This is a genomic window from Desertibacillus haloalkaliphilus, assembly GCF_019039105.1.
Classification (GTDB): domain Bacteria; phylum Bacillota; class Bacilli; order Bacillales; family KJ1-10-99; genus Desertibacillus; species Desertibacillus haloalkaliphilus.
The window spans coordinates 173,015-230,685 of the sequence record NZ_JAHPIV010000006.1; the positions used below are offsets into that span (position 1 = coordinate 173,015).

Consider the following 57,671-nt stretch of genomic DNA (forward strand, 5'->3'; position numbering starts at 1 on the left):
GAATGCGTATTAAGTCTTCATTCATTATGAGCGTAAACTCCTTATTGTAACCCAACGAATAAAATGATTTAATTGCCTAAGCAGTGTGTTTGGCATCTTGCTTAGGAAAGAGAGCACTAATAATGGAGTTACTATCGTTATATGTACTATTCTAAGGACTAACCACTGTGCTCCGCTAGTAGGGACAAATTCCCAAATAAGATGTCTTCTACATATTAAATAATATATGACATTAACCGAACTAACAAAAATCATATTTTTGTAATATTTAGGAATATCGCGCCAAGAATTATTGAAGATGCCTAACAATATAACGCTTAGTACCAAAACAAGGTGTCTATTTCTGTTTTTTCGTTTGTTCCTCATTAAATACACATACCCTCTTTTTTTACTTAATCATTTGGAATGCCTTTGTAATATTGGAAGTATCAATAAAAACCCCCTGTATCTCCCATTTTAGTATTTAATGAATACTATTTTTTATACTCGATCCTTTGCAAAATCCTTTTTCGTTCCGCTCTTACACCCGTTAATGCAATAAGAAAAGTGAAGTTAATTGAACTTATTTTTAATTAATTTAATGATTAAGCATAAACCCATAATTACTGAAATAATGTATCCAATATAAAATAAAATTCCATTTATAATTGCAATTAAATCACTGGGCTGTTCGTTTACAGTTCTCGCATAATAAGGTTAAAGACATTAAACCAAGACCAACAATAAAACAAATAAATATACTGAGTGTTTTAATAGTAACCCTTCCCATCAACGTTTCTAAATTATGCTCCATAACAAAATACGGAATTACCATTTATACCTTTTTATTGATTAGGAACATAAAGAGGGTTGTTTGGTCCTTGAATTTACGTTATTAAAGGGCACGCTAGATTCCTAATAGCGTGATTAAAAATTCGCGCACCAGTACACTTTTCTCTAGGAGGCACACAATGAGATTTTCAGGTGTAGGTTTAGTTATGCTAGCCGCTATATGCTGGGGTATTAGTGGGGGAATTGCCGCTATTTTAATGAACAAGGGCTGGGATCCTAGTGTAATTTCCCTTTACCGAGGGGCTGTTGGATTTATATGTTTTTTCGCGTGGTTTCTCTTTTGTTTTAGACAAAATTGGATCTTCTCTCCTCGTTTATACATATGGTCCCTATTGGCAGGGGTTGGTGTTGCTGGAAATTTCACTTTTTATTTTCTCAGTATCCAAGCCTCAAGTATTGCTATTGCCGCTACTTTAATGTACACCGCACCTCTCTTTGTCCTTTTAGTCTCCTTTTTATTACGAATAGAACGTTCGACTTGGTTTAAATGGGGGTGCATTTCCGCTGTACTTATGGGGATTATCCTGCTTACTGGTGCCTACAACACCGAATCGATTTCAGTGAGCTTTCTAGGCACGGTAGCGGGGCTCGCTTCTGGACTGTCCTATGCTTTATTTATATTCGGGTTTAAAAATGCCTCTTCTATCGGAAAGCCGCAGACCACCTTAACTATCGCTTTTTTTTCATTTTGTCTCATCCTTTTTCTTTTTACGGACAATGATGAAGTAGCTAGTGTGATCACGTCAAGTGACATAGGATGGTTTCTTCTATTAGGGATCGTGGGCGCTGGAATTTCATTTATACTTTATGTGATTGGAATTCGATGGACTGCCCCAACAACTGCTTCGATGGTCGCTATGGTAGAGCCGGTAACAGCTTCATTATTTGGCGTTCTGCTTATCGGAGATCATTTGACGATCATTCAACTTCTTGGAATGGTGCTCATCCTGGTTACGATCACCGTACTTAGTGTGAAGCAGTCCGAAACGGAGAAACATACAAAAGTCACAAACACTTAGAACTGGCCTTATTTAATTATGTCCATTGGTACAATTACATTCAAATTCATGGAATGTTAAGCTAGCTAATCCCAATAGAATTCAAAAGAGAAACACCTTAAAAAATTGTCTCGTTCTGTGTTGATAATGCACCGACCAAAGGGAATAAATAGACTTGCAACTGACAAAATCTTAATATGAAACTTAAAAATTAGGAGCAGTGATACCAGCCAAAATGATTAATAATGATATCGATGCAACGATCGCAGGTTTGATCGATGCTGTATCGTCTTTTCCTAACGTGATAATCGCATATATTGATGAGAAAACAAACACAAATGGCCAGATAAACCAAGTCCAATAATAAAAAATACCTATGCTTTGCATCAAACCTATGAACACCCTTTTTCTCCCCCCTCTTAATTACCGATACTACAAAACTACTTTGATCGTTATACCCGCTACAATTTTATAATTACTTCGCTCATTACAGCAAGAACCTCTTGCCGATCGACAAATCTAGTTAGTGACCACTTATGATAAAATAGCTGTACAAAAGTTTGTTAGGTGTGAGTACCATTGAACATATTCGAAAAACTATATACTGTTATTATCTTGTTCGCGGTTGTCATCGGGATTAGTCTAGGACAAGTAGAGGGAATACGCACGAATGCAGAAATCGCCATCACTCCTTTATTAGTAGCGATGCTCTATGTGACGTTCTTACAAATTCCTATCGCAGAGATCAAGAAAGCTTTTAAAAACATCAAATTCACCTATACTGCAGTAATCATCAACTTTGTCTGGACACCTCTATTCGCCTGGCTGCTTGCGATGGTATTTCTAGGTGACCACCCGGCATTATATATTGGCTTTATTATGCTCATGGTCACACCATGTACGGATTGGTACTTAATTTTTACCGGAATTGCAAAAGGAAATGTTGCCTTATCAACGGCCATCCTCCCTCTAAACTTACTCTTGCAGGTCATTTTACTACCGATCTATCTACTTATTTTCGGAGGCACAACAGGGGTTATCGAACTAGCTTTTCTCGTCGAGAGTATATTCCTTATACTCTTTATCCCTTTAGTCTTGGCCGTTTTAACAAATGTGTTATTAAGACACAAACCTCAGGTAAGGGAAAACCTTATCTCCAACCTTAGCATGTTACCGATTCTTTTCCTAAGTCTCGCGATTGTAGCGATGTTCGCTTCACAAGGTCAACTGTTACTTGCTCATTTAGAATTAATCTGGTTGATCACAATCCCGATCCTTTTATTTTTCATAGTGAACCTTTACGTTAGTCAAAAGGTAGGGCAGCTGATGAAATTCTCGAACCCGGCTCGAACGAGTTTGAGCTTGACGACTTTAGCAAGAAATTCGCCTATTGCCCTAGCGATTGCAATGACCGCATTCCCAGACCAACCATTAATCTCTTTAACACTCGTGATCTGTCCACTATTGGAATTACCGATTCTCGCGATCATCACTCAGGTTTTATTATTCATCTCAAAAAATTGAAAGCACGCATCACTAGTAACGATGCGTGCCCTTTTTAACTTTCATCTTCGCTGTATGAACCATCTTCCTCAGGTCTATATTCTAAAATATCCCCAGGTTGACAATCGAGGGCTTTACAAATCGCCTCTAAAGTCGACAATCGAATCGCTTTTGCCTTTCCATTTTTCAGTATCGAAAGGTTCGCCATCGTGATTCCAACCTTCTCTGACAGTTCCGTCACACTCATTTTCCGTTTCGCCAACATCACATCAATATTGATTATTATTGCCATGTTAATCACCTCAGACCGTTAAATCATTTTCTGATTTTATATGAATCGCTTCTTGTAGAAGTCTTTGGAGAACGGCTGCAAAAACTGCGATTACCATTGATGCAAAAATTAACACCATGCCAATTATGATGATACCTGGGGCATCATCAATCTCCGCGATGAGATAAAAGAGTGGCATGCCTAACACATATAAGATACTGATTGTGATGGCACAGTATTTTATCTTCCTTAAAGCTTTTACAGAAATGGAAGAAAAAGCTTTATTCTGATCAATATAGCTTAAAAGTTTAAACGCTTGATACAGAGCAAAGTAAAAAGGTATTGCTGTTGCATACAAATTGATTAGCACAAGATATTTTATAAAAGCCATATCGGGATACAATTCTGCTGCAAAATTCGCGATCCTAGGCACCAAAAATATGCACAAAATAAGAACTGGGATTCCAATAAGAATAACAGCAATCTTTAAAAAAGCTGTCGATCCTCGTTTCATAAAAAGCACCTCACTTCGTTTTTATAACAATGATCATAACATATTTTTATTGTTTTACGATAAAAAGTTATTGTTATTATGATATTATTATTGTTATAGACCAAAAACAACACCCTTTTTAAGGTATATACTTTCACTCCAACAGAGTCTCAAAATGACAGTAATCTAAAAAGAGGTCCCCTCCTAACTAAAGAAAGGGACCTCTGAAAAATCATATGCGCTCTCGCCGGTGTACCTTATTACAATTTCATTAGTATGACAATGCTTTTAACTGCCGATAGCTCGTTGTTGCTTCTGGCTGCCATGGAATGACAACCGTCTGCTCAGCTAATTCGCTTGTCACCGTCTTAATCCATGGGAGCTCTGCAGCTGCTCTCATGTTTAAAAGTGGATCACGGGTATCTGTGACAACAAAGCTTTGATTAATTACCCACCAGCGCGGCGTGATGTTCGCGCGCTCAAGGTCAAGCTGTAATCGTCGCGCTTCATGAACAGGCGTTGCTTCAGGAAGCGTCACAATGACGACATCCGTTTCTTGCGGATCGCGCAAACGCGGCAACAGCTTTTGTACCGATTCAGGCACCTCACCCGTCGAGCGCTCGATCTCCTTATGGTACGACTGCGCTGAATCAAGCAGCAGAAGGGTATGTCCGGTAGGCGCTGTATCAATAATGACAAAATCATCATCCGCACGATCAACAACATTGGCAAACGCCCGAAAAACAGCGATTTCTTCTGTACATGGGGAGCGCAGATCTTCCTCAAGGTATTCAAGCCCACTCTCATCAAGGGTCTTCCTTGCTTCGGCTAACACTTCCTCACGGTAATTGCTTACCTCTGCTTCTGGATCAATCCGGCTAACCGTTAATGTTTCACCAATTTTGTCGTCCTCAAACAGCAACGATAAATGCTCGGCTGGGTCCGTTGTCGTCAAATGAACATTATGTCCTTTTTCCGCAAGCCCAACTGCAACCGCAGCAGCAACGGTCGTCTTACCGACCCCGCCTTTTCCCATCGTTAACAAGACACCACTCTGCTTTTCTTCGAGCTCTTCAACAAGCTTCTCTAACCCACGCGTATCGACTTCCTCATGGTCGTTAATGACGACCTCACGCTTTTGATCCTTATCCGTAAATAACGCTCGCAGCGCTTCAATGCCTGTGAGCTGGTAAGGCACAAGTGGAAGCTGATAACTTGGAAGTTGCTGCAAGTTAGTAGGAAGCTCACCCAACGCCTCCTGCTGCTGTTTATAAAACGCTTCAGATACCTTGTCCCCACTAACAAACTCAGACACCTGTCCATTGATCAGAAGCAGTTGATTTTCAAGACCGACAGTCATTAATTCGTTTGACGCACGCCCCGCCTCATACAAAGCTGAGTCATTCGGCCGCGAGACGAGCACTAGGGTTGTCTTGTCTTTATTGGCAAGGGCTTCTACCGTTGCTTCATATAACTTTTTCTTCTCTGCTAGCCCTGACAAAGGACCAAGACATGAAGCTCCATGCGTACTTTCATCTAAAAAGTTCGACCACGCCGTTGGCAGTTGTAATAATCGAAGCGTATGCCCAGTTGGTGCCGTATCAAAAATGATATGGTCAAATTCCTCCGCCTTCTCACGACTTGTTAATAGCGTCGCAAATTCATCAAACGCCGCAATCTCAACCGTGCACGCTCCCGATAATTGCTCTTCCATTTGCGCAACGACCGGTGCTGGGAGCTTGTCTCGGTATGGACCAACGACCTTTTCACGGTATGCTGCCGCGGCTTCCTCTGGGTTAATGTTGATTGCGGATAATCCTTTAACCTCAGGGAGCGGCGTAACTCTCGAGCCTATTTCCGTTTCAAACACATCTTGTAGGTTAGACGCTGGATCTGTGCTGACAATTAACACCCTTTTTCCGCGTTCAGCGAGGGCAACAGCTGTGGCACATGCGGTTGACGTCTTGCCGACCCCGCCTTTTCCAGTAAAAAAGAAATATGGCGTTAACGGGATCGTCTCAAGTTGAAATCGTTCCGTCATCGGAATCTCCTCTTTTCATTGTTAAAGTAACTTTATGTTTGACGACTCTTCTTTTTTACTCAATTCACTCACATCGATGTTACACCAGCTCGCAAGCTCTTCATTTGTTGGATACTGGCCAGCATACTTCACTTCACCATTGACAAGCACGGCTGGCAAGCCTTCTGTCCCTTTTTCCTCCAACAGCGCTTGAACCGTCTCATTTTCAACAAAAGCATCTGGTTCCGATCCTAAGTTATAACGAGTAATATCAAAGCCTTTCTTTTCTAGTAAAAACAAAGCTGTCGCCACTCGTGCCAATTCAGGATCAACACTCGGTCCACACACGCCTGTTGGACAACACATCGCTGGATCAAAGATTTCAATTTTCACCACGCTAGCCACCCTCTCTTATTTTCCTGTTTCTGAAAATTGTTTAATACGCTCACCAATTTCATCGCGGACACGTTGAAAGAAAGCCCATTTCTCCTCTTCTGTTCCTTCCGCTTTCGCTGGATCATCGAAGCCCCAATGTACTCGTTCTTTATTTGGAGGTGTTGCTGGGCAAACATCATTGGCATGACCGCATAATGTCACCACAAGGTCTGCTTTGTTTAAAATCTCAGGATCAATCGTATCGGATGTTTGGTCTGAGATATCAATATCAACTTCTTTCATCGCTCTGACCGCATTTGGATTGACACCATGTGCTTCGATTCCAGCTGAGTAGACATCATATTTGTCCGATAGATAGTGCTTTCCCCATGCTTCTGCCATTTGACTGCGGCATGAGTTTCCTGTGCATAGAAAGTAAATGATTGGTTTTGACATGATGTATCTCTCCTTATTTTATAAAATGAGTAATAGCCATAAATAAAGGCCGACTAAGGTAATAAATAGTGTTGGTACAGTTAGAATGATTCCTACTTTAAAGTAATATCCCCAAGAAATCTTGACGCCTTTCTTTGCAAGAACATGAAGCCATAATAAGGTTGCAAGCGAACCAATCGGCGTAATCTTTGGCCCAAGATCGGATCCGATCACGTTGGCATAGATTAGCGCTTCACGTGTTGCACCAATCGTGTTTGTATCGGCAATCGCTAACGCATTGATCATCACTGTTGGCATGTTATTCATGATCGATGACAAGATCGCGGCAATGAATCCCATCGAGATCGTCCCTACAAACAGACCTTGATCGACCGCTCCTTGAATCACTTGCGCTAGCAATCCGGTTAAGCCGACGTTTTGTAAGCCATAGACGACGACATACATTCCAATCGAGAAAACAACGATCGCCCACGGCGCATCTTTAATGATTCCAGTTGTTTTTAACTCCTCGTTACCTGCACTCATCACCCGGAAAATCACATAAAAGATGAGAGCGATCGGCATCGCGACTAATGATACGGGTAGATGAATAAATTCACTTACAAAATATCCAATTAATAAGAACGCTAAAATGTACCATGAGAGCTTGAACAGTCGCTGATCTTTAATTGCTTCATGTGGTTTTTTCAGCTGGCCCATGTCATACTGCTTCGGAATGTCTTTACGGAAATACAAGTAAAGGACGAGCATACTGGCCCCGAGCGCAAAAAAGTTTGGCACAATCATCCGTGTGGCATACTCGACAAAGCCAATCCCGAAGAAGTCAGCCGAAACAATGTTCACAAGGTTACTAACAATTAGCGGTAAAGACGTTGTATCAGCGATAAACCCACTTGCCATAATAAACGGCAAAATCATCGCTTCTTTAAACTGAAGTGCCCTGACCATTGCGAGGACAATCGGTGTTAAAATCAGCGCCGCACCATCGTTGGCAAATAAGGCAGCAACAACTGCCCCTAGAACCGATACATAGAAAAACATTTTTAAGCCATTACCCTTCGCAAATCGCGCCATATGTAGGGCTGACCATTCAAAAAAGCCAATTTCATCAAGGATTAAGGAAATAATAATCACCGCAACAAACGTTAACGTTGCATTCCAAACAATCCCTGTTACGGTTTGGACATCACCGAAATCAACGACGCCAGCAATTAATGCTAGTGCCGCACCGATCGTCGCTGACCAGCCAATCGAGAGCCCCTTCGGCTGCCAAATGACAAGGACAAGCGTAAATAAGAAAATCAGTGACGCTAATAGAACGGAACTCAAAAGTTCACCACTCCTTTCGTTTGGTTAGTTGGTTAGTTTTTAGTGGTTAGTGGTTAGTATCTAGTGGTTAGTTGGTTAGTTGTTAGTCACAGCAGTTGACTCGTAAGCCTTGTTCGGCTAGTGCTTCTAACTTTTGTTTTTGGTCTGGTAGATGGTTAATCAATTGTTCGACCATTGGATAAGCCTCGTGATCTTTGTTTGCTTTATAGAAAATCCATTGCCCGCGACGCTCTTCATTGACTAAGCCAACGTCACGGAGTTTACGTAAATGTTGGCTAACAGCTGGCTGACTCATTTGAAAAAGCTCAACAAACTCACAGACACAGCATTCATCTTCAAGCACAAGTGCTATCATCGTTAAACGTGTTTTATCACCAAGAAGCTTTAATATCTTAGCAGCTGTTTCAACGGTTACGCCCGCCTCTTTCATTTCAACCACCCCTTATTCGATTCTCGTTTATTATATAAGTATATGCTTATATACGCAAATGTTAAGTTTTAACCCCCACTGCTTCAAAAGAGGCGGAGTAACTATACTCACTCCACCAACGTTCCTTCATACGAGGCAACCTTTATATGAACGAAAGTAAAAATCCACCGACAGCACCAGTGAGGACGATCACCCATGGTGGCAACTTCCAAAAGACGAGCATCGTAAATAAAACGGCTGCAAAGGCAAAGTCAAGCGCAGATAAAATCGAACTCGTCCAGATCGGGTGATAAAGTGCGGAAATGAGAATCCCAACCACCGCGGCATTCACGCCCATGAGCGCCCCTTTTACTTTTGTGTTTCGACGTAATGAATCCCAAAATGGTAACGTCCCTAAAATCAGTAAAAACGCTGGTAAAAAGATCGCCGCAGTCGCAAGTAAGCCCCCTTTCCAGCCATTAATCACTGCCCCGATGTAAGCAGCAAATGTAAATAACGGTCCAGGAACAGCTTGCGCAGCCCCGTAACCAGCAAGAAATTCTTCTTCACTTAACCAGCCTGTTGGGACAAATTCTCTCTCTAGCAATGGTAAAACGACATGGCCACCACCAAATACAAGTGAACCTGCCCGGTAAAAACTATCAAATAATGCCACCCAATTTAACGCAGTCGCTTCCCTTATAAACGGTAAGACAATTAACAAGCCAAAAAATAGCGTTAAGCAAATCGCCCCAAAGCGACGACTAAGTGGGAAGTGCGCCTTTGACGCTTTGTCGTCAATCGTTTGCTGACGATATAATAGAAAGCCGACAAATCCAGCTAAAAGAATGACACCGACTTGCGTAAACGCGGTTTGCCACAGTAACGTGATCACAAGTGCACAGACGGCGATTGTCCTGCGCTGTACATCTGGTGTTAAATTTTTTGCCATTCCCATAATCGCATGAGCAACGACGACAACAGCCACAATTTTTAAACCGTGAATCCAACCAGCATCCGTAAAACCGACCGAATGAAGCAAAAGGGCAAATAAAATAAGTGCAATCACCGATGGTAATGTGAACCCTAAAAAGGATACAATCCCACCTAAAACCCCAGCTCGCATAACGCCAATCCCAATCCCAACCTGACTACTTGCAGGTCCGGGTAAAAATTGACATAATGCAACTAAGTCAGCATAACTTTTTTCATCCAGCCACTTTCTTCGCTGAATGTATTCATGATGAAAGTAGCCAAGATGTGCCACTGGCCCACCAAACGACGTAAACCCGAGCCTCGTTGAGATGAGAAAAATCTCGACTAACCGTTTCCACGTACTTTCTGTTTGTTCGTTCATACATCACCCATCCTTCTTTTTTCATCCACAACAAATGCCTTTTCTTGTTGCAGTCAAAATCGTAACAAATGATAAGCATATAAACAATTGCTTATATACAAATTTAATAATATCTTTACAAAAATCAAGTGCATCGGTTTGCAATCATTTGTATAATGAGGGCACGAAAGATTCCCTTTCTTTACCATCCCTTTTTTCAAAAATTTTTATGCTGCTGAAGGTGGGGTACTATTGGAAATAAAAACAATCATCGCGATTGCTATTGGCGCAGCGGTCGGTACGATTGCGCGTTACAGCTTAAACATCTATACATTAGCTGCCGGCTATCCGATCGGAACGGTGATTGAAAACCTAGTCGGTAGTCTTTTACTCGGGTTTCTTACCGGATTTTTTATTCACCATATTCCTAAAGACTGGCTAAAAGCGGGGCTCGGTGTCGGTCTTTGCGGAGGATTTACGACGATGTCAACACTCGCCGCTGATACACTACTGATTTATAATCAGATGAACGTCTTCCAGTCCCTGCTTTATGTTCTCGTATCGTTTGGTGGTGGGGTAGCTTTTGCAATTCTTGGTTACTTAATAGGTGACAAAGCTGGCGCCCGAAATAACGAACGAAAGGTGGCGCGCTCATGAACATACTACTATTAGCTTTAGGCGGTTCACTTGGGGCAGTTGCTCGTTATTTGCTCGGACTTTTATTCATGAAGACTTTTCCAAAGCCACCAATTCCGATTGCGATGCTTATCGTCAATCTGATCGGCTCACTTGGTCTCGGTTTATTTTTTGGACTTTATTTTGCTGATATTCCACTAGGCGCTTATGATGATTCTCTTTATCTATTTCTAGGTATTGGCTTTTTCGGTGCGTTCACAACGTTTTCAACGTTTAGTACAGAAGCGATGCAGTTGTTGCGTGACAAAAAAACGAAGGGCTTTGTGCTCTACAGCATGATTTCAATCATCGGCTCGATTTTTGTGTTTGCTGTCGCATTTATGATTAGTGCACTAATGGTTTCATAATCTCCTCTTTGTATTTTCCATTCTGAGGCGGTGCGCACTCTTTACCAACAAAAAAACAGGGCATCTCAAAAGGTCATATTCCCTTTTGAGATGCCCTATCATCCTCAAGAAGTTATAGTTCACGCACGACAGTTATCATTCTGGAATCATATAGCCGTAACTTTCCATGATCGGCGTACCGACCGGTCCAAAAATAAACGCAATAAAATCAGATGCAAGCGGTTCTTTCTCAGTTCGCTCAATGACGGCAATCGTTTGCTCGATCGGCTCATGCAGTTCTTCATCGAGTTCATAAAAATTCACGCTATCCTCATCTGTAAGTGAACGAGCGATAATTGCCACTTCCGCATTACCGGTTTCGATGTAGTTTAACGTATCGGTAATGTTTCTCCCATAAACGAGCTTACTCTCGATTTCTTCATAAACCCCTGCCGATTGCAGCGCCTGTTTCGCAGCTAAACCGTATGGTGCATGAGCTGGATTCGCAATCGCAATTCGCTCGACTTCCGGTAGAAGCAAATCACCTGGCGTTTCGACCCCTGGTGCATGAACAGTTGTTGCTAAACCGATGCGTCCGAACGCATACGTTTGCAACGTTTCACTAATGAGCAGATTGTTTTCATCTAAGTTTTCGATAAAACCCCGATTAGCAGCCGCAAACACATCAAACGGTGCACCATTTTCAATTTGATCAGCCAACTGCCCAGTCGATCCAAAGGTAAATGTCACCTTTGTCCCCGTTTCTTCTTCAAAGCGTTCACCAAGTTCAGCAAATGCAAGCGCTAATCCTGACGCCGCCGCTACTCTTAACTCAGGTTGTTCCTCGTCAGACGTAGAAGGCGGTGTGGAGGTCCCCCCTCCACAGCCTGCAATCACCAAGGTGAACAATAAGACAGTGGCATGTAACATACTTTTTTCTATTGTTTGTCTCATAAACTTTTTTACTCCTATTCACTCTATTCCTTCAAAACACTAGGTTCGTTATATGCAGCATGCGGACCATGGTTCGTTATTTCATGGAAAACTAGCTAACTGGCACTTTGAGAGGACCCTAGTTCCGCTATTCACTACATCTTAACCTAATTCCACGCAACTTTGCTCAAATAGCGGAACGAGAGTCCGGTTCCTAGTGATCATATGCCATTTTCGTACAAATAACGGACTAAGGGTCCACTTCACCTGCACTGGAAACATACAACCAGTTGCTCACCAGCACTCAAATCATCGTAAATTCGAACCCCTGATCTCTCACCTTATCAATTATCTCAGGCAGTACTGTGACCGTTTGTGCTAGCTCATGTAAGAGAATGATTGAACCACCTCTCACATGATTGGCAACGTTACAAATGATTTGACTTGGGTCTGCTTTTAATTCCCAATCATAAGATGAGATGTCCCACATCACTGGGGTTAACCCAAGTTGCGAGATTGCAGCCATCGTATCTTCATTATACCTGCCAAATGGTGGCCTAAAATAACGAACCGGCTCACCAGTGATCGCTTCAATTTGCTTGACGCTCGATTTGACCTGCTCATATTGTTGCTGTCGGTCGAGCTTCACTAAGTTTTTATGGTTATGAGCGTGCGAGCCGATTTTATGTCCTTCCGTTAACACTCGCTGCCACGGTCGTTGATCATGTAGCAATCGTGATTGCCAGAAAAAAAGTGCCGGAACAACTTTTGCTTGTAAAAGGTCTAAAATTTCATCTAAATACCGACTTGGTCCATCATCAAACGTAAGGACCACCTCATGTTCACTCGGTCTGACTTGATTGATATTTTTCAACCAACGACTATCTTGAAGATCGTACACGACCCCTTGATTAACTACTCATGGACTCTGATGCATAATTACACCCCTGTTTCAAATCGAATTCCCCCTCTCAATTCTATTATAAACCGTACGCCATCTAATTCCAAAGCCTCACTTCTTTTATAAATAAACAGCCTCCTCCCATCCTTGAACCTACCTCTCCTTCTTCAGGGCCTTTCCCACTACCTTCTATCAAAGGCGGTGCGAGTAAGCGTACTTCTCTGAACACTCTCCACTGTTCGCGCACTCCGCCCCTTGTCCCATCCTCGAACCTACCTCTCCTTCTTCAGGGCCTTTCCCACTACCTTCTATCAAAGGCGGTGCGAGTAAGCGAACTATCTCTGAAACTCTTCACTGTTCGCGCACTCCGCCCCTTGTCCACTATTAAAAACGCGAATACTTAAACGTATCCGCGTCGTTAGCAAAGGTTATTCACTCTCACATTGCTTTTTCATCCGTTCCTCTTGATCAAGAGATTGGAAAAAGACTTCAAAAGTCGTTTTTGGATCTGCTTGAATCTTAGCTACATACTTGTCCTTAGCATCATCAGGTAAGTGCTCACTTTTTGTGATCCGATCGATGATATACTCACGGCTCAGTTGCTGAATCTCTTTGTTTTTATGTAGCGATTCCTTATACAATGCTACACCTAGGGCCCCTAATAACGAAAACAGTAAGACGAAGATGGTTAGTCCACTCGTCCCTGTACCAAAAATGAGGTAGTACAAATTAATGATTGAAAAAGAAATCATCGACATCGATAAAAAGATGAAAATCGTACTCTTTTTTACAGCTGGTGCGATCAATTTCTGAATTTTTTCAAGTTCATTTCTCGTATATCTAGGAAATTTATTTATATTGAAAGAAAGCATCTTATCACCTCTTGAGGTTTATCCATTTCTCTATCAATCTTTGTATCTAACTCATATGCTCATTACGCATAAGTCAGCTTCACACGCTTACAGACCGTTGCATTTACTCCTTGATCTTGTAATAGCTTTACAATCTCTTCCATTGATTTTCTTTTTTTCACATGATCAATTTTATCTGTTGTTGATTTACTATCATAATTCCTATCACTGAAATTCGTGTACACCATCATTCCTAGCACCTCATCCAGTTGTTTTATAGTTTCATTATAAAATTGAAGTATGAACTGAATATGAACTCCAAGACACCGAACCTAAAAACAGTCAAGTGCGTCGCACCAAAAACGACCAACCTTAAGGCTGATCGTCTCCTTCACTCTTAATCGGAATTGTCACCGTAAATGCCGAACCGACACCTGCTTTACTCTGTACAGAAATCGAACATCCGTGTAGGTTTAATATTTTTCTTACAATCGAAAGCCCAAGTCCATTTCCTTTAACCGCACTGCTACGTGCTTGATCGACCTTATAAAATCGTTCATAGAGATGAGGAATGTCTTCTTCTGGTATTCCTTTTCCCGAATCTTTAATGGTGACATTAAGCTCTTCATCATCACTTTCAAGCAAAATCTCAACAGTCCCATCTTCTTCTGAATACTTAATCGCGTTCGTAATAAGATTTAGCCAGACTTGTTCAAATAAATCTTGATCCGCATACACCTCATGTGCTGCTAGCTCTAAGTTGATGTGAATATTTTTTTCACTCCAGAGCGGCTCGGTAGCAACGACCGTTCGTCTAATTTGTTCATCAATCCGATACGTTTCCGGGTGATACGGATGATGCTCTGAGTCAAGCGAGGCGAGCTGCAATAAGTTTTCACCTAAGCGCGAAAGCCGGTCTGATTCCTGATAGATGATATCCAAATACTCTTTTTGATGTTCCTTTGGAATGACATCATCTCGCAACGCTTTTGTGAACCCTTTGATCGATGTCAGTGGCGATTGAATTTCATGAGAGACATTACTCACAAAGTCATCTCTCATTTTATCGATTTTTCCTAATTCAGATGCCATATGATTAAAATTCGTAATCAATTCACCAATCTCATCTTTGTTTTTACTTTTTAGACGTACGTTAAAATCTCCCGTTGCTACCTTTTGTGCTGCGCTCGATAACTTCTTGATTGGCGTGACGAAATAGCGAGAGGCGAATAAAATTAACCCACTTCCGATCAATAAGACAAGAAAGAGCGCCACTAATGTAATCCGTTTTAACGTGTTCACTTCCTCACCATAATTAAAGGTGACAAATAAAGCATACGGTTCATTGTTAATTGTAATTGGAATCCCTAGTACTCTAGTCTCTTCACGTTCTGCATACGGCAGAGCAACCGGTGAATCATGCGGTGAATGCACGACTTGCTGCGCAACATCCCGAGCGACGGTAAACGTAGGAAACGTCCCGGTGTAGTTTTCACCTTGCTCATTGACGATTAAAATTTCAAGGTTAAGCTCACGTAACGTGTCAACGAGGTCAGGCATTTTATCGTGCTCTGTGATTTCAACCAGATCAACAACCTGTGATGTAACATTGTGAACTTCCTCTTCGAATATGACCTCTTGGTGAAAAAACAATGATGTTATAAAATAGGAAGCCACCAAACTTAATAAAACAACACTAATAAATGTTGCCACAATGCGGAGATAAAGACTTCTTTTCATCACTTACATCTCCTCAAGACGATACCCTAATCCCCTCACGGTTGAAATTGTTACTTCCGGGAACACAATTAGCTGTTCGCGTAACCGTTTTATATGGACATCAACCGTTCGTTCATCGCCTTCATAATCATAGCCCCAGATCTTCTCGATCAGCTGAGCACGTGTAAATATTTTTCCTGGTGAACTAGCAAGCGTAAACAACAGCTCGCACTCCTTCTTTTTCAATGTCAACGATTGCTTGTGTGATTGAACGACAAGACGCTCAATATCAATCGTAATCGAACCGACTTTGACGACTTTGTCAGAGGCCACATTGTAACGCTTTAACAACGCTTTCACACGCAAAATCAGCTCAACAGGATCGAACGGCTTAACTAAATAATCATCCGTCCCAGCGTTAAAGCCCTTCACCTTATCCTTTGATTCACCTTTTGCCGTCACCATCAAAATCGGAATGGTTAAAAATGAACGAATATCTTCGGTTAGCTCAACCCCATCAACACGAGGCATCATCACGTCAACAATCGCTAAATCCACTTGTGTATGCGCAAGCAGGTCTAACGCTTCCTCGCCATCTTCTGCTTCTATTACCTTGTAATGGCTGTTTTCAAGGTATACCTTCATTAATTTTCTAATATGTGCATCATCATCAACCACTAAAATCGTATTCATATTCCTTCCCCCTAGCCTAAAGCTTGTACGAAACGAATAGGAGTTTGACTGAACCCCTTCCACTTTACCATTATCACCACTTTTTCTTCAGACTAGCAAGCATTTATGAACTAGACATGAACTAGAATCACAAAAAAATCAACTTGTACAGCTTATGGTTCTAAAAACTCTAATCAGTCAATGGATGTATAATTTTTCCGATTTAAACGGAAGATAACGATAGCACAAATAGGTAGGAGGAAAATCGATGAATAACAATCATGACGTAGAGTTAATGAGAGAATTAACTGAAACCCAAGGTCCACCAGGCTTTGAAGACAGAGTTTATCATGTAATGAAAAAGCATATTTCAGAACATACACAATCAATTGATCACGATAATTTAGGTAGTATCGTTGGTAAACTAGGCAACGGTGACCCTAAAATCCTAGTAGCAGGACATTTAGACGAGGTTGGCTTTTTAGTCAGTGCGATTACTGATGAAGGCTTTCTCCGCATCAAACCACTCGGCGGTTGGTGGGGGCATGTGATGCTATCACAACGAGTCACTGTCATGACGCAAAGAGGTGATTTAACGGGCGTCATTGGCTCAAAGGCTCCTCACGTCCTCACACTTGAGGAACGAAAAAAGGTCATGAAGATTAGTGATATGTTTGTTGATATCGGAGCAACAAGTCGTGAAGAGGCTGAGAAGTTCGGTGTTGCTGTCGGTGATCCTGTAGCAACGATTTGTCCGTTTGAAGTCCTCCCTAACCAGAACATGCTTCTCGCTCGCAACTGGGATAATCGAGCCGGTTGTTACATCGCACTAAAAGTGTTAGAGCGCTTAAGACATGAACATCTTCCTAACACGCTTTATTCGGGGGCTACGGTCCAAGAAGAAGTCGGCTTACGCGGGGCGGAAACATTGGCACATATGATCAATCCTGACATCGCCTTTGCCTGTGATGTAGGCGTTGCCGAAGACACACCAGGTATGAAACGAGAAAATGGCTATCTAAAATTAGGAAAAGGCCCGATCTTAGGGTTTATGGATCGTTCGATGGTTCCACACCGTAAGCTACGACAAATGGTCGTCAATACCGCTAAAGAATTTTCGATTCCATATCAAATCGATATTATGGATGGCGGCGGAACCGATGCAGGCAAATTCCATCTTGCTCATCGAGGTGTCCCGACCATGGTCGTCAGTGTACCTGCTCGTTATATTCATAGCCATGTATCGATCGTCCATAAAGAAGATCTTGACCATGCCGTCGAACTTTTAGTGAAAGTGATCCAACGGCTCGATAACAAAACCGTTGAAGAGTTAAAAGGCCTATAAGAGACTTTTCAAAAGGGGTGTTTTTCCCCGTTTGAACAGACTTGAAGACAAAGCGAAACCGCTGATATTTAAAAGCTTGCTAGGAGTGTTTTTCCCTAGCAGGCATACAGCGAGTGAGCCATGGCAAAGAACTTCCTTCAAACACAACAAAAGGGCTGTCTCATAGCCAAGCGCTGTCACAGGCACGATTGTTGAGCATCATAATACATCGTGCACTGAGGTGAGCAGTCACTTGGGAGACAGCCCCTTATTTGTCGATCATCTTGACGACGTTATTTTCTCTTACTTATGAATACAGCAATAACAATTGCTACTAATACGACAACGATGAAGATCACCATTAGATTCGAGCCCGTTGTTGTCCCTTCTTCATCACTGCTTTCTTCAACTTCTTCTACAAGATCCGCTTGATCCACTTCTTCATCTGTTGCCGGTGGATCTACTAGCTCTTCTTCTTCCTGTTCTTGTACTTCAGGGCGCTCAACTGTAAACGAGAATTCTCCTTCTGTTATATGCGTGTCCTCTCCGAGAGCTGTCCAGTTCACTTGATAATGGCCATTCTCAAGCGCACCGGGAAGAATGACTTCCATATGGGGACTATCAATTTCCACGCCTTCGATCGCTACCTCTCCGCCATCCTCATCAATGATCTCAACCGTACTTGCTGCTTCTATCCCTGCATCAAATGTTAGTAGAATGGTCCCCAACTCTTCTTCCACTACTTCACCATTTGCTGGGTTCGAAGATTCTAAATGGGAATGGGCAAAAATGGTGTTAGGAATTGCGAAAAGAACCATCAGTGCTGTCATTATAAGCAATGCTTTTTGTGTCATACTTCTTCCTCCTACTCTATGAAATAGATCATAGATAACTTACCATTAATTCAACCATACGTATAGAAACTATCCTCCTTTTTCACAGAGTCTGTTCAAATAGGAGTGGTTTTTCCTTTTTTGAACACGCTCTTACAGTATTGTCACACCTTCAATGACACTGAGATTGATATAAAAAAGGATGCGATTGCTCCTAACAATCACATCCTTTTCGTTTTTTTATCATAGAAATTCACCATTTACAATTTTCAATTCTTATTATCAATTAACAATGGTTCTATCATTGGCATCATCAGCTTATCCACCATGCGCTCGACATAAGCACGATCAAAGGGTTGTCCAATGAATACACTTCGATAAGTGATTAAGGCTGGTCCAATATCAGCAAGTAGATCCAGCTCAGCCTCTGTCAATGTAACGCCTCTCTTTAAAAACGGTTGAACAATCTGCTCAATCGCCTGTCGGTGACGCCAGTAGAAATCATTTTTCAACTCTTTTTCGATTTTCTCATTTGAAGAAGCTGCGGCATAAATCGCAGTCATTGTGTTTTGGTAGTGATCATTGCCACATTGAAAAATAAAGGAAAGCATATCGATCAATTGCTCACGTAGCCCTTTTTTTCGGTTTAATCTCTCCTCTAACTTTTCAAACGGACTAATAAAGGATGCAGCATCAATAACAAGCTCCGTTTTCGAAGACCAACGTCTGTAAATCGTCGCCTTTCCGACCTTTGCCTTTGCTGCTACAGCGTCTATCGTCAACGCCTCGAATCCATTCTCCGCCAATAAATCGAGCGTCGCTGTGAGAATGACTTCATTACGAGACAAATCAAGAGGTCTCCCGCGTTTCATTTCATCTTTTTGCGTCGACATAGGCGTTTACACCATCTTTCATCAGACTCTGCTTAAAACCTGCCTTCATTTTATCATTACAAACCCTTTTTTACAAATACGGAACTGTTGCGTTTCATAATTGATGATGATAAGATAACTTAGCGAAACGAGAGCGTTTCGTATTTAATATATTGGAGGAGAATGCCATGGCTACTACAGTTCAAGATAACGAAGCAGCTAGTAATACGAGTACATCAGAGGGGAATCCGATTCCACTCTTAGCTGTCTTGCTTTCAGGCGCATTCGTCGCCATTTTAAGCGAAACAATTTTAAATGTTGCCTTGAACGCGATTATGGCTGATTTTGGAGTTGCTTCTAGTACAGTACAATGGCTTGTGACTGGCTATATGCTTGTGATTGGAACGTTAATTCCGATATCGGCTTATTTTATGCAACGCTTTACGACACGCCAGCTATTTATTACAGCGATGTCTTTATTTACGATAGGAACAGTGATCTCCGGTGTCAGCCCGGTCTTTGCCGTGCTATTAATTGGTCGTTTGACACAGGCTGTCGGTACCGCCATTATGATTCCATTATTGATTAACGTCATTCTTACCGTTATTCCGATCGAACGTCGCGGCGCAGCGATGGGAATGGTTGGGCTTGTTATTATGTTTGCCCCGGCCATTGGACCAACTGTTTCAGGACTCATTGTTGAAAACTTCACGTGGCGTTGGTTATTTTATTTCATTTTACCGATTTCACTTGCTTCCCTATTGTTTGGGATGAAAGTATTAACGAATATTTCTGAGACATCTAAACCAAAGCTTGACGTGATATCGTTTTTATTATCAATGCTCGGATTCGGTGGGATCGTCTATGGCTTTAGTGCAGCTGGAAAAGGGGACGCGAGCTTTGCCGATCCACTCGTGTTTTCATTTTTACTTGTTGGGTTCATATCTTTAGGATTGTTCAGTTGGCGCCAGTTAAAGCTCGAAACACAACTACTCGATATTCGCGTGTTCCGTTATCCGATGTTTTTACTAGGGCTCGTGATGATCATGCTTGTGATGATGACGATGTTTGCGATGATGCTCGTATTGCCGATCTATATGCAAGGAGCTCTTCTTTTTAGTGCGATAACGGCGGGGATCGTAATGCTTCCGGGTGGTTTATTGAACGGGGCGATGTCGCCGATTATGGGACGCCTCTTTGACCGATTTGGTCCAAGACCGTTATTGATTCCTGGAACGATCATTCTTGCTGTTATTGTCTTTACTTATCGCTATACTCTTCCAGGGATTCCAGTTTGGATTGTGATTGTCCAACAGGCGATCCTCATGCTTGCTGTCGCGATGATTATGATGCCTGCACAAACAAACGGCTTGAATCAACTTCCACAAGAGCTTTACCCGCACGGAACAGCGATTATGAACACGTTGATGCAAGTATCTGGTGCAATCGGTGCTGCCTTGTTTATCTCGGTCATGGAAACAGGTCAACAAGGCTACTTAGATAACAACGGGATCGCTAATCCAACCGGAGAAGAGGCAATCGCCGCTCTTACTTTCGGTTCACAGCAAAGCTTTTCAACCGGCTTTTACATGGCGTTGGCAACGGTTGTGCTTGCACTGCTTGTTCGTAGGAGCAAGCAAGAAACCATGAAAGTCAATTAAACTATAAAAAAAGTAGGCTCCCTCAATGAGGCGCCTACTTTTTTACCAATACCTGCACACTATCCTTGTTTTAAAAGATCCTTTCGAATCGGTGTAAAAACATCAATGATGACACAGTCCTCTAACACCTTGACACGGTGTTCTTCATTCGATGGAACGTATTGGCTTTCGCCTTTACTAATGATCTTCTTTTCACCGCCGACCTCAAATTCAAGGGATCCTTTTTCAAGATAACTTACTTGCTCCTCTGGGTGCTGATCAATGTCACCTTCAAATCCTTTCTCTATCTCCACTCTCACGATCATCAAAGATCCTTCTGAACTAATAATCTCTCTTTTAACCACATAAATCTCCCTTTCATAAATAGAGTTTATTCTGCAAACAGCATCGTTTCTGGGAAGAGTACAATTAATATTAAGACAAATAATACAACTAAAATATATGGAATGACCGCCTTAAATGATCGTTCGATTGATAGCTCACCAATTTTTGCTGCTAACAATAAGCACAGACCATATGGTGGAGTTACTAATCCAATGGCTAAAGAAATGATCGTTATCATCCCTAGAAGAACTGGGTCGACACCGAACTCTAGCGCAATTGGTAAAATAACTGGAATAAACAAAATCATCGCTGGAATCGCGTCCATAAATGTACCAATAAACAAGAAGAAAAGAATAACAATAATGATAAAGATCCATTTACTTGAAATATTATTTGTGAAAAAGTCTGCAGCAACCGCTGACAATTGGTAATATGCCATCAGTTCACCTAACGCACTTGCTGCAGCTAAAGCAAATAATGATAACGAGCTTAATGTTAATGTATCAACTAAAATTCTAGGTAAATCTTTCACCTTCAATGTTTTGTAAATAAACATACAGATTAGCAGTGTGTAAATAGAAGCAAATGCAGCTGCTTCAGTCGCTGTAAACAATCCTGTAATAATCCCACCAATTAAAATAACGGGTGTAAACAAGGCAGGTGCCGATTGCAAAAACAACTTAAGAAACTTTTTTAGAGATGCTCTTTGGTTTTTCGGATAACCTCGTCTAATTGAAAGAATAAAAACGAATATCATCATCCCAAGACCTATCGCTACCCCAGGAATAAGTCCGGCGAGAAATAACGCGCCAACGGAAACATTTGTGAGGCCAGCAAAGATAATCATTGGAATACTTGGTGGTATGATAACGCCCACAGTTGAAGAAGCGGCCGTAATACCAACGGACGTTTCCGTATCATACCCTTGTTTTTTCATATTCGGTATTAACACTTTTCCAACCCCAGCAGTATCTGCCTGTGAAGCCCCAGATACACCGGCAAACATCATCGATACTAGAATGTTTGCATGTGCTAATCCTCCACGAATATGACCGACAATCGAAAGGGCAAAGTCGATTAACTTTTGTGAAATTTGACCTGAGTTCATCAAGTTTGCTGTTAAGATAAATAATGGTACAGCGAGGAGAACAAATGAATTTAAACCATTAAACATACTTACTGGAACCGTTACTTCGGGAATATAATCAATATTATAAATGCCTAGTAATGCAACAACCCCGATAACAAATGCAATAGGAACCCCAATAAACATGAGAATGAGAAATGTTGCGATTAAGATTGCACCGATCATTCGTTTACCTCCTCTCTATTAAAATGCTTAATATCATCGATGATGTGTGAAACCAAATAAATCATCATCGTTAACCCCATAATTGGGATCGCAATCCATACATAGCCCATTTTCATGGAAGGTAATGATACCCAGTTATAGTTCCAAAAATTATCAACAGCTATATTACCAAAGTGAAAAATCGCTAAGCTGAATAGAAATAGAACACAATTATTAAAAAGACTTAATATTGATCTCACTTTCCCCTTTAGCTTCCTATAGAGAAAATCAAATTTAAAATGTTCTTTCCTGTTTACCATCACAGCAGCTCCCATGAAAATAGCCCATATAAATGAAAAGTTAGCAACTTCCCCTGTCCAAATGACCGAGATCCCCATGTATCTTGTCACAACTTGAACGATAACTGCTAAAAAAAAGATACATAACATCGTGACGCCTACTGTAAGTTGGATTTTCTCAAGAAATGATACAATCTTTTTCATCTCTCTTCCCTCTTTTCTTCTGCAATTAGACTAACCGAAATGTTTTATAAATTATAAATAAATGCAAGAGAAGTAAGTCTAATTTGCCATTTAAAAAAATATAGGAGGAGAGAACAAATCCCCTGCTCTTCATCCTCCTATGTTAAATCTGTGAATGAACAATGACTATTCTAACTCTCTAATCATTTCTAATAGATGACCTACACCGATTTCTTCTGCTACTTCATCTTGCAATGGTTTTGCGACCTCAATAAATGGTGTACGATCAAGTTCATTTACTTCTGCACCATCATCTAATAAGATTTGTCTGTATTCCTCTTCCTGCTCATATAACGCTTGTCTTTCAGCCTCGACAGAAGCTTCAGCTGCTTCTAAAATGATATTTTGTTGCTCTTCTGTGTACGATTCAAATTTCTGATTGTTGATTAATAAAAATCTTGTTGTATAATCATGTCCTGTTTCTGATGTATACTTTCCATTGTCTGTTTGGTGGTGATTTTGCTGAACAAAGTATGGATAAGCATTCTCTGCACTATCAACTACATTTTGCTGAAGGGCTTGATACAATTCTCCCCACGCTACATCAGTTGGCACGGCACCTAATTGCTTCCAGAAGTCAGCAACGACACCTGATGTTTGCGTACGAATCGTCATACCCTCTAAATCCTCAATAGAATGGATTGGTTCTTTGCCATAATAATGACGTACACCCGCTGTCCAATAACCGATTAACTTAAATTGGTTGTTAGACTTATCTAAAATCGTGTTAGAGATTTCTTCACCTACTTCTCCATCAACAACTGCTTCCCAGTGATCATAGCTTTCAAATAAGTAAGGAAGTGCAAATAAATCAATTTCTCTAATTCCAGTACTACTCATAAAACCAGGTGATACTAAAACAACATCTGCTCCACCTAATTGAAGACTCTCTACAAGTTGAGATTCACTTGTACCGATCGTTCCCGCATGGACTTCAACTTCAATGGCCCCATCTGATAAACTCTCAGCGACTTCTTTAAATTCTAATAAACCATCTTGGTATGGATTTTCAGGATCTGTTTGGTTATGTGCTGCAACGATTTTAATAGACTCTTCTTGCTCTGTACTGCCTTGATCTGAACTACTGTCATCACCATTCGTTTGTTCCGATGTTTGTTCACCACCACATGCCGCTAATACTAAAGCCGATAAAATGAGTACAAAAAACAATGCCTTAAATTGCTTTTTCAATGTAATTTCCCCCTTAACATTTTAAATTTTTCATGTGATCACCCAATGTCTTGTAACAGTCGCTACCGTTGTAACACCTCCTTGACAACGTAATCACTGAATCGTTTAGCTAGACGATTTGCAAACTAGTCCTTCCTCTTAATAAAACGCTTCCATTAAGTTGTAACCTACACATTCGTTTTTGAAAAAACGACTAAACTTCTACTTCCAATCTGATCTTATTCTAAGTTAGCATGACGGTTCGTCATCTCTTCATAGGTTGATTGTTGGTCCTTTGACCGTGTGAGTGAAATAATAATGGCATCAAGGAGAAGATGAACCGATTGATCAAATTGGTTGCCTAACGGTTGAATTGTTCCTGGCTCCTCTGGTCGACGATGTTTCGTTGCTGCTGGAACAACTACGATGCCATCACTGATTTCAGCAATCTTCGAATCTCGATTTGTCGTTACGAGGAACACCTTTGCCTCTGCTTTTTTGGCCGCATTTCCAAGTTGCAAACTAGAGCTTGTCGATCCTGAACCAGAAATTAAAATGAGTAAATCTCCTTTTTCAATGCTAGGTGTGATCGTCTCACCCGTTACGTACACATGAAATCCACCGTGCATGAGACGCATCGCAATCGCTTTGCCCATGAGACCTGAGCGCCCCTCACCACTTATAAATATCCGTTTCGCATTGCGAATTTCATCAGCAAGCGCAAGTGACTCTCCTTCGTCGACATTAGATAAAACCGTTGAGATTTCATGTACAACTGTTTCAATAATGTTTTTCATTCCTTCATCATCCCTTTCAACTTCAAAGCAGCTTCTTGTGGATGTTCGGCACCCGTAATTGCGCTTCCAACAATGATAATGTCTGGTTTTTGATTAACCATTGACGGTAAGGAGTGTTCATTGATCCCTCCAGCCACAGACACTTCAAATGATGCATCCGCTTTCACTAATGAAAATAAATCAGTGGATAACTCTCCTTCTTGTTGCATATCTTTACCGAAATGGAGACTCACAAGCTTTACTCCTAATTGCTCTAACTCAATTAACCGTTTCTGTTCGGTCACACCGAGCAAATCGATCATAATGCTCTTCTGATATCGTTGGGCCACAGCTAAAGTATCAGTAATCGTTTGATTCGCCGAGAAGGCCATCACCGTCACAATATCAGCTCCTGCTTCAAACGCTTGCTTTGCTTCATGTTTGCCTGCATCACATGTCTTCATATCAGCAACAATCGTATGATTCGGATACAACTCTCTAATTTCACGAACAATGGTCATCCCATATTCTTTAATAACACCTGTCCCAACTTCAATCCAATCAATCGCTTCTTTCGTTTCCTCTAGTATTCGAAAGCATTCGCCCCTCGTTAACCGGTCGAGCGCTAATTGAAGTTTCATGATTTCACCTCATCTATCTTTCTATAAATTCTTTTTCACCAAGTTGAACCCTTACATCATCGATATATGGTAAACCTTCATTATCTCCTGAAACACTCACGACCATCGAACCGATCGTATTGGCAAAATGCAACGTCTTCTCTAGTGACCAGCTATTGATCACCCCATACACAAAACCAGCATCAAACCCATCTCCAGCACCAACCGTATCGACTACTTTTTTAGGAGGAACCGGAGGCGCTTCAATCGTTTGGCCATTATGGTAACCCACGGATCCTTTTTCCCCTTGCTTGATCGCAATGTGAGAAATTCCAAATTCCTTACATTTTTCAATGATTGCTGTCGGTTCATTTACACCTAGTAAAATATCAGCTTCATCTGCTCCAGTGAGGAAAACATCTACATCCGGTAAGAGCTCAACAAGCGCTTCTCTCGCCTCATCCTTACTCCATAGCTTCAAGCGAATATTTGGATCAAATGAGACTAATAAGCCATGTTTTTTTGCTAATAAAACCATCTGTTTAATAATCGGTAAGTTATTTTTAGGATCTACAGCTGGGAAGACTCCGGTAATATGTAATAGCTTCGCTTGCTTAAAATACTCTTCATTCAAGGATTCTACAGTCATCGTTGACGTTGGAGATTGCTTTCGATAGTAAAACGTTCGACCACTTCCATCCTCCATAATTTCTTTGAAATTCAATGACGTTGGGTACTCATCGACAAGCTTTACTTCTGAGACGTCGACGCCTTCACCCCGTACAAAATTTAAAATATACCTTCCAAATTCATCATTGCCTAACCGACTCACCCAGCCTGCATCTAACCCTAAACGAGAACATCCTAGAGCAAAGTTCAACTCAGCTCCGCCAACCTTTCGATCGAATGATGGAACATATTTTAAAGGCCCTTTCGTCACAGGGTTAAACGTAACCATTGCTTCACCAATCGTAATGACATCTTTCATTTTTATCCCCTCTCTCACTCGTGACTTACACGCTGTCTCCACGTTCGCTTTACTAATACCTTCAGCAAGAATCTCGTTCTATCAGTGTTGGTTCAAAACGGTAAATATGATTGTCATCTTCATTTTCTTTACCTTGAATTTTATTTAGAAGCAACTCCGCCGCCTTTTTCCCCATTTCAAAAGTAGGTTGAGAGATTGTAGTTAATCTAGGATTATAAAAACTCGCAAATGATACATCATCAATCCCTATTAACGCAATATTCTCTGGAATGCTTACATTGTTTTTCTTAATAAATTTTAAAATCTCAATTAATGCCAAATCATTTCCAGCTAAAATCGCTTCAGGTGGGTCTTGTAATGAGAGCATTTCCTCTATCCCAACATCAAATTGATCGAGTTCCAAACTTTTTATATAGTTCTCATTAACATTAATCCCATTTTCTTGTAGCGCCTGTTTGTATCCTCGTATTCGTTCTCTTCTTGGGGTTAAGTTATGAATAATTGATGTCGTCATAATACTAATCTTTTGATACCCACGTTCAATAAAATGCTGAACAGCTAACGTTGAAGCTTTTTCATTATCCAATACAACCGAAGGAATCGTTAAGTCTGGTATTAATCGGTCCACAAAAACAATTGGATAGTTATCTTTTTGCATTTGTTGCAGAGTCTCGATGTTCCCTCCAGTTGGAAAAACAATAATCCCATCTACTTGTTTTGCGTGAAGCATCTCAATATACTTCTTCTCTTTCTTCGGATCATCATCGGCGTTACATACAATCGTATGAAAATCATATTCATGACAAATATCTTCAATCGCACGAATCACCTGAGTTGAAAAGACATGCAAGATGTTTGCAACAATGACACCAATCGTTGTCGTCGATTTTTGTTTTAAACTCCGAGCAACAATATTCGGACGATAGCCCAATTGTTGAATGGCCTCTTCAATACGTGCTTTAGTTTCTTCACCCATGTACTCATATCTTTGATTTAAGTATTGAGAAACTGTACTTTTTGAAACTTGAGAATGCTTTGCGACATCCGCAATTGTAACCGCTTTCGTTTTCATAAATGATCTACTCCATACTCATTCAGTAAAATGACTTGTTGATTCTTCTTAAACTACCAAACCGTTTTAGTAAATCGGTTTAGTAAACCGGTTTAGTGAAATGATAAAGCAAATGTAAGCGTTTTACAACCCCTTTTTAAAATTTTTGTGAATTTTATTTTAGTTACCAAACTATGATCAGCATCTACAAGTCTCAATGAAAACCTATAAAGTCACGCTTGTAAAAAAAGTAGGCAACCTTTCTAATGAGGTTACCTACCTTTTTTATATCAATTATCTTTAGACCTCGGTCCATGCGTTTTTTATTGCCCTTGACCTAGTGAATAGCCTCTTTCTCCGTTAAATGTGTAGAGGTTTTCAATTTTAATCCAGTTTAAATTTGCTTCCTCTATTCGCTGCAATAAATGGCGGATATCTTGATTTGTTAATTGATGACCTTCTGCTGATTGAAAGCGGCACCGCCAATGATCCGTTGTAAATGTTTCAGGAAAACCACCAGGATATACTTTTACCCCACGGTTTGTAACGACCACTAGTCTACATTCTGGACCTGCGATTGTCTCTAATTTTTGCCCAAGTTCTTCAGACGTTAACGTATTATTTAATAAAAAGACATCTACCCCATCTAATTCTTGAACGACGTCTGGCTTTGCACGTTCTTTAGCTAATAGGGGCATTTGATGTTGCACTTTGTCATCATCTTGACCTGTTGTACTGTATGTAACAGGCTCAAATGTGGACGGTTCTTGACCCAAACGTTCAATGACAGCTTCGGTAAATTCCTGAGAACCAACAGCCGTCCCGCCTTTAGCAATATCTTTTGTAAATACACCATCTTCAATTGTTTTCAGCCAGGCATTATGAACACGAGTCGCTACTTGAGGTTGTCCGATGTGCACGAGCATCATAATTGCCCCATGTAAAAGCCCGGATGGGTTCGCTATCCCTTGGCCGGCAATGTCTGGCGCACTTCCATGGATCGCTTCAAACATCGCACACTGGTCACCGATATTTGCAGATCCAGCCAGCCCAACACTACCTGTAATTTGCGCAGCTACATCAGAAGCGATGTCTCCGTATAGGTTCGGCATCACAACCACATCAAAATCTTGTGGAGTATCAGCAATTTTTGCGATGCCAATATCGATAATCCAGTGATCAGCTTCGATTTCAGGATATTCTTTAGCCACTTCGTCAAACACCTTGTGGAACAGACCATCCGTTAATTTCATAATGTTGTCTTTCGTAAAACAAGTCACCTTATTACGATTGTTCTTCTTTGCATATTCAAACGCATAACGGATAATTTTTTCACTGCCAGGTCGCGTAATAAGTTTTAAACACTGAACAACTTCTGGTGTTTGTTGATGCTCAATCCCTGCATATAAATCTTCTTCATTCTCTCTGACGATGACAAGATCGACATTTGAATGTCTCGTTTTAATGAAAGGATGATAAGAGACATTTGGTCGAATATTAGCATATAAGCCTAACGTTTTTCTGATTGTTACATTTAAACTTTTATAGCCACCACCTTGTGGAGTCGTGATCGGTGCTTTTAAAAATACTTTCGTACGACGTAGGGATTCCCAAGCGTCATCACTAATACCGGCCGATTGCCCCGCTAAATATACCTTTTCTCCAATATCAATAAATTCAGGTTCAATCATGGCTCCAGCGTGTTCTAATATTTTTAACGTTGCATCCATAATTTCTGGACCAATCCCGTCTCCTCTTGCGACTGTAATCGGTTGTTTATTTGTCATCATAAACCTCCTTTAACCCTAGGGTTTCCTGAGGGGTCTGACCCCACTCATGGACATTTTCACCAATTATGTCGTTATCCAGTGGACAAACGCATCTTGAAAACCACTACATCAAATTTTATTTTCTAGAAAGGTTTATGATTAATTTTCGACTCTAGGAAAGCTTATGATTTAAAAAACACAAAAACAATAAATATTCGATCGATCATCAATTAAAATAAAGCAATTTTTGTCATTTAAACCTGGTTGCAATTTTTCACCTATTTTCATCTAAAATATTGATATACCAAAAAAATAGCATACCTTTTCGTTTACGATTGGGTATGCTATCTCATATGCTATTTGTAATGTTTTTCCACGTTACCTGAACTTCTTAAGATTAAAATAGATCCTCAAAACTCCGATCCAGTTAACGCTAAAAAAATAATGCTTATTATTAATCTCTTATTTTAAAGTACCTATTTCTTCAGCCTCCGTGGTGGTAGCGCCATCCACCGTGATGATGTCCTCCGTGATGGCCCCATCCACCGTGATGATGTCCTCCATGGTGTCCCCATCCGCCGTGATGATGTCCTCCGTGGTGGCCCCATCCGCCGTGATGATGTCCTCCGTGGTGATGGCCCCATCCGCCATGATGATGTCCTCCGTGGTGATGGCCCCATCCGCCATGATGATGACCCCATCCTGGATTCCAACCCCATTGCATCGGAAACTGACGATCATAATTATCAAACATATAATACACTCCCTTGTATAGTTTTATTAAAATAGGGTTTTCACCCCTTATTTTTTCATCCTATGAAAATGCCCTTTTATTGATTGGGTGAATACCTATAGGCTCTAACGATGTACAAAATTACTCGTTTTCCTTTGTTAAATGACGCTTTAAACCATAAGACTTTCAACCATTGTTATGACCGTTACGTGATGAAAATTTGATCTAATATCGCATTCCCTAGTTTGAAGTAGAGGGTCTGACCCACTAGCGTTGCATCTATTCGAAAATAAAACAAAAATGTAATAAAAAGTATTTACTAAGCAGAAAAAAACTCCTTTGTAGAAGACTTGTTTTGTTCCCTAAACAAACAAGTCTTCTACAAAGGAGTTTTCACAATGAATAAGAAAAGTATAGGTCAAGAAATGGTCATTCGTCAATGTCTTTTCCTTCTTCCAACTATAGAATTTTCTTACCCTCTAATGGATTATGGAAAGTATAAGCTTTTTACAGAAGCTATGCTTCGTATCTTTGTCGCAGCTCAATTAGATGGATGGGCGTCTTATGCATTCCGTCCTTTTTCCAAAACAAAAAAACCACCAAAATATGTATTTGGTGGAGACGGTGGGACATGTTATTCCAAGCTTTCGCAATGGCACTGACTATATCTTGAACTTAAAATGAAACAATATCAATTTTAAGTCCCTTGGCGTATTATGCAGAATATAGATTTGTCTTTCTGACATGATCCTGCATCCTAGTACTACCGTCAAAGGCAGCCTATAAGTCGATACACGGCTGTTGGATTGCTCCACATACCGCTCGGTATTACCTTATCACCATAGAAGGTGACTTAGACTTCACCGATAAAGCCAAGTTTTCACTTGTGTGTTGCCACACAAGGCGACTATTTCCTAATCGAACCCACGTCCAGAAATAACGGCACTTAAGCTTCTACGAGCGTAGTCACTGTATTAGCGTTTCGCAATCACTTCGGCCCAGAGACAGGCTTCCGTGATGCTAGTCTGATTGGTCTCTTCCTTCGTCCCCAGACGGAGGACAACCGGCGTAGCCCACTTAGAGTGAGTCCCTTACCCTACCACATGGGCGATGGAGGGAGGAACCGCAGAGTGCTATTAGGCAGCTACTGCGAAGTTTTCTTGTTTGTTGCCAGTTATTGGCTTGTGGCGTTTTTACGAGGCCGACCCCCTCGGCTCGCAACTTAAGCTCGAACTATCCCTGTCGAATCCAAAACGTCCCCTTGTATAAGATGTCGTTCAATCAATTAGAACAACGATCATAAGAAGATGTCTGGTGTAAGTTGCTTGTTATTAAGTTATCAACGACCTGACAATAGTTATTATAGCATAACGAACAACCAAAGATCAAATTCCAATTATTAGGTGATAATCTATCCTTTTTGACGCTCACGAAATGCTCTTTCTACTTCACGCTTCGCATCCTTACGCTTTAAGGCTTCACGTTTGTCGTGCTTCTTCTTCCCTTTCCCTAGTCCGATTAAGACTTTGGCAAAACCGTTTTTGATATAGACCTTTAGCGGTACAAGGGAGTATCCTTTTTCTTTCGTTGCGCCAATCAGCTTGCTAATTTCTTTTTTATGAAGAAGCAGCTTTCGTGTTCGCAGTGGATCATGGTTATACCGGTTCCCTTGCTCATACGTACTAATGTGAGCATTGTGTAAATAAACCTCGCCATTATGAATCCGCGCGAATGAGTCTTTTAACTGAATGCGAGCAGCACGAATTGATTTAATTTCGGTTCCTTGTAAAACAATCCCTGCTTCAAACGTCTCTTCAATAAAATAATCATGCCTTGCTTTTTTATTTTGTGCTATGACTCTACCTGAGTTTCCTGCCATTAGAAACGCACCCTTCTACAATGGTCTCATCCATTAATCATAGCAATTGTAAGAGCTAACGTCAAACATAAGGTGGGACGTAGGGTGAGTCCGTTCCGTGACGTGAATAGTGAATCCATGGTCTTTGGTAAGCCAAAATCAGGCTTCCCACGACCACTGCTTCACATTCACTACACCGACTGCCGTCGGTGCAAACAGTTTAACAACTGTTTACGGAACTCCCCCACTTTTTTGAATATCGGAATTCTTGAGCGAATGCTCGCACTGAAACTACGCCCCACAGACCAGAATAGAGACCAACCACCTCCGATTGGCCTCAAACCGTTATTTTTTCTTCTTACCTTTTTTACGCTTAGAGCGTGGTGCATTTTCATAAAATGGCTTTTTCTTTTTCTTCTTCTTTTTCTTTGGTGCCCCTTCACCTGTTTGCTGGGCGCCTTCAACAGGCTTTTTCGGCTTACGCTTACCGCCTTGAATGACTTTTGGTCTCGCCTTTTTCTCACGCGGCTTGCGTTCTTTCATGCCGACCACTTCAAAGTCAATCGATGCCTCATCGACATTAACATTAACGACGCGAATTTCGATCTCGTCACCAATGCGGAAGACGTTGCCGGTACGCTCACCAATCATCGCATATTGACGCTCATCATAATGATAGTAATCATCGGTTAAATAACTCACATGAACGAGCCCTTCAATCGTATTATCTAGCTCAACGAAAATCCCGAAGTTCGTAACACCGCTAATTAAGCCTTCAAATGTCTCACCAATCTTATCTTCCATATACTGAGCTTTTTTCACTTCATCCGTTTCACGCTCGGCATCAACGGCACGACGCTCCATTTCGGAGGCATGCTTTGTGATCTCTGGAAGTCGTTCTTTCCACTTCTCTTGCTCGGTTTCATCGACTTTGCCTTCAATTAGATAGCGGCGAATTAAGCGATGAACGATCAAGTCAGGGTAACGACGAATCGGTGATGTGAAGTGTGTGTAAAATTCGGTAGAAAGCCCGAAGTGACCAACGCTATTTGGATCATATTTCGCTTGTTGCATCGAACGGAGCATGACTGTACTGATCACCGTCTCTTCAGGCTCACCGCGAACTTCCTCTAACAACTCTTGTAGCGCACGTGGGTGAACCGTGTTCGCACTGCCACGGACCACATAGCCGAAGTTTGTTATAAACTCAAGAAATTTTGCTAGCTTTTCTGAATCAGGATCCTCATGAATTCGATATACAAACGGTACCTTCATCCAATGGAAATGTTCCGCAATCGTTTCGTTTGCTGCAAGCATAAATTCCTCAATTAAACGTTCCGCAATGCTTCGTTCACGAATGACGACATCCGTCGGCTTGCCCTCTTCATCTACAAGCACTTTTGCTTCTTTAAAGTCAAAATCAATCGCACCACGTTCAAATCGTTTCTTACGCAAGATTTCCGCTAACTCGCCCATTTGCTTGAAAAATGGGATTAAATCTTCATAGCGCTTTAAAACCTCTTCATCTTCACCTTCTAATATTTTACGAACGTCACTGTAAGTCATTCTCTCATTCGTGCGGATGACACTTTGGAAAATATCATGTCCGACAACTTGTCCGGCTGGAGTAATTTCCATTTCACAAGAAAGTGTAAGTCGATCGACTTGCGGGTTCAAACTACAAATGCCGTTTGAGAGACGATGTGGAATCATCGGAATGACTCGGTCAACAAGATAAACACTTGTCGCCCGTTCAAGCGCCTCTTCATCAATCGGCGAACCTTCCTCAACGTAATAACTAACGTCAGCAATGTGAACACCAAGTTTATAGTTACCGTTGTCTAACTTTTCAACAGCTACCGCATCATCCAAGTCTTTCGCATCGGCACCATCAATCGTCACAATCGTTTCTTCACGTAAATCGCGGCGATTTTCTAGTTCTGCCGGATCAATTTCATCAGGGACTTCGTTGGCTTGGTCAATAACTTCCTTAGGGAATTCTTGCGGGATTCCATGTTTGTAGATAATCGATAAAATATCAATTCCCGGGTCATTTTTATGACCTAAAATCTCCACGACTTTCCCTTCCGCACTCATTCGCCCTTCTGGGTACTTCGTAATTTCAATGACGACTTTATGGCCATCAACCGCGCCACCTTCAGCACCTTTCGGGATAAAAATATCATTGGCGATGCGCTTATCATCAGCGATCACAAAGCCGTAACTGTCGCTATCCACATATGTACCGACAGTTTGCTTCACGCCGCGCTCGATGATGCGCACGACAGTTCCTTCTGGCCGCGCCCCTGATGATTTCGGTTGAAGACGGACAAGTACAATATCACCATTCATCGCGCCAGCAAGCTCAGATTGTGAGACGTAAATATCTCTTTCTCCTTCAAGCTCTGGAAGAATGAAGGCAAATCCTTTAGCATTGCCTTGTACTTTCCCCTTCACTAAATTCATTTTTTCAGGTACACCGTAACGGTTGCTACGTGTTCGTACGATGAGACCCTCGTCCTCCATATGGTTTAACACCTTTACAAAATCTTTGAACTCACTTGAATCGGTGATCTGAAATGCCTCTTCTAGCTCTGTCACCGTTAGTGGTTTATAGGCTTCTTCTCTCATGAAGGACAGTACTTTGTCTATTCGTTCCTGGTCCATGTCTTTCGCTCCTTCCTAAACTATGTTTTAGGATGACCAATCTAATCCTTCTAAAAATTGATAAACATCCTCATGCAGCTCTTCTTTTTCTTTGTCGAGCGTAATTACATGGGTTGAATGTTCATACCATTTGATTTCTTTGTCATCACTTTCAACGTTTTCATAAATAATGTTCGCGCTTTCTGTATCAATCATCTCATCATGACGTGCTTGCACAACAAATGTTGGGCTGTAAATATGATCGAGATGGTTACGAACATCGGTGATTAGCTCTTGTAACGCCTGCAATGTATTCATTGGCGTTTTCTCAAATTCTTTCATTTCAGCATTTATTTGTTGTTCATCTTTTTGTTCGTGTTTTTTATATTCTCTTGCATAAGCAAGGACACCTTTATACATGACTTCCTCGCTTTTTATGGTCGCAGGCGCACACATCGGTACAACACCCTTTACAGGTAAAGTGTAACCGATTTTAAGTGAAAATACTCCCCCGAGCGACAAGCCACAAACGGCGATTTCATCATAACCTTGCTCTTTTAAAAACTCATACCCTTCCTGTACATCGTGCCACCAGTCTTCAGGTCCGGTATGGACAAGCTCCTCTGGTGGTACACCATGTCCTTTGTATAACGGCGCATGACACGTATAGCCTTTCTTTTGTAAAAAGCGGCCAAGCATGCGAACATCGGCTGTTGTTCCCGTAAAGCCGTGTAAAAGTAAGACCGCACGCTTGCCTCCTTCAAATGTAAATGGTTTTGGTGCTGCAGCTTTCATTTGTACTCACTTCCTTATGATTCAACTAAAAGTGGATTCTAAAAATTGTTCAATTTCTTCGATCAACTGGTCTTTTTCAAAATCATGACAGACCATATGCTTTGATTTCCTTAAAAAGACGAGCCGCTTCTTTTTCGACGAAATCGTCGTATATAAGTAGTCGGCACTCTTTTTTGGGATGATCCCATCCTGTTCACCTTGAATGATCAAGGTTGGTACGGTTACCTTTTTTAAATACGGGCGAATTCGTTTGACCGCCTGCATAAACTGAAAAACGGCTGTCATTGGGGTATCAGCAACCTTCTTGCTATAGCGCTGATAGAGGACATCATCCTGCAATTTGCCTTGCAGACGGAGTCGTACCGCTTGCTTTAAGTCTTGCAACAGCTGCTGTGGATTCATATAGTAAGCTGCTGCACTTAAGAGCACTAGCTTGTCTATCGGGTACTTGGCAGCGATATAGGAGGCGAGCATTCCCCCCATCGAAAAACCGATCACATAAACGGTCGAGCATCGCTTTAACAGTTCTTCGGCTGCCACCTCAGCCGCATAGACCCATTGTTTATATGTAACATCCTTTAGGTTGCCGTCCGGTCCGTGCCCAGGTAATGTTGGTGTATAAACAAGCCAGTTCTGCTTCTGTTTTTGAAAATAATCAGCAACTGGTTCGACTTCCCACGGTTCACCTGTGAACCCATGGAGACATAAGCAGCCTATCATTTTCCTCACCTAATTCCTATGCTATCTACTAGTTTACCCGTTTCTAGAAAAGATAAGCCTCTTTTGCAATGGTGAATTATCAACGTCCACGCCTCTATTTCCCTCATATTGACTGGAATGTTTATCCATCGCAATCGTACATAAGAAAAGCAGCAAGTTATTAAAACCTGCTGCTTTTTAAGCTCATATTTACCAACTGGTTTATAAAAAGAAGGCAACGGTAATCGACAGTACGAAAAAGAGTACGGCTAGAATAACCGTCAACTTACCTAAAAGAGCGTCAATTCCACGAGCTTTTTGTTTTCCGATTAATTGTTCAGCTCCACCAGAAATCGCTCCTGATAAACCAGCACTACGTCCTGATTGTAGCAAGACAACAACAATTAATGAGATTGAAACGATAACTAAAAGGACAAATGCCAACGTTTCCACGTCCTACACCTCCAAAGTGACAGTTCACACTAGTATTAATGTACCACAATCGGTGTATTCTCGCAACAAGCAGTGCTCGCATCACTCCGTCTCTTCATGCCCTTCTTGATCAAAAATGCTAGGATTGGGCATTTCCCGAGCGTCAACGTTAACCGTATTGGCTGGAGGTGCAAGCGGTGAGCGCGCTTCTGGATCACGAAGCAATGGCTCATGAATGTCTACACCAATCGCATCCTTTTCGATAGCGATCGTTTCAACGATCCGTTGCGCGATTTGCCGCCCTAGTCGAAGACCTTCTTCATTGTCGACTGGAAAATGCACGCCTGCATACAGTCGTGAGTTTGCACTGTCTGTTGCAATTTCATTCACTCGCTCGCGCTCAAGCGGGAAGAAGTAATTAATGATCGTTTGTGCACAACCGGCCACCGTTGCATGTCCAGAGGGATAAGTCGGATGTGTTGGTGTTTGGATCACTGTATGAAGAGAATCATCTAGATGTACGGGCCTAGCAATATCATACAAATATTTAAAATACCAGCAAACAACAAACGCATCATTGATCGCCGCTTGCAGGACACTCATGACCCGAGCTCCTGTTGCTGGTGCGAGTTGATAGCCATCGATAAGTCGGACGGCGACATCATTCCAAACTGTCATCGGTGAATGCTTATATTTTTCAGCTAATTTGCTCTCCTCTGCAGAACGCTTGTTTACCGTGTCTTGAACCTGTTCCAGCTGCCCGTTGAAGTCAATTCGATATGGATCTTTGATTTTCGGATTAAAAAAGTCGCCCCGTTTATCAAGAAGGAACGCCCCAAATATCCTCGCAAAATAAAACATCTTCCACGAGCCTGCATGAGGGGTAACGCCAGTTGTTGCTGCAAGCTCGGACCATCGTGGTGGTTGTATACTTTTCACCTTTCTCCCCTCCATCTCCAACACGTTTACTAATACGGTATGATGACGAGCTCGCAAGCGTTCCCCTACAGGGCTGGTATCAGGCTATTCTTCTTTTTTCAGTGTATTAAAAAGTCCCAGTGCTAAGGCAAAGGCGATCATCGTTCCCATTTCAGCTGCTCTTTGTCCTTCATCGCTCTTATGAAGGACATTTCACTCTCAGTTCAGCACCGTTTTGTCCTTCATCTCCCTTATGAAGGACATTCCACACTCGTTTCACCATCGTTTTGTCCTTCATCGCCCTTATGAAGGACATTCCACACTCGTTTCACCATCGTTTTGTCCTTCACCCCCTTATGAAGGACATTTCACTCTCAGTTCAGCACCGTTTTGTCCTTCATCTCCCTTATGAAGGACATTCCACACTCGTTTCACCATCGTTTTGTCCTTCATCGCCCTTTCACTTTCAGCACCGTTTTGTCCTTCATCTCCCTTATGAAGGACATTCCACACTCGTTTCACCATCGTTTTGTCCTTCATCGCCCCTATGAAGGACATTTCACTCTCGTTTCAGCACCGTTTTGTCCTTCATCTCCCTTATGAAGGACATTCCACTCTCAGTTCAGCACCGTTTTGTCCTTCATCTCCCTTATGAAGGACATTTCACACTCGTTTCAGCACCGTTTTGTCCTTCATCGCCCTTATGAAGGACATTCCACTCTCAGTTCAGCACCGTTTTGTCCTTCATCCCTCCTATGAAAGATAGCCTCCCTCGTTCCTGCAGCACGCTGCCCTTCGCAATGTAAAAAACCTCCTCGCTCATTTGAGCGAAGAGGTTTTTTATTACACTTATTTGTTTAAGTTATAGAACGCTTTGCGTCCGCCATATTGGCCAACGTTTGCTAGTTGGTCTTCAATACGTAGTAACTGGTTGTATTTTGCCACACGGTCCGTACGAGACGGTGCACCTGTTTTGATTTGGCCAGCATTTGTTGCTACTGCGATATCAGCAATTGTGCTGTCTTCTGTTTCACCAGAACGGTGAGAGATAACAGCTGTATATCCTGCACGCTTAGCCATTTCAATCGCATCAAATGTTTCCGTAAGTGTACCGATTTGGTTCACTTTGATTAGGATTGAGTTACCGATTCCTTTTTCAATACCTTCAGATAGCTTTTCTGTGTTCGTTACGAATAGGTCGTCACCAACAAGCTGTACTTTGTCTTGAAGAGCTTCAGTTAGCTTCTTCCAGCCATCCCAGTCGTTTTCATCTAAACCATCTTCAATTGAGATGATTGGATATTTTGAAACAAGGTCGCTGTAGAACTCAACCATTTCTTCAGATGTTTTGACAACACCTTCACCTTTAAGGTTGTATTTACCATCTTCGAAGATTTCAGAAGCCGCTGCATCCATTGCAAGAACAACTTCTTCACCTGGCTTGTAGCCAGCTTTTTCAATCGCTTCAACGATTGTTTGAAGTGCTTCTTCATTTGAGCTTAAGTTTGGTGCGAAACCACCTTCATCACCAACAGCTGTGTTGTAACCTTTTCCTTTAAGAACCGCTTTAAGGTTATGGAAAATTTCCGCACCCATACGAAGCGCACGTGTGAAGCTATCAGCACCAACTGGCATAACCATGAATTCTTGGATATCAACGTTGTTGTCTGCATGCTCCCCACCATTTAAAATGTTCATCATTGGTACTGGTAGTGTTTTTGCATTAAATCCGCCAAGGTATACGTATAATGGTAGATCAAGAGCGTCAGCTGCTGCACGAGCTACAGCCATAGATACACCTAGAATCGCATTTGCACCAAAGTTTCCTTTGTTATCTGTACCATCAAGCTCGATCATAAGCTCATCAATACCGATTTGATCAAGAGCGTCAAAGCCGATAAGTTCTGGAGCGATTTTTTCATTTACGTTATCAACTGCTTGAAGAACACCTTTACCCATGTAACGGTCGCCACCATCACGTAGTTCTACTGCTTCGTATTCACCAGTAGATGCACCACTTGGTACTAATGCGCGTCCCATTGCACCTGATTCAAGAAATACTTCTACTTCAACTGTTGGGTTCCCACGAGAGTCTAATACTTCGCGAGCATATACATCTGTAATAATTGTCATATTTGTTCATCTCCCTTTTCTTCACAAAATTTTTTGCAGTCGGTTATCCTTTTATAGCCTATAGAGAATTCGACAACTGTGACGAGTTTCCTCTGCTGTTATCGAATTGTGCATGTTTTATTAAAAACTATTTCACTAACGTCTTGCCTGTCATCTCTTTCGGTTGCTTTGCTCCTAGTAATGACAGTACGGTTGGTGATAAGTCAGCTAAAACGCCGCCTTCACGCAAGTCTAGTCCTTCTTTTGTAACGATGACTGGAACAGGGTTTGTCGTATGGGCCGTCATTGGCTTCCCTTCAAGTGTGATGACTTCATCAGCGTTTCCATGATCAGCTGTGATCACCGCTGAGCCACCTTTAGCAACGATCGCATCAACGACTTTTCCAAGACATTCGTCAACGGCTTCAACCGCTTTAATCGTTGGCTCTAGCATTCCAGAGTGCCCAACCATATCAGGGTTGGCGAAGTTCAAAATGATCGCATCATGTTTATCTGCTTCAATCTCACTTACGAGTGCATCTGTGACTTCATACGCACTCATCTCTGGTTGCAAGTCGTAAGTCGCGACTTTCGGTGAGTCAATCAGAATTCGCTCTTCACCTGGGAATTTCTCCTCACGACCACCACTAAAGAAGAAGGTCACGTGTGGATATTTTTCCGTTTCAGCAATTCTTAGCTGCTTGTAACCTTGTTGAGATAAAACTTCACCGAGCGTATTATCTAGGTTTGTCGGTTTAAAAGCAACAAAACCATCAACGGATTCACTAAAGTGTGTTAGACAAACATAGTGAATGTCTCTCGGATGTTGATCGCCACGATCGAAGCCACGGAAGTCTTCGTTCGTGAACACTTGTGACATTTGAATCGCACGGTCCGGACGGAAGTTAAAGAAAATGATCGCATCATCATCTTGGATCGTTCCAACTGGTGTGCCGTCCTCTTTTGTCATCACCGATGGAATCACGAATTCATCATGGATTTCATTTTTGTATGAATCCTCAAGCGCTTCAATCGGATCCTTATAATCAGGACCGTCACCGTAAACCATTGCACGATATGATTTTTCAACACGCTCCCAACGCTGGTCGCGATCCATCGCATAATAACGGCCGTGAATCGACGCGATTTCACCAACACCGAGATCTGCCACTTTTTCTTGTAAAGCACGGATGTACTCTTCGGCTGATGTCGGCCCAACATCACGACCATCTAAGAAGCCGTGAATGTAGAGGCGTTCAACCTTCTTCTCTGCTGCTAACTCAAGCAATGCAAACAGGTGATCAATATGACTATGTATCCCCCCATCAGAAAGAAGGCCGTACACATGAAGGCTGCTTTGCTTTTCTTTGACGTGTTTGATCGCATCTAAAAACGTCTCATTTTCAAAGAAACCACCTTCACGAATTGATTTGTTCACTCGCGTTAAGCTTTGATAAACAACGCGTCCAGCACCGATATTTAAGTGCCCAACTTCAGAGTTCCCCATTTGACCTTGTGGCAAACCAACCGCTTCACCGTCCGCTTTTAATTGCGTGTGCGGATAGGTGTTCCAATAACGATCGAAGTTTGGCTTTTTCGCTTGAGCGACCGCATTCCCTTCGCTCTCGCTACGGCAAGCAAAGCCATCAAGGATAATTAGTGCAACTGGTGCTTTACTCATTTTCCTGCCTCCAACAGCTGTAAAAATGAATCCGCTTCTAGGCTTGCACCACCAACAAGGGCACCGTCAATGTCAGATTGACCTAAATATTCCTTAATGTTAGCAGGCTTTACACTACCACCGTATTGAATGCGGACAGCGGCTGCTGCTTCTTCTGAGAATGTGTCGGCAACAACGGTACGGATGTAAGCACACGTTTCATTGGCTTCTTCTGCAGATGAAGATTTTCCAGTTCCAATCGCCCAAATTGGCTCATAAGCGATGACCGTTTGCTTCACTTGCTCTTCAGATAAGCCAGCAAGACCTTTTTCGACTTGGCCTTTAACGATATCATTTGTCTTACCCGCTTCACGCTCTTCAAGCGTTTCACCGCAGCACATAATTGGTACAAGCTTATGGTTGAAAGCGGCATGAACTTTTTTGTTTACTGTTTCATCTGTTTCAGCAAACATTTCGCGACGCTCAGAGTGACCTAAAATGACGTAGTCAACAGCTAAATCAGTTAGGGCAGCTGGGCTTGTTTCACCTGTGAAGGCACCACTGTCTTCAAAGTGCATGTTTTGTGCCCCAACTTTTAGGTCCGTTCCATTTGTTTGTTCAACTAAACGCTCTAAAAATAGCGCTGGTGCACAAACAACTGAATCCACTTGATCACTTGCTGGGACTTTGCCTTTCACTTCTTCTGCGAACGCTGTTGCTTCAGCAAGCGTTTTGTTCATTTTCCAGTTTCCTGCAATAATAGGTTTACGCATCATCGACACCTCTTCTCGAACTATTTATCATTTAAGGCAACAACACCTGGGAGTTCTTTGCCTTCCATAAATTCTAATGAAGCTCCGCCACCCGTTGAGATGTGGCTCATTTGCTCTGCTAGGTCAAATTTTTCAACAGCAGCTGCTGAGTCACCGCCACCGATCACCGTATAGCCTTCTGTGTCTGCAAGTGCTGTCGCAACTGATTTCGTTCCTGTCGCAAACGCTGGAATTTCAAAGACACCCATCGGCCCATTCCAAATGACAAGCTTCGAATCTAAAATCACGTTACGGTACTCATCAATCGTTTGTGGTCCAATATCCAGTGCTTCCCAATCGCTTGGAATTTCATCAATCGCTACGACCTGTGTATTTGCGTCGTTTGAGAAATCATCGGCAACGATGACATCCTTAGGCATGTAGAAGTTCACGCCTTTTTCTTTTGCTTTTTCCATAAATGATTTGGCAAGGTCAATCTTGTCTTCTTCTAACAATGATTTACCGACTTCATGGCCTTGTGCTTTGACGAATGTATAAGCAAGTCCACCACCGATAATCAAGTTGTCTACTTTCTCAAGAAGGTTTTCGATCACACCAATCTTATCTTTAACCTTCGCGCCACCAATAATCGCTGTAAATGGACGCTCTGGGCTAGATAACGCTTTCCCAAGCACTTCAAGCTCTTTTTCCATTAAGAGGCCTGCAACGGCTGGAACGTGGTGAGCAATACCTTCTGTCGATGCGTGCGCGCGGTGTGCCGCTCCAAATGCATCATTGACATAGACGTCAGCTAGGCTTGCAAATGCTTTAGCTAGTTCAGCATCATTCTTTTCTTCACCCGCTTCAAAGCGAACGTTTTCGATTAAGACAACATCGCCGTTGTCCATACCTGAAATCGCTTGTTCCACTTCAGCACCATAAACGTCGTCTGTTTTCGTTACTTCCTTGTTAAGCAAGTCACTTAAACGTTTTGCCACTGGATCAAGGCGTAGCTCTTCAACAACCTCACCTTTTGGACGACCAAGGTGACTTGCTAAGATGACCTTAGCTCCTTGCTCAACTAAGTACGTAATCGTTGGCAGCGCCGCACGAATACGAGTTTCGTCCGTTATTTCGCCTTCGCTCATTGGTACGTTAAAGTCGACACGGCAAAAGACTTTCTTTCCATTTAGGTCAATATCACGGATTGACTGTTTGTTCATCAGGATGCCCCCTCATGCGTTTAATTATCTTTACAGAAAAGGAAAGGGGAGTCAGAAAATAATTTGATACTTCCTCCTCCCCTTCCAAATTCATGCACTATATACGATTATAGTCCTTGTTTAGCAATATATTCAACTAAATCTACAACACGGTTTGAATATCCTGCTTCATTGTCATACCAAGAGATCACTTTAACCATGTTACCTTCCATAACCATAGTTGAAAGAGCATCAATTGTTGAAGAAGAAGGGTTACCATTGTAGTCACTAGAAACTAACGGCTCTTCAGAATAACCTAATACTCCTTTTAAATCACCTTCTGCAGCTTCTTTAAGTGCATTGTTAACATCTTCAGCTGTTACTTCTTTATCAAGTTCAGCAACTAAGTCAACAAGAGATACATTTGGTGTTGGTACACGCATCGCGCCACCGTTTAATTTACCTTTTAGCTCAGGTAGTACTAGTGCTACTGCTTTTGCTGCACCTGTTGTTGTAGGGATGATGTTCTCAGCAGCTGCACGAGCACGACGGTAATCTTTGTGTGGAAGGTCAAGAATTTGTTGGTCATTTGTGTATGAGTGAACTGTTGTCATCATACCGCGGCGAACACCAAACTTATCATTTAACACTTTTGCAAATGGTGCTAGACAGTTTGTTGTACAAGAAGCGTTTGAGATGACATGGTGGCTTCCTGCATCATACTGATCATGGTTAACACCCATAACAACTGTAATATCCTCATCACTTGCAGGTGCTGAGATGATAACTTTCTTCGCTCCAGCTTCAATGTGCTTCGCAGCGTCATCACGTTGTGTGAAGCGTCCAGTTGATTCAACGACAACTTCTACACCTAGGTTGCCCCATGGAAGTTGAGCTGGGTCACGCTCAGCAACAACTTTGATTTCTTTACCATTTACAACAAGGCTGTCACCATTTACTGAAATTTCTTCTTCAAGGTTCCCGTGAACCGTATCATATTTTAATAAATGCGCTAGCATTTCTGCATCTGTTAAATCATTAATTGCTACAACATCAACATTTGGGTTATTTAATGTTGCACGAAATACGTTTCTCCCAATACGACCAAAACCATTAATACCTACTTTTGTTGCCATAGTAAAACTCCTCCTTAGAATCATCAATTGCTATTTATTTTTGAAAAACTTTCCGATCGTTACGACTGTAACGAGGGAAGCAGTTCTTCATATCTGCAAAATTATTTTTACAGATTCAAAAGGGTAGTCTTTAGGGTTCCCCTTTAGTAACGTTTCTTATGTTTCTTGCAGAAGCGCCTTGGCACAAGCTTCATCTGTGATTAACACATCACTCGGTCGATGGTTCATAAATGACTCAATCGCACCCGCCTTGGACGCCCCGCCGGCAACGGAAATGACCGCGCGGCTATTTTCTACATCGTTGAGATGTAAACCAATCGTTCTCTCTCTGTGAATAATGTTTCCTGTTTTATCAAAATAATAACCAAAAGCTTCACCAACAGCATGATTTTCTTCAAGTTTTGCTAGAACAACATTTGAAGAATTTCGTCTATTGGCCATGGCAATAGCTTCCCCGATTCCGTGAATAACGATACGAGCAGACGTAATAATTTCTTGAACTTCCTTGACCGTCGGCTCTTGAATAAGCGATTGATACGTTTCTTCACTTAAATGATCCGGTACATGCAGGAGACGATAGTTTGCCCCTGCCTTCTTAGCCATCGTGGAACTAATCGTATTCGCTTGATTTTCGACCTGCTCACCAAGCCCACCGCGTGCCGGGACAAACGTTACTTCGTGGAGTTTCGGTCCAGGCGACATCATGTCAGCCACACGAGCAACGGTCGTTCCACCTGTTACGGCAACGACGTCGCCAGCGATCAGTTCATTTTTCAAATAACTGACACAAGCGAGTCCCATCTCTCTTTTTACAACTGGGTGTTGTTCACTATCACCTGGTACAACCGTTACATTCGCAACTTGCAATCGTTGCGCTAAACGTTGCTCTAAGTGCTTTAGACCGAGCACCTCTCTCATCACTTCTTCTAATCCGTCAAGGACGTGTGCACCATCATCGGTTAAACTCATGCCCGATGAGGCAAAATGAAGGAGCCCTTGCGCCTTTAGAAATTCTACTTCAGCCCGTAGGACACGTTCTGAGATTTCAACGCTTGAAGATAAGCTTCTCCTCCCAATCGGCTGCATTAAGCGAATGTACTGGAGAATCCGATAGCGCTTTGCCATCGTTTCAAGAGCATCTGGGATTAATTTTTTTTGGATGTCAAGTAACTGTCTCATAAAACCACCTATCCAAATCTTACCTACAGGGACTCGTTGCGTCCCTCATAGACATATTTCGTCCCGATCATTCCAAAAAAAAGATCAGTTCCTTATCTTCATTTTAATAGTAACAAGGAAATGACCTACACACAAGGGGAATTTACCCAATTTGCGAAAGTAATCGCTTTCTTATCTTTTCTTTCGACAAAATTCCATAATCGATATCTTCACCATCGACCGAAACAACCGGAATCATAATTTGATACTTTTCTAAAAGTGTATCGTCTTTGTAAATATCTACTTCTGTGATCTCTAACGGAATTTCCTTATTGATTTCTACCAAAACGGCAAGGCCTTTATCACATAATGAGCAATTTTCTTTTGAATAATACGTTATCTTTATTTTGTCCATACTTCCTCCAGTTATTCATATCGTTTCCGCTTTGATGAAGAAGGAATATTCATTTCATCGCGATACTTGGCGACAGCTCTACGCGAAATCGAAACATCTTTTTCTTCTTTTAACTGATTGACGATCTTCTGATCAGACAGTGGTTTCTGTTTATTTTCATTATCAATCATCGCTTTGATCATTTGTTTAATCGATTGAGACGATGAGGTAGTTGTATTATTTGCTTGAACACCTGAGGTAAAAAAGTATTTCAGTTCAAATAGCCCCTTTGGAGTTTGTACGTATTTCTGGGTTGTCGTCCGACTGACCGTTGATTCATGGACGTCAACTTTCTCAGCGATTTCTTTTAACGTTAGTGGTTTGAGCGCTTCGGTTCCATCCTCAAAGAACTCCTTTTGATGCTCAACAATCGCTTCAGTCACTTTGAAGAGTGTCTGCTGGCGCTGGTTGATGCTTTTTAACAGCCACATCATTTGCTGGTACTTCTGCTTTGCATACTTACTTGCTTCAGTTTCTGCATTTTCCTGAAGTAAATACTGATACTGACGATTCAATTTAATCGGCGGCAGCAAATCATCGTGTACCGTCACAACAAGTTCACCGTCTACCTTTTCGACACTCACATCAGGAACAATAAAACGTGTCGGTTCAGAATAAAAGTTAATCCCCGGACGCGGCTCCAGTGTTTGGATTAAATCATAGACGGATTGAACTTCCTGCATCGTAATCGATAGTTCCTTGGCTATCTGCTTCCACTTCTTCTCCGCTAATAATTCGAGATACTCTCCGACGACAATTTCGGCTAACGAATCACGCGCCGGCAGCTCTTGGAGTTGCAGTAGTAAGCATTCTCGAAGTGATCTTGCTCCAACACCAATTGGATCTAATTGCTGTAAAAGCAAGAGCCCCTCCTCCACCTCATCTTCTGACCGCCCCAATTCAATCGCAATATCTGCAAGTGAATGTTGGAAATAACCAGCTTCATCCACATGAAGCGCAAGGTAGGTAACCACTTCTCGCTCTTCATCACTACTATCAAGCAAGCGAATCTGTTCTAGCAAATGCTCGCGCAAACCACTCTCATCCTTGCTAATATGATCAAATGGTGAAAAATTCGGATCACCTTCATATGGCTTCGCATCTTCACTCACTGAGAAATCAACTTGTTTTTTCCACTCATCAAGGTCACGTCCATCTTTGATCTCCATCAGGGGGTTTTCTAACGCTTGTTCATGAATAAAAGCAGATAAATCAAGCGTCGAATATTGCAAAAGTGTAATCGCTTGACGCAATTCAGTTGTCATCACTAAGTTCATCGACTGCTTCTGATATAAGCCGAACTCCATATTCATAAAAATCTCCCCCTGCATACTAGAATACACTATGAGCGTTCACTCTGTTACGATCGTACTATTATAATGTCGCTACAACTCTCGACTGAAAGCGTTTTCCAGTACATATATACGTAAACGTGCCTCGTCTTCATGCCTGCTAATCTTTATTTTAATGAAACATGACACCATATGTAAAGAAGAAGGTTTTACCTAACAGACTTTTGGAGTTGGGTAGTTGGGTAGTTGGGTAGTCGGTTAGCTTTTAGGAAAACATCTGAACCTCTCTTGCCTACTCCCTCGAGCCACCCCATTCCCTAACCAACTAATTACTAACTACTAACCACTAACAAAAAAAACTGTCCCAACTAAATGACATCTACCTCTAGGTTCGAGGTTCTTGCCACGGTTGCGACAGCTCCTAACACGTTTTATATTCGATTGCTTAATTTCAACTTTTCTACTTCTATTATAGACGAGCTCACATATACTTGGAGTAAATAGATTTGACAACATTGCAAATATTCACTCCCCAGTTGATACATTCACGAACTACCGCTCTATTTTTCAAACCCATTTTCACATCAACGTTTAAATGGCTATAATTCGGTTATTATTAAAAGAGGGATTTTGTTAGGCTAAATCGAAATAGTTTAAAGAGGCGGACGTTCATATTGTTTGACCTTACTTGACCATTAAGTTATGATGGTACATAAGAAAACGTTAAGTTTAAAGGAGGACGTTACGAATGAATTTAATACCTACAGTTATTGAACAAACAAACCGTGGTGAAAGAGCCTATGATATTTACTCACGTCTATTAAAAGACCGCATTATTATGCTAGGAAGCGGTGTCGATGATAATGTCGCAAACTCAATCGTCGCTCAGCTTCTATTCCTAGCTGCCGAAGACCCTGAAAAAGATATTTCGCTATACATTAATAGCCCAGGTGGTTCGATCACAGCAGGGATGGCGATCTATGATACGATGCAATACATTAAGCCAAAAGTAAACACAATTTGCATCGGTATGGCTGCTTCAATGGGTGCTTTCCTATTAGCTGCTGGTGAACCTGGCAAACGCTTTGCGTTACCAAACAGTGAAGTGATGATTCACCAACCATTAGGTGGTACGCAAGGTCAAGCGTCTGACATCGAGATCCATGCGAAACGCATCATCCAAATGCGCGAGAAGCTAAACCAAATTCTTTCAGAGCGTACAGGTCAACCACTAGAAGTGATTGAGCGTGATACAGACCGTGATAACTTCATGACAGCAGCTGAAGCAAAAGAATACGGCTTAATTGATGATGTTATTTCACAAACATAATAAATGCAAGTAATTGCGTTCACAAAAGGCGATGTGATTTCTGCTCCAGCAGACTCCATCGCCCTTTTATTATCTGTGCCAAAACTTTGATTGATTTCCGCGGTTCACGTAAAAAACTTCGCAGCCATTCATTGCGAAGTTTTTTTGGTATCTATTCTTCTTTTTCGACGAAGTTGATTAATGCGTCCATTGCTTCCTCTTCATCATTACCTTCCGTCACGATGGTAACCTTTACACCAGAGCCGATGGCTAAGCTCATAATGCCCATGATACTTTTCGCATTCACCTTTTTCGTATCTTTTTCAATAAAAATATCCGAGCTAAAGCGGTTTGCCTCCTGGACAAACAATGCTGCCGGGCGTGCTTGTAAACCCGTCTTTAATTTCACTTCAACTTCCTTTTCTACCACCTAGATCTCCTCCATTCAAATTTATCATCACAGCAATTGTTCATTACTATTGTTTTCGTTTCGAAATAACGCGTTGGACAAGCATTCATTTACTTTCCTACCTTCACATCTTCACCGGAACGAATCTTCTCAGCTAATTCATCAAGCTTACGTAAGCGATGATTGACGCCGGATTTACTCACCTTCCCACCTGACATCATTTCACCGAGTTCCTTTAAAGTGACATCCTGATGCTTTAAACGAAGTTCAGCGATTTCGCGAAGTTTATCTGGTAGGTTGTTTAAACCGATTTCTTGTTCAACTAGCCGTATGTTTTCCACCTGCCGCAATGCAGCCCCAACCGTTTTATTCAGGTTAGCGGTTTCACAGTTAACGAGTCGATTAACTGAGTTACGCATATCTTTCATAATTCGTACATCTTCAAAGCGAAGCAGTGCTTGATGAGCCCCAATAATATTTAAGAACTCAGAAATCTTTTCACCCTCTTTTAAATACGTAATGAAACCTTTCTTACGCTCAAGCGGTTTCGCCTTTAAATCATATGCGTTCATTAATTCACAAAGAGACTGATTATGTTCCTCATATAAAGAGAAAATTTCGACATGATAAGACGATGTTTCTGGGTGGTTAATCGAACCACCTGCTAAAAAGGCTCCGCGTAAGTAGGCACGGCGGCAGCAGTTCTCCTTTATCATATGCGGTGAAATTTTTCGTATGAAAACAAACCCTTCCTCTTCTATAATATCTAAATTGACTAACAGTTGTCGTGCTTCATGCGAAATTCTCACTAAATAGACATTATTTTTTTTCAGACGCATCTTTTTACGAACCAAAAGCTCGACATGTGTATGATATAGCTTTTTGATCAGTGTATAAATACGCCTTGCAATCGCTGCATTTTCAGTTGATATATCTAACACGAGCTGCTGATTGCTAAACGACAGTGAACCATTCATGCGAATGAGGGCCGCCAGTTCAGCTTGTGCACAACAACCATCAGTTTCTAATTGGGTTAGCTCTTTTTTCGTCGTGGCAGCAAATGACACCTGCCTCACCTCTTTTACTATGATCTCAATTTAACTAGCTTTAACGGGTCATAAGTTACCACAGCAAACGCTCGTTGCTACCGCCTACAAGAGCGATAGCAGGGAGCTTGATACTTTCTTTGCATCATGACGCAATAAATAGCCTTCATAATGGACAAAATAATCTTTGATGACCTTGAGACCAAGTGACCGAATCGTTTCCTCATCATTGATCACCGGTTCAGCATCCTCTTGTGCATACCGCTCAATAATCGCTGATGGAATGTGATGATTATTAACTAACACAACGTCCAGTAACCCTTGACCAACATGATTCACGATTGACTGGACATGGTCTGACGCCTTATAACCATCTGTTTCCCCTGATTGTGTCATCGCGTTACAAATGTAAACTTTTTTTGCTTTCGCCTGTTTAATTGTTTCTGAAATCTGCGGGACTAACAAATTTGGGATCACACTCGTGTACAAGCTTCCCGGTCCAATCACGATCAGATCCGCTTCACGAATCGCCTGTAAACTATCCTCGAGCGGTGTGATTTGCTCAGGCGTTAAAAATACACGCTTAATTTGTTTTCCAACGAGCGGAATTTGCGATTCACCAGCCACGAGCGTCCCATCGGTCATTTCAGCATGGAGGCTAATGCTCGTATTCGCAGCAGGCAAGACTTTACCACGTACATTTAAGACACGACTTAATTCTGTTATCCCTTTTGCAAAATCACCTGTAATTGACGTCATTCCCGCAAGTAACAGGTTACCGAGCGAATGCCCAGATAAACCATTGCCATTTTCAAAGCGGTGTTGAAAAAGCTGTTCGACTAATGGTTCAACCTCAGAGAGAGCAACTAAAACGTTACGAACATCTCCTGGAGGCGGTATGTTTAATTCTTTTCTAAGTCGTCCGGAGCTCCCACCGTCATCTGCGACAGTGACGATTGCGGTAATATCAACCGAAAACGTCTTTAAACCACGAAGCAGAACAGACAGGCCAGTTCCTCCCCCGATGACGACAATCTTTTTATTATCCACTTATTTGCCCTTTCCCTTCTCGATATCACGGTGACTTACATGGATGACATAATCATCACTAAAAACATCACCAAAATATTCAGCAAGCGTGACCGAACGGTGCTTGCCGCCGGTACAGCCAATACCAATGACGACCTGGCTCTTACCTTCTCGTTTATATTGCGGCAACATATATTCAAGTAAGTCTTGAAGCTTCTCTAAAAATTGCTTCGTCTCAGACCATTTTAGTACATATGAAGAAACTTCGTCATCAAGCCCAGTTTTCGGACGCATATGGTCAATGTAATGCGGGTTTGGCAAAAACCGAACATCGAAGACAAGATCAGCATCAATTGGAACGCCATATTTAAATCCAAACGACATCACATTAACCGAAAATGGATGCTTTTCTGTTAACGAAAAGTTTTGGATGATTTTTTCTCGAAGTTGAATTGGTTTTAAGTCTGTCGTATCGATAATTTGTTGCGCTCTACCTTTTAGGTCTTCTAAAATCGCTCGCTCTTTTTGAATCCCTTCGAGCGGCAGGCCTTGCGACGCTAATGGATGAGAACGACGTGTTTCTTTATAGCGTCTAACGAGTGAAGCATCCTTAGCATCTAGGAAAAGAATGTGCGGCTTCAGCTTTGTCGTGTTACTCATTAGATCGATCGCTTCAAATAAGTGGTCAAAAAATTCACGGCCGCGTAAATCAATCACAAGCGCGACTTTATTCATTTTCCCACCTGAGTTTTCAATTAAATCGACAAACTTTGGTATTAATGCTGGTGGTAAATTATCGACACAGAAAAAGCCTAAATCCTCAAAGCTTTGGATCGCAACTGTTTTCCCCGCACCAGACATTCCGGTAATGATTACGATTTGAATATCCTCTTTTGCGTCTGTCATACAAACCACCCTTTTTTATTTATTGTTATCGTTAGGCTTGTGTTGGATCAGGTTCTAAGCGATGCGATAACAGTTGAAAATCTGGTGTATAATGGAATGTCCCGTACACAACTTCATTTCGGTTGAGTAGGTGTTCAAATATATAATAATCACCGGGTGCCATCGGTAGTTCCTGCACGTCAGTGATTTGTTTCCATTTTAATATACCTTCTGGTGATTGTTCCAATAATTCACCTTCAGCGTCATCAGCGAAAAATGTAAACATCATCCATTCGGCGATGATTTCTCCTTGATCAATAATTACAAATGTAAAAATTCCTTTAATTTCAGGATTTTTAAGATCTAGTCCTGTTTCTTCACGGTATTCACGCTTCACCGCTTCTTTGATCGTTTCTCCTGCTTCCATTTTTCCACCTGGCGCCACGTACCAATTGCGACGCGGCTTTTGCAGCAAGAGTACTTGATCTCCTCGTTTATAAATACAGTTTGTCACTCTTTGCATGGCCAATCACCTCACAGTGTATACTTCTTAAGTATACTACCAATTATTCGCGCTCACAATGTCAAGCACGGGAACTATTGACAAAAATTGTTTAAAACTAAGCTTAGTTCACCACACTTTGATAAGTGCTTCCGCACGACCCTAGCCGTGGAGCTCTAGCACGATCGCTTATAAAAGCCAAAACCCGGCTTTCAACGCAATCGTTCCGGCTCCACTACGCCGACTAACGTCTGCGCAAACGTTTAACAAACGTTTGGGGTCTTGCTAATCTCAGGTTTCTCATTCTCTTTTTAGAGAGGCTACGAATCGTGGTTTGATTATTGTTAAGACTAGTGCCCGCTTGAAGTTAGTTTCATTATTCAATATCACGTGCGGGCACTCTCCATCTCATTCAACCTCTTACCATACGTAGACACCCCAAAAAGAAAGAGCATGTACCACAATAGTAGTGAGACCCCAAATGGTGCTAACCATTTGCGGAGACGTCAGTCGACGTAGGGGAAACAATGGAGGTTGCCTTGGAAGCCTGATCTCGGCTTACATAAGCAACCGCAATTGTAGCCCCGGATAGGGTCGAACGGAACAACCACCCAACAGTTCACATCAATGCATCCCCGAATCAACTGTAAATAGCACCAACCAACGCGCAGGCACCCGTCTCCTTACTTAACCCTCCCACCATGCGTAGACAATCCAAAAAGAATCAGCACGTATCACACAAGTAGTGAGACCCCAAATGGTGCTAACCATTTGCGGAGACGTCAGTCGACGGAGGGGATGCAATGGAGGTTGCGTTGGAAACCTGGTCTTGGTTTACATAAGCGACCGCAAATTGTAGCCCCGGCTAGGGTCAAACGGAACAACCACCCAACAGTTCACACCAACGCATCTCCGAATCAACTTAACGCTCTAAAATCATCTATCAACGTGCGGGCACTCGTCTCCTTATTTAACTCTCTCACCATACGTAGACACTCCAAAAAGAAAGAGCATATCCTCCCAAGTAGTGAAACCCCAAATGGTGTTAACCATTTGCGCCAACGGCAAGTTGGCGTAGTGGAGACAATGCAGGGAGCCGTGAAAGCCCGAACTTGGCTTACACAAGCTCCCGTCATTGTCCCCACGTCCAGGGTCAAACGGAGCAACCACCCCAAGAGGCCCCTACACACAAAAAAAGAGCACGAACATCGTGTTCGTGCCACAAGGAAATTATATAAAAAAGGGGGTCAATTACTTATCATTATCATACCCAATTTATATTTCATAACTGTTACAATCGAATTAAGACCCAGTTACGTTTTTATAAAGGAATTGTAAGCACCATTACCCCACACTCCATAAAACTGTCCTAATTACTTATCCTCAAGTGTTTCAATGTAATGTTGAGCATTTTGAGCAGCTAAACTACCATCACCAGTCGCTGTTACAATTTGACGAAGGAACTTTTCACGGATATCCCCAGCCGCAAAAATACCAGGAACCTTCGTAGACATCTCTGAATCTGTCTCAATGTAACCTTCCTCATTTGTAATACCAAGACCCTTAACAGCACTGTTCAATGGTAATAGACCAATATAGATGAACACACCATCTGTTTTGAACTCTTTTTGTTCACCAGTCTCTGTGCTCTCTAATGTCACACTACCAACTTTGCCATCTTTGTCATTAATTTCTTTCACGACATGGCTCCAAATAAATTCGATCTTATCGTTATCAAACGCACGATCTTGTAAAATTTTCTGAGCACGAAGCTCATCACGACGGTGGACGACTGTCACCTTTGAAGCGAAGCGCGTTAAATAAACCGCCTCTTCTACTGCAGAGTCACCGCCACCAACGACAACTAATTCTTTATCTTTAAAGAAAGCACCATCACAAACCGCGCAATACGATACGCCACGTCCGCCTAATTCTTTCTCGCCTGGTACACCTAATTGTTTATATTCAGCACCTGTTGCGACAATAACTGCTTTTGCTTTGTATTCCTTACTGCCGGCAACAACGGTTTTATATTCTTTTCCATCAATAATCTCTTTTACATCACCATATGCATACTCAGCACCGAATTTTTTCGCATGCTCAAACATTTTCGTTGAAAGATCAGGGCCAAGAATATGGTCAAAACCAGGATAGTTTTCAACATCCTCTGTGTTTGCCATTTGTCCCCCTGGCATCCCTCGTTCTAACATTAATGTGTCCAAGTTTGCACGTGACGTGTAAACAGCTGCTGTCATTCCCGCTGGTCCCGCCCCCGCAATAATCACATCATAAATTTTTTCTTCACTCATATGATCCACTCCTTATTAGCAATCTGTCTCTTCTCTTGTATGATCGATTCATCTGTTACACCATTATCGTAAAGAAATGCTCTTGAGAAGTCTATTGATCTGCTCAGCGTTCCTATCGGAAGTTACATACTCAGCATGGTATTTATAATTGATAAGAAACAGCTGACTTTGCAAGTGTTCCTTGTCGGAGATTTTCAAGGTACTTATCAGCATCATGATCGCCTAATTGTGATGCCTTGTCCCAATAATCTTGCGCCTTGCCCTCACGATCGGTATGAAAAGATGCCACCGCCATACAGCGGTAGAAGTCAACATAGTCAGTTAAAGCTGACGGTTGTAACCGGCGCAAGCGTTCATACGCCAGCTCATATTCACCAATCGTACAAAAGGCAGCCGCAACCTTGAAGCGTTGGTTTACATCAAGCGGATAGATCGCTTGCAATGACGCAGTTAGCTGTTCAACCTCTTCTGATTTTCCAATTTTATGATAAAACGTCACTAAATTGCAGCGAGAATATAAGTTACCTTCATCCTGAGCAAGCACCTCATGCGCAAGCTCAAGACCTTCATTTGTTTTCCCTTGTAAAAACAGCGCCTGTGCAAGGTGGTTGTATGCCGCCCAAAAGGTTGGATACTCTTTAATAATTTCCTCTAATAACGCTTCTGCCTTTTCATACTGTTGCTGCTCAAGGTATCGGCTCGCTTTTTCATGTTTTAAAATCAATTGATCTTCCTGGTCCGTCTCGACATGCAAATCTTCATCAACTTCATCATCAAGCAGGTCTAACAAATCTTGAGTATCCTCTAAAAATTCACCATTGTCTCCGCTTTCGATGTACTGAAGGGCTGACTGCTTTGCCTTTTCAAACAAACCAAGATACGCATAGTTATTTGCCATGAAAAAGTGACATTCATGTATCGACTCATCAATATCAGCAAGCACATGCATCAAAATTTCATTTGAGCGCTCATATTCACCTAGCTCAGCGACAACCGCCGCAAGCTGACAATGAAAAACGGGTTCCATCGGATTTAATTTTGTTGCTCTCTCGAGGTGCTGAATCGCTTTTTTTAAATCCTTTTTACGGTAAGCGATCACACCCCTCTCAAAAAAGTATTCCCCATTTTGAATGAATGGAACAATCCTTCCTCGTGAATTTCCAAGATCTATATCATGTTTCATTAACGGTTGTTACCCCCAAATGGTTATTGTTTATCATAACTGCAAGTATATCATATTTCTCTTACTCTGCATGAGGGCAAATGAAATCGTTTCGGCTTTTCTTACATTGCAAAACAAAGGGCTGCCCTAAAGCAAGGTCATCACCCTTAGAGGTTGTCCTCACTTACGAAGCAGCCTTTCTTTCGTAGAAATGCATTCCATCCTTTGGTTATTGTAATTGCAATCGTTCTCTGATCACATGCTGATCATTAATATAGTCGACAAGCTCACCTTCAAAATGTTCTCCCTCTTCACCATAATGCTCTAAAATCGACGGAAGATTAGAATTTGATGACGGTCTTACGGTAAGATTTAAAAACGCTTCTTGATCAGGTTTTAAATCTTTGAGTATAGGGAGCCTAATCTCAACTGAGCCATCAGGACATACAGATTCTGTATTAAGAAATCCAGTCGCAATATAATCTGGGAAATCCAATTTCGCTTGTACTCGAGTATTTTCAAGCAAGTTCGATTGAACAGTAATATAGTAAAACTCATCGTCCTTTTCGACATCTACATCCATTCTAATTGTAAGATCACCGTAGTCCTCTGGTTTATTCCACTCAGGTTTTGTGGTTTCAAACTGTTGATCCTCACCTTCAACTGGCCGATATGTAGCGAGGGTCTTAACCACTTGTTCAATGTCACCGTCCCGTGATTCGCTTTTATAAATGTAGTCTCCTTCTAACTCTTCCCCAAGCTCTCCATACACAGCTTGAACGTCATCATTCTGGCCACTTGGTCTAAAATGAACCTCGATGGTAACGTCAATATCGTGGACATCTCGGCGTGGCATCTCTGCTGTAAACGATCCATCTTTTTCGGTTCTTGCATAGGTTTGTGCATTAAAGATGTACTCTTCTGCAAGTGCGGTCATAAACAACCTTGAATCAGGAACGAGATTCGATTCCCCTTTGATGAGAATTTCATCTCCCTTTTCTTCAAAAGTGGCACGAATCCACACCTCTGGGTCACCTTGATCCTCTAGAATGTCACCTAGCTGATCGGCAACACGCTCGAACTCAACTGTCTCACGCCCATGAGCCAGCTCCTCTTCTTTATCCACTTCTTCCTTTACTTCATTTTCTTCTGTCTCTCCAACGCTCTCGTCTCCAGTCACCTCTTCACCTTGACCACACGCAGTAGCCAAAACGGCAACCAAGAGGAAAGCGATAGAGATCAGATATTGTTTTCGTTTCATTGCCATCCCCCTTTTATTATCTTTAACACTACTATTGATTATTGTTTAAGACTAGGATTGCGACAACTGATTTTCCAACATTTATCACTAAATGATTATATAGGAACGAAATGACCTTAGACTTTATTCATACCTACTAGCGTAAACAACCAATTGTGCCTATAAATTACAGCATAGCGCTCCTCACAATAGGGGTGATTGGCAATTTTTATAGTGACTTGGTATTATTTGATCTCTATTCTTTTCACCTGTTTCAGGATATAGTTAATTCAGAGCAAGACAGCAACAACTTAAAAAGAATGAGAAAGAAATAACAACACGCTCCGTTGTTATCCTATTTCAAAATTCTTTCCAATTCGTAGGTTTCACTGCCAATCATCGTTTTGCGGAAGGATTTTTTAATGCACTTATCCTTCTAAATGTTTTACAAAAATAACACATTTTACAGGAGGTATTGTCGTGAAAAAGACAATCAAAAAAGTTTTCGTATCAACAGCAGCGGTAGCAATGGTAATGTCAACTATGGCAACAGGAGCGTTTGCAAATACAACAACTGGTGAAACGTCTATCAC

At 41.7% G+C, this 57,671-nt stretch carries 61 protein-coding genes and 1 other RNA gene (2 of these 62 running past the window's edge); 10 read left to right on the top strand and 52 right to left on the bottom strand.

Annotation, left to right across the window (positions count from 1 at the left end):
- Positions 1-25: the beginning of a CBO0543 family protein gene (locus tag KH400_RS08560; protein WP_217223956.1), read on the bottom strand. Its footprint begins 524 nt before the window's first position; 25 of the gene's 549 nt are visible here — the first part of the coding sequence; it begins with the start codon at positions 23-25; its stop codon lies beyond the left edge, outside the window.
- A gap of 925 nt (positions 26-950) precedes the next feature.
- On the opposite strand from KH400_RS08560, the gene KH400_RS08565 reads away from it, so the two are divergent.
- Complete coding sequence (locus tag KH400_RS08565; RefSeq protein ID WP_217223957.1) at positions 951-1,850, top strand: DMT family transporter; 900 nt, start codon at positions 951-953, stop codon at positions 1,848-1,850.
- 2 nt (positions 1,851-1,852) lie between these two features.
- Positions 1,853-1,915 carry a hypothetical protein gene (locus tag KH400_RS27415; protein WP_369009377.1) on the top strand — a complete coding sequence of 21 codons (63 nt, stop codon included), beginning with the start codon at positions 1,853-1,855 and terminating at the stop codon, positions 1,913-1,915.
- Between the two features lie 118 nt (positions 1,916-2,033).
- On the opposite strand, the gene KH400_RS08575 is transcribed toward KH400_RS27415, so the two are convergent.
- Positions 2,034-2,219: a hypothetical protein gene (locus KH400_RS08575; RefSeq protein ID WP_217223958.1), complete on the bottom strand. Its 186-nt coding sequence runs from the start codon at positions 2,217-2,219 to the stop codon at positions 2,034-2,036.
- A 189-nt stretch (positions 2,220-2,408) separates the two neighbouring features.
- Between KH400_RS08575 and KH400_RS08580 the strand changes: the two genes are divergently transcribed.
- Positions 2,409-3,353: an arsenic resistance protein gene (locus tag KH400_RS08580; protein ID WP_217223959.1), complete on the top strand. Its 945-nt coding sequence runs from the start codon at positions 2,409-2,411 to the stop codon at positions 3,351-3,353.
- 34 nt (positions 3,354-3,387) lie between these two features.
- Here the strand turns inward: KH400_RS08580 and KH400_RS08585 are convergent, their stop codons facing one another.
- From KH400_RS08585 to KH400_RS08620, 8 genes are all read right to left on the bottom strand, one after another.
- A complete protein-coding gene (locus tag KH400_RS08585) occupies positions 3,388-3,624 on the bottom strand; it encodes a helix-turn-helix domain-containing protein (protein WP_217223960.1) in 237 nt (78 codons plus the stop codon).
- Between the two features lie 10 nt (positions 3,625-3,634).
- Positions 3,635-4,117: a DUF2975 domain-containing protein gene (locus tag KH400_RS08590; protein WP_217223961.1), complete on the bottom strand. Its 483-nt coding sequence runs from the start codon at positions 4,115-4,117 to the stop codon at positions 3,635-3,637.
- Positions 4,118-4,367: 250 nt separating this feature from the next.
- Positions 4,368-6,137 carry an arsenical pump-driving ATPase gene (arsA, locus tag KH400_RS08595; protein ID WP_217223962.1) on the bottom strand — a complete coding sequence of 590 codons (1,770 nt, stop codon included), beginning with the start codon at positions 6,135-6,137 and terminating at the stop codon, positions 4,368-4,370.
- 21 nt (positions 6,138-6,158) lie between these two features.
- A complete protein-coding gene (gene arsD, locus KH400_RS08600; protein ID WP_217223963.1) occupies positions 6,159-6,512 on the bottom strand; it encodes an arsenite efflux transporter metallochaperone ArsD in 354 nt (117 codons plus the stop codon).
- Between the two features lie 15 nt (positions 6,513-6,527).
- Complete coding sequence (arsC, locus tag KH400_RS08605; RefSeq protein WP_217223964.1) at positions 6,528-6,947, bottom strand: arsenate reductase (thioredoxin); 420 nt, start codon at positions 6,945-6,947, stop codon at positions 6,528-6,530.
- Between the two features lie 18 nt (positions 6,948-6,965).
- Positions 6,966-8,276, bottom strand: coding sequence for an arsenic transporter (locus KH400_RS08610; protein ID WP_217223965.1), 1,311 nt, complete (start codon positions 8,274-8,276; stop codon positions 6,966-6,968).
- A gap of 82 nt (positions 8,277-8,358) precedes the next feature.
- On the bottom strand, positions 8,359-8,706 hold the full coding sequence (locus KH400_RS08615) for an ArsR/SmtB family transcription factor (RefSeq protein ID WP_217223966.1): 348 nt from the start codon (positions 8,704-8,706) through the stop codon (positions 8,359-8,361).
- Between the two features lie 142 nt (positions 8,707-8,848).
- A complete protein-coding gene (locus tag KH400_RS08620; protein WP_217223967.1) occupies positions 8,849-10,042 on the bottom strand; it encodes a chromate transporter in 1,194 nt (397 codons plus the stop codon).
- Between the two features lie 231 nt (positions 10,043-10,273).
- Between KH400_RS08620 and KH400_RS08625 the strand changes: the two genes are divergently transcribed.
- Together KH400_RS08625 and crcB are read left to right on the top strand one after the other, a co-directional pair.
- Positions 10,274-10,678, top strand: coding sequence for a fluoride efflux transporter FluC (locus KH400_RS08625; protein WP_217223968.1), 405 nt, complete (start codon positions 10,274-10,276; stop codon positions 10,676-10,678).
- Complete coding sequence (crcB, locus tag KH400_RS08630) at positions 10,675-11,064, top strand: fluoride efflux transporter CrcB (protein ID WP_217223969.1); 390 nt, start codon at positions 10,675-10,677, stop codon at positions 11,062-11,064. The genes KH400_RS08625 and crcB overlap by 4 nt, the downstream gene beginning before the upstream one ends.
- 135 nt (positions 11,065-11,199) lie before the next feature.
- Here crcB and modA read toward each other — a convergent pair whose 3' ends face one another.
- From modA to KH400_RS08660, 6 genes are all read right to left on the bottom strand, one after another.
- Positions 11,200-11,997 (bottom strand): molybdate ABC transporter substrate-binding protein, encoded by a 798-nt coding sequence (gene modA, locus KH400_RS08635; protein ID WP_246589463.1) that lies wholly within the window; start codon positions 11,995-11,997, stop codon positions 11,200-11,202.
- 283 nt (positions 11,998-12,280) lie between these two features.
- On the bottom strand, positions 12,281-12,877 hold the full coding sequence (locus KH400_RS08640) for a polysaccharide deacetylase family protein (protein ID WP_217223971.1): 597 nt from the start codon (positions 12,875-12,877) through the stop codon (positions 12,281-12,283).
- Between the two features lie 428 nt (positions 12,878-13,305).
- On the bottom strand, positions 13,306-13,749 hold the full coding sequence (locus KH400_RS08645) for a DUF5392 family protein (RefSeq protein ID WP_217223973.1): 444 nt from the start codon (positions 13,747-13,749) through the stop codon (positions 13,306-13,308).
- Between the two features lie 62 nt (positions 13,750-13,811).
- Positions 13,812-13,979: a hypothetical protein gene (locus KH400_RS08650; protein ID WP_217223975.1), complete on the bottom strand. Its 168-nt coding sequence runs from the start codon at positions 13,977-13,979 to the stop codon at positions 13,812-13,814.
- A 121-nt stretch (positions 13,980-14,100) separates the two neighbouring features.
- Entirely contained in the window at positions 14,101-15,468 is a 1,368-nt protein-coding gene (locus KH400_RS08655) for a sensor histidine kinase (protein WP_217223977.1), read from the bottom strand.
- A gap of 3 nt (positions 15,469-15,471) precedes the next feature.
- Positions 15,472-16,140: a response regulator transcription factor gene (locus KH400_RS08660; protein WP_217223978.1), complete on the bottom strand. Its 669-nt coding sequence runs from the start codon at positions 16,138-16,140 to the stop codon at positions 15,472-15,474.
- A 247-nt stretch (positions 16,141-16,387) separates the two neighbouring features.
- On the opposite strand from KH400_RS08660, the gene KH400_RS08665 reads away from it, so the two are divergent.
- Positions 16,388-17,464: a M42 family metallopeptidase gene (locus KH400_RS08665; RefSeq protein ID WP_217223980.1), complete on the top strand. Its 1,077-nt coding sequence runs from the start codon at positions 16,388-16,390 to the stop codon at positions 17,462-17,464.
- Positions 17,465-17,736: 272 nt separating this feature from the next.
- Here KH400_RS08665 and KH400_RS08670 read toward each other — a convergent pair whose 3' ends face one another.
- On the bottom strand, positions 17,737-18,297 hold the full coding sequence (locus KH400_RS08670; protein ID WP_217223982.1) for a copper resistance CopC family protein: 561 nt from the start codon (positions 18,295-18,297) through the stop codon (positions 17,737-17,739).
- A gap of 248 nt (positions 18,298-18,545) precedes the next feature.
- On the bottom strand, positions 18,546-19,169 hold the full coding sequence (locus KH400_RS08675) for a TetR/AcrR family transcriptional regulator (RefSeq protein ID WP_217223983.1): 624 nt from the start codon (positions 19,167-19,169) through the stop codon (positions 18,546-18,548).
- 167 nt (positions 19,170-19,336) lie between these two features.
- Here KH400_RS08675 and KH400_RS08680 point away from each other — a divergent pair, with 167 nt between their 5' ends.
- Complete coding sequence (locus KH400_RS08680) at positions 19,337-20,809, top strand: MDR family MFS transporter (protein ID WP_217223984.1); 1,473 nt, start codon at positions 19,337-19,339, stop codon at positions 20,807-20,809.
- Positions 20,810-20,868: 59 nt separating this feature from the next.
- On the opposite strand, the gene KH400_RS08685 is transcribed toward KH400_RS08680, so the two are convergent.
- From KH400_RS08685 to KH400_RS08730, 10 genes are all read right to left on the bottom strand, one after another.
- A complete protein-coding gene (locus KH400_RS08685) occupies positions 20,869-21,114 on the bottom strand; it encodes a cupin domain-containing protein (RefSeq protein ID WP_246589464.1) in 246 nt (81 codons plus the stop codon).
- A 65-nt stretch (positions 21,115-21,179) separates the two neighbouring features.
- Positions 21,180-22,445 (bottom strand): TRAP transporter large permease, encoded by a 1,266-nt coding sequence (locus KH400_RS08690; protein ID WP_217223986.1) that lies wholly within the window; start codon positions 22,443-22,445, stop codon positions 21,180-21,182.
- Positions 22,442-22,927, bottom strand: coding sequence for a TRAP transporter small permease (locus KH400_RS08695; RefSeq protein ID WP_217223987.1), 486 nt, complete (start codon positions 22,925-22,927; stop codon positions 22,442-22,444). The genes KH400_RS08690 and KH400_RS08695 overlap by 4 nt, the downstream gene beginning before the upstream one ends.
- A 165-nt stretch (positions 22,928-23,092) precedes the next feature.
- Positions 23,093-24,157: a TRAP transporter substrate-binding protein gene (locus KH400_RS08700; protein WP_217223988.1), complete on the bottom strand. Its 1,065-nt coding sequence runs from the start codon at positions 24,155-24,157 to the stop codon at positions 23,093-23,095.
- Positions 24,158-24,375: 218 nt separating this feature from the next.
- Entirely contained in the window at positions 24,376-24,933 is a 558-nt protein-coding gene (hxlB, locus tag KH400_RS08705) for a 6-phospho-3-hexuloisomerase (RefSeq protein ID WP_217223990.1), read from the bottom strand.
- Positions 24,930-25,553 carry a 3-hexulose-6-phosphate synthase gene (hxlA, locus tag KH400_RS08710; protein WP_217223992.1) on the bottom strand — a complete coding sequence of 208 codons (624 nt, stop codon included), beginning with the start codon at positions 25,551-25,553 and terminating at the stop codon, positions 24,930-24,932. Before hxlA ends, hxlB begins: the two co-directional genes overlap by 4 nt.
- A 13-nt stretch (positions 25,554-25,566) precedes the next feature.
- On the bottom strand, positions 25,567-26,520 hold the full coding sequence (locus tag KH400_RS08715; protein WP_217223994.1) for a sugar kinase: 954 nt from the start codon (positions 26,518-26,520) through the stop codon (positions 25,567-25,569).
- Between the two features lie 61 nt (positions 26,521-26,581).
- Entirely contained in the window at positions 26,582-27,592 is a 1,011-nt protein-coding gene (locus KH400_RS08720; RefSeq protein WP_217223995.1) for a LacI family DNA-binding transcriptional regulator, read from the bottom strand.
- A gap of 302 nt (positions 27,593-27,894) precedes the next feature.
- Positions 27,895-29,358, bottom strand: a complete 1,464-nt coding sequence (locus KH400_RS08725) for an NADP-dependent isocitrate dehydrogenase (protein WP_217224060.1) — start codon at positions 29,356-29,358, stop codon at positions 27,895-27,897.
- A gap of 444 nt (positions 29,359-29,802) precedes the next feature.
- A complete protein-coding gene (locus KH400_RS08730) occupies positions 29,803-30,027 on the bottom strand; it encodes a hypothetical protein (RefSeq protein WP_217223996.1) in 225 nt (74 codons plus the stop codon).
- Between the two features lie 444 nt (positions 30,028-30,471).
- Here KH400_RS08730 and KH400_RS08735 point away from each other — a divergent pair, with 444 nt between their 5' ends.
- Entirely contained in the window at positions 30,472-30,735 is a 264-nt protein-coding gene (locus KH400_RS08735; RefSeq protein WP_217223997.1) for a hypothetical protein, read from the top strand.
- A 253-nt stretch (positions 30,736-30,988) separates the two neighbouring features.
- Here KH400_RS08735 and ssrA read toward each other — a convergent pair.
- From ssrA to rpoN, 16 genes are all read right to left on the bottom strand, one after another.
- Positions 30,989-31,326: a transfer-messenger RNA gene (ssrA, locus tag KH400_RS08740) on the bottom strand.
- A 158-nt stretch (positions 31,327-31,484) separates the two neighbouring features.
- Complete coding sequence (gene smpB, locus KH400_RS08745; protein WP_217223998.1) at positions 31,485-31,952, bottom strand: SsrA-binding protein SmpB; 468 nt, start codon at positions 31,950-31,952, stop codon at positions 31,485-31,487.
- A gap of 324 nt (positions 31,953-32,276) precedes the next feature.
- Positions 32,277-34,598: a ribonuclease R gene (gene rnr, locus KH400_RS08750; RefSeq protein ID WP_217223999.1), complete on the bottom strand. Its 2,322-nt coding sequence runs from the start codon at positions 34,596-34,598 to the stop codon at positions 32,277-32,279.
- A 27-nt stretch (positions 34,599-34,625) separates the two neighbouring features.
- Positions 34,626-35,372 (bottom strand): alpha/beta hydrolase, encoded by a 747-nt coding sequence (locus tag KH400_RS08755; protein ID WP_217224000.1) that lies wholly within the window; start codon positions 35,370-35,372, stop codon positions 34,626-34,628.
- 21 nt (positions 35,373-35,393) lie between these two features.
- Positions 35,394-36,092, bottom strand: coding sequence for an alpha/beta hydrolase (locus tag KH400_RS08760; RefSeq protein ID WP_217224003.1), 699 nt, complete (start codon positions 36,090-36,092; stop codon positions 35,394-35,396).
- A gap of 201 nt (positions 36,093-36,293) precedes the next feature.
- Positions 36,294-36,524 carry a preprotein translocase subunit SecG gene (secG, locus tag KH400_RS08765; RefSeq protein ID WP_217224004.1) on the bottom strand — a complete coding sequence of 77 codons (231 nt, stop codon included), beginning with the start codon at positions 36,522-36,524 and terminating at the stop codon, positions 36,294-36,296.
- Positions 36,525-36,605: 81 nt separating this feature from the next.
- Positions 36,606-37,442, bottom strand: coding sequence for a vanadium-dependent haloperoxidase (locus KH400_RS26395; protein ID WP_217224005.1), 837 nt, complete (start codon positions 37,440-37,442; stop codon positions 36,606-36,608).
- 333 nt (positions 37,443-37,775) lie between these two features.
- Entirely contained in the window at positions 37,776-37,946 is a 171-nt protein-coding gene (locus KH400_RS08775) for a hypothetical protein (RefSeq protein WP_217224066.1), read from the bottom strand.
- Between the two features lie 324 nt (positions 37,947-38,270).
- Positions 38,271-39,554, bottom strand: coding sequence for a phosphopyruvate hydratase (eno, locus tag KH400_RS08780; RefSeq protein ID WP_217224006.1), 1,284 nt, complete (start codon positions 39,552-39,554; stop codon positions 38,271-38,273).
- A gap of 127 nt (positions 39,555-39,681) precedes the next feature.
- Positions 39,682-41,214 carry a 2,3-bisphosphoglycerate-independent phosphoglycerate mutase gene (gpmI, locus tag KH400_RS08785; RefSeq protein ID WP_217224007.1) on the bottom strand — a complete coding sequence of 511 codons (1,533 nt, stop codon included), beginning with the start codon at positions 41,212-41,214 and terminating at the stop codon, positions 39,682-39,684.
- Positions 41,211-41,966: a triose-phosphate isomerase gene (gene tpiA, locus KH400_RS08790; RefSeq protein ID WP_217224061.1), complete on the bottom strand. Its 756-nt coding sequence runs from the start codon at positions 41,964-41,966 to the stop codon at positions 41,211-41,213. The genes gpmI and tpiA overlap by 4 nt, the downstream gene beginning before the upstream one ends.
- Positions 41,967-41,986: 20 nt before the next feature.
- Positions 41,987-43,168 (bottom strand): phosphoglycerate kinase, encoded by a 1,182-nt coding sequence (locus tag KH400_RS08795; RefSeq protein WP_217224009.1) that lies wholly within the window; start codon positions 43,166-43,168, stop codon positions 41,987-41,989.
- Between the two features lie 107 nt (positions 43,169-43,275).
- Positions 43,276-44,283 (bottom strand): type I glyceraldehyde-3-phosphate dehydrogenase, encoded by a 1,008-nt coding sequence (gene gap / locus KH400_RS08800; RefSeq protein WP_217224010.1) that lies wholly within the window; start codon positions 44,281-44,283, stop codon positions 43,276-43,278.
- 156 nt (positions 44,284-44,439) lie between these two features.
- The gene (locus KH400_RS08805) at positions 44,440-45,462 is read right to left on the bottom strand and encodes a sugar-binding transcriptional regulator (RefSeq protein WP_217224012.1); all 1,023 of its coding nucleotides are present in this window, start codon (positions 45,460-45,462) and stop codon (positions 44,440-44,442) included.
- Positions 45,463-45,604: 142 nt separating this feature from the next.
- Complete coding sequence (locus KH400_RS08810) at positions 45,605-45,856, bottom strand: glutaredoxin family protein (protein ID WP_246589465.1); 252 nt, start codon at positions 45,854-45,856, stop codon at positions 45,605-45,607.
- Between the two features lie 11 nt (positions 45,857-45,867).
- On the bottom strand, positions 45,868-47,208 hold the full coding sequence (gene rpoN, locus KH400_RS08815; RefSeq protein ID WP_246589466.1) for an RNA polymerase factor sigma-54: 1,341 nt from the start codon (positions 47,206-47,208) through the stop codon (positions 45,868-45,870).
- A gap of 727 nt (positions 47,209-47,935) precedes the next feature.
- Between rpoN and clpP the strand changes: the two genes are divergently transcribed.
- Positions 47,936-48,517 carry an ATP-dependent Clp endopeptidase proteolytic subunit ClpP gene (clpP, locus tag KH400_RS08820; protein WP_217224014.1) on the top strand — a complete coding sequence of 194 codons (582 nt, stop codon included), beginning with the start codon at positions 47,936-47,938 and terminating at the stop codon, positions 48,515-48,517.
- Between the two features lie 151 nt (positions 48,518-48,668).
- Here the strand turns inward: clpP and KH400_RS08825 are convergent, their stop codons facing one another.
- The 8 genes from KH400_RS08825 to KH400_RS08860 form a co-directional block, all read right to left on the bottom strand.
- Positions 48,669-48,926 carry an HPr family phosphocarrier protein gene (locus KH400_RS08825; protein ID WP_217224015.1) on the bottom strand — a complete coding sequence of 86 codons (258 nt, stop codon included), beginning with the start codon at positions 48,924-48,926 and terminating at the stop codon, positions 48,669-48,671.
- An 89-nt stretch (positions 48,927-49,015) separates the two neighbouring features.
- The gene (whiA, locus tag KH400_RS08830; RefSeq protein WP_217224017.1) at positions 49,016-49,972 is read right to left on the bottom strand and encodes a DNA-binding protein WhiA; all 957 of its coding nucleotides are present in this window, start codon (positions 49,970-49,972) and stop codon (positions 49,016-49,018) included.
- An 84-nt stretch (positions 49,973-50,056) separates the two neighbouring features.
- Complete coding sequence (gene mgfK / locus KH400_RS08835; RefSeq protein WP_217224019.1) at positions 50,057-51,001, bottom strand: gluconeogenesis morphogenetic factor MgfK; 945 nt, start codon at positions 50,999-51,001, stop codon at positions 50,057-50,059.
- Positions 51,002-51,886, bottom strand: a complete 885-nt coding sequence (gene rapZ, locus KH400_RS08840; RefSeq protein ID WP_217224020.1) for an RNase adapter RapZ — start codon at positions 51,884-51,886, stop codon at positions 51,002-51,004. It abuts the gene before it with no gap.
- Positions 51,887-51,917: 31 nt separating this feature from the next.
- On the bottom strand, positions 51,918-52,388 hold the full coding sequence (locus KH400_RS08845) for an 8-oxo-dGTP diphosphatase (protein WP_217224021.1): 471 nt from the start codon (positions 52,386-52,388) through the stop codon (positions 51,918-51,920).
- Positions 52,389-53,740: 1,352 nt separating this feature from the next.
- A complete protein-coding gene (trxB, locus tag KH400_RS08850; RefSeq protein WP_217224022.1) occupies positions 53,741-54,676 on the bottom strand; it encodes a thioredoxin-disulfide reductase in 936 nt (311 codons plus the stop codon).
- A 142-nt stretch (positions 54,677-54,818) separates the two neighbouring features.
- Entirely contained in the window at positions 54,819-55,859 is a 1,041-nt protein-coding gene (locus KH400_RS08855; protein WP_217224023.1) for a tetratricopeptide repeat protein, read from the bottom strand.
- Positions 55,860-56,067: 208 nt separating this feature from the next.
- A complete protein-coding gene (locus tag KH400_RS08860; protein WP_217224024.1) occupies positions 56,068-57,099 on the bottom strand; it encodes a hypothetical protein in 1,032 nt (343 codons plus the stop codon).
- A gap of 459 nt (positions 57,100-57,558) precedes the next feature.
- Here KH400_RS08860 and KH400_RS08865 point away from each other — a divergent pair, with 459 nt between their 5' ends.
- Positions 57,559-57,671, top strand: the start of a protein-coding gene (locus KH400_RS08865) for a WxL domain-containing protein (RefSeq protein WP_217224025.1). It continues 445 nt past the right edge of the window; the window shows 113 of its 558 coding nt (coding positions 1-113); the start codon lies at positions 57,559-57,561; its stop codon lies beyond the right edge, outside the window.

What these genes read in the sequence shown, in the direction of transcription:
- KH400_RS08565 (WP_217223957.1), top strand. Translation starts at nt 951, where the DNA reads ATGAGATTTTCAGGTGTAGGTTTAGTTATGCTAGCCGCTATATGCTGG.
- KH400_RS08585 (WP_217223960.1), bottom strand. Translation starts at nt 3,624, where the DNA reads ATGGCAATAATAATCAATATTGATGTGATGTTGGCGAAACGGAAAATG.
- KH400_RS08590 (WP_217223961.1), bottom strand. Translation starts at nt 4,117, where the DNA reads ATGAAACGAGGATCGACAGCTTTTTTAAAGATTGCTGTTATTCTTATT.
- arsA (WP_217223962.1), bottom strand. Translation starts at nt 6,137, where the DNA reads ATGACGGAACGATTTCAACTTGAGACGATCCCGTTAACGCCATATTTC.
- arsC (WP_217223964.1), bottom strand. Translation starts at nt 6,947, where the DNA reads ATGTCAAAACCAATCATTTACTTTCTATGCACAGGAAACTCATGCCGC.
- KH400_RS08615 (WP_217223966.1), bottom strand. Translation starts at nt 8,706, where the DNA reads ATGAAAGAGGCGGGCGTAACCGTTGAAACAGCTGCTAAGATATTAAAG.
- KH400_RS08620 (WP_217223967.1), bottom strand. Translation starts at nt 10,042, where the DNA reads ATGAACGAACAAACAGAAAGTACGTGGAAACGGTTAGTCGAGATTTTT.
- crcB (WP_217223969.1), top strand. Translation starts at nt 10,675, where the DNA reads ATGAACATACTACTATTAGCTTTAGGCGGTTCACTTGGGGCAGTTGCT.
- modA (WP_246589463.1), bottom strand. Translation starts at nt 11,997, where the DNA reads ATGAGACAAACAATAGAAAAAAGTATGTTACATGCCACTGTCTTATTG.
- KH400_RS08645 (WP_217223973.1), bottom strand. Translation starts at nt 13,749, where the DNA reads ATGCTTTCTTTCAATATAAATAAATTTCCTAGATATACGAGAAATGAA.
- KH400_RS08650 (WP_217223975.1), bottom strand. Translation starts at nt 13,979, where the DNA reads ATGATGGTGTACACGAATTTCAGTGATAGGAATTATGATAGTAAATCA.
- KH400_RS08655 (WP_217223977.1), bottom strand. Translation starts at nt 15,468, where the DNA reads ATGAAAAGAAGTCTTTATCTCCGCATTGTGGCAACATTTATTAGTGTT.
- KH400_RS08660 (WP_217223978.1), bottom strand. Translation starts at nt 16,140, where the DNA reads ATGAATACGATTTTAGTGGTTGATGATGATGCACATATTAGAAAATTA.
- KH400_RS08665 (WP_217223980.1), top strand. Translation starts at nt 16,388, where the DNA reads ATGAATAACAATCATGACGTAGAGTTAATGAGAGAATTAACTGAAACC.
- KH400_RS08670 (WP_217223982.1), bottom strand. Translation starts at nt 18,297, where the DNA reads ATGACACAAAAAGCATTGCTTATAATGACAGCACTGATGGTTCTTTTC.
- KH400_RS08675 (WP_217223983.1), bottom strand. Translation starts at nt 19,169, where the DNA reads ATGTCGACGCAAAAAGATGAAATGAAACGCGGGAGACCTCTTGATTTG.
- KH400_RS08680 (WP_217223984.1), top strand. Translation starts at nt 19,337, where the DNA reads ATGGCTACTACAGTTCAAGATAACGAAGCAGCTAGTAATACGAGTACA.
- KH400_RS08685 (WP_246589464.1), bottom strand. Translation starts at nt 21,114, where the DNA reads ATGATCGTGAGAGTGGAGATAGAGAAAGGATTTGAAGGTGACATTGAT.
- KH400_RS08690 (WP_217223986.1), bottom strand. Translation starts at nt 22,445, where the DNA reads ATGATCGGTGCAATCTTAATCGCAACATTTCTCATTCTCATGTTTATT.
- KH400_RS08695 (WP_217223987.1), bottom strand. Translation starts at nt 22,927, where the DNA reads ATGAAAAAGATTGTATCATTTCTTGAGAAAATCCAACTTACAGTAGGC.
- hxlB (WP_217223990.1), bottom strand. Translation starts at nt 24,933, where the DNA reads ATGAAAAACATTATTGAAACAGTTGTACATGAAATCTCAACGGTTTTA.
- hxlA (WP_217223992.1), bottom strand. Translation starts at nt 25,553, where the DNA reads ATGAAACTTCAATTAGCGCTCGACCGGTTAACGAGGGGCGAATGCTTT.
- KH400_RS08715 (WP_217223994.1), bottom strand. Translation starts at nt 26,520, where the DNA reads ATGAAAGATGTCATTACGATTGGTGAAGCAATGGTTACGTTTAACCCT.
- KH400_RS08720 (WP_217223995.1), bottom strand. Translation starts at nt 27,592, where the DNA reads ATGAAAACGAAAGCGGTTACAATTGCGGATGTCGCAAAGCATTCTCAA.
- KH400_RS08725 (WP_217224060.1), bottom strand. Translation starts at nt 29,358, where the DNA reads ATGACAAATAAACAACCGATTACAGTCGCAAGAGGAGACGGGATTGGT.
- KH400_RS08730 (WP_217223996.1), bottom strand. Translation starts at nt 30,027, where the DNA reads ATGGCGGATGGGGCCATCACCACGGAGGACATCATCATGGCGGATGGG.
- KH400_RS08735 (WP_217223997.1), top strand. Translation starts at nt 30,472, where the DNA reads ATGAATAAGAAAAGTATAGGTCAAGAAATGGTCATTCGTCAATGTCTT.
- smpB (WP_217223998.1), bottom strand. Translation starts at nt 31,952, where the DNA reads ATGGCAGGAAACTCAGGTAGAGTCATAGCACAAAATAAAAAAGCAAGG.
- rnr (WP_217223999.1), bottom strand. Translation starts at nt 34,598, where the DNA reads ATGGACCAGGAACGAATAGACAAAGTACTGTCCTTCATGAGAGAAGAA.
- KH400_RS08755 (WP_217224000.1), bottom strand. Translation starts at nt 35,372, where the DNA reads ATGAAAGCTGCAGCACCAAAACCATTTACATTTGAAGGAGGCAAGCGT.
- KH400_RS08760 (WP_217224003.1), bottom strand. Translation starts at nt 36,092, where the DNA reads ATGATAGGCTGCTTATGTCTCCATGGGTTCACAGGTGAACCGTGGGAA.
- KH400_RS08775 (WP_217224066.1), bottom strand. Translation starts at nt 37,946, where the DNA reads ATGGTGAAACGAGTGTGGAATGTCCTTCATAAGGGAGATGAAGGACAA.
- eno (WP_217224006.1), bottom strand. Translation starts at nt 39,554, where the DNA reads ATGACAATTATTACAGATGTATATGCTCGCGAAGTATTAGACTCTCGT.
- gpmI (WP_217224007.1), bottom strand. Translation starts at nt 41,214, where the DNA reads ATGAGTAAAGCACCAGTTGCACTAATTATCCTTGATGGCTTTGCTTGC.
- tpiA (WP_217224061.1), bottom strand. Translation starts at nt 41,966, where the DNA reads ATGCGTAAACCTATTATTGCAGGAAACTGGAAAATGAACAAAACGCTT.
- KH400_RS08795 (WP_217224009.1), bottom strand. Translation starts at nt 43,168, where the DNA reads ATGAACAAACAGTCAATCCGTGATATTGACCTAAATGGAAAGAAAGTC.
- gap (WP_217224010.1), bottom strand. Translation starts at nt 44,283, where the DNA reads ATGGCAACAAAAGTAGGTATTAATGGTTTTGGTCGTATTGGGAGAAAC.
- KH400_RS08805 (WP_217224012.1), bottom strand. Translation starts at nt 45,462, where the DNA reads ATGAGACAGTTACTTGACATCCAAAAAAAATTAATCCCAGATGCTCTT.
- KH400_RS08810 (WP_246589465.1), bottom strand. Translation starts at nt 45,856, where the DNA reads ATGGACAAAATAAAGATAACGTATTATTCAAAAGAAAATTGCTCATTA.
- rpoN (WP_246589466.1), bottom strand. Translation starts at nt 47,208, where the DNA reads ATGAATATGGAGTTCGGCTTATATCAGAAGCAGTCGATGAACTTAGTG.
- clpP (WP_217224014.1), top strand. Translation starts at nt 47,936, where the DNA reads ATGAATTTAATACCTACAGTTATTGAACAAACAAACCGTGGTGAAAGA.
- rapZ (WP_217224020.1), bottom strand. Translation starts at nt 51,886, where the DNA reads ATGACAGACGCAAAAGAGGATATTCAAATCGTAATCATTACCGGAATG.
- KH400_RS08845 (WP_217224021.1), bottom strand. Translation starts at nt 52,388, where the DNA reads ATGCAAAGAGTGACAAACTGTATTTATAAACGAGGAGATCAAGTACTC.
- trxB (WP_217224022.1), bottom strand. Translation starts at nt 54,676, where the DNA reads ATGAGTGAAGAAAAAATTTATGATGTGATTATTGCGGGGGCGGGACCA.
- KH400_RS08855 (WP_217224023.1), bottom strand. Translation starts at nt 55,859, where the DNA reads ATGAAACATGATATAGATCTTGGAAATTCACGAGGAAGGATTGTTCCA.
- KH400_RS08860 (WP_217224024.1), bottom strand. Translation starts at nt 57,099, where the DNA reads ATGAAACGAAAACAATATCTGATCTCTATCGCTTTCCTCTTGGTTGCC.